Genomic DNA, 55,902 nt, shown 5'->3' with positions numbered 1-55,902 from the left:
GCAGTAGAAGTCTGTCGAGGGCGGGGTGGGTCAGGTCGCAGGGGCGTGAGCCGCATGGGCACGAGGCATGCCTCGGGCGGGTTGGGCAGGACGCCCAACCCCGGTCTTGCCGTGTGCGCAGGACAGCGCACACGAGCAAGCGGCGACCGAGCTTACATGGACGTACTTGCAGCGTCCCCTGCGACCTGACCCGCCCCGCCAACCCACAGTAGCGCCGGCTTTTGATGTTGCTCTGGTTGTTGCCTCTGCGGGTGCCGGGCGGCAGCCCGGCGAACAAAAGCCTCTTACGGCAGCGGTGGCAGCAGGCCCGCGCCCAGCCGGTTCCAGGCGTTGATCACGGCAATGCCCATGCTCAGGTCACTGATGCCCTTCTCATCGAAATGCGGCGCCAACGCATCGAACGCCGCCTGCGACGGCGCACCGTCGGTCAAACGGGTCAGCGCCTCGGCCCAGCCCAGTGCTGCGCGTTCGCGTGCATCGAAGAAGCGGCTTTCGTGCCACGCGGGCAGGGTGTCCAGCTTGCGCGGCTCAATGCCGCCCTTGCGCAGCGCGGTGCCGTGCATGTCCATGCAGTAGCCGCAGCCGTTGAGCTGCGACACGCGCAGGAACACCAGTTCCATCAGGGTCGGGTCGATCGAACTGTCATGCACCGCCTGGCTGGTGGCCAACAGGCCCTTGAAGGCCTCGGCGGCCAGGCGGGTGTAGGGGACGCGGGGAGAGGTGTGGTCGGACATTTTCGGCTCCACGGCGGCCAGGATGGCCGCCTTTCATTACGAGGACGCCGTGCCGTCACCGTGCGTGACAACGATCGGCAACTTTTCCGGATTCAGCACGCTGTACACGTTGGCGATGCGGCCGTCGACCACTTCGATGGTGGTGACCGAGTGCAGCCGATCGCCATGGAAGCGCAGGATCGCCGGCTCGCCGTTGACGTAGCCCAGCTGCGCCGGATGCACCGCGCCACGACGTGCGATGGCCCAGAACAGGCGGCCGATGCGCTCGGCGCCCAGCAGCGGGCGTACCGCTGCGGTGACCACGCCGCCGCCGTCGGAGACCAGCTGCGCGTTGGTGTGCAGCAGGGCCTGGATCGCTTCGCTGTCGCCGCGCTGCGAGGCATCCATGAAGCGCGCCAGCAGCTGCCGGTGCTGGCTGGCATCGGCATTGAAGCGTGGGCGCCCGGATTGCAGGCGCTGCCGGGCCCGATGCACCAGCTGCCGGCAGTTGGCTTCGCTGTGGCCGATCAGGTCGGCGATTTCGCGGTAGTCGTGGTCGAACGCTTCCTTCAGCAGGAAGGCGGCGCGTTCCTCGGGGCCGAGCTGTTCGAGCAGGGTCAGGAAGGCGACCGAGACATCGTCGGCCAGCGCATGCAGCTGCGCCGGGCCGGGCGCCGGGTCGGGCTCCAGGGTGACCGCCAGTGGCTCGGCCAGCCAGGGACCGACGTAGTGCATGCGCTCGCGCTTGGCCGCGCGCAGCCGGTCCAGGCCAAGCCGGGTGGTGGTGGTGACCAGCCAGGCTTCGGGGTCGCGGACGGCCGCCGGGTCGGCGCCGGACCAGCGCAGCCAGGCATCCTGGACGACGTCTTCGGCGTCGGCGCGGCTGCCGAGCAGGCGGTAGGCCAGGGCCATCAGGCGCGGGCGGTGGTTATGGAAAGCGGTTTCAGCGTTCATGTGGGCAAGGACGCCGCAGTGGCGCATGGCGTGACAGAGGGCTTGCGCGGATAGTGCCGGCCGGCGGCCGGCACTACCACCCCGCGGCCGGGGGAGGGGGTAAAATGGGCGGATTACCCCCGCCAGCCTCGAGCAAGCGAGCAAGACGTGACATCGATCAAGCAGGAAGACCTCATCCAGTCCATCGCCGACGCGCTGCAGTACATCTCGTACTACCACCCGGTCGACTACATCAAGAACCTTGCCGCCGCCTACGAGCGCGAGGAGTCGCCGGCCGCGAAGGAGGCGATGGCGCAGATCCTGATCAATTCGCGCATGTGCGCCGAAGGCCACCGTCCGATCTGCCAGGACACCGGCATCGTCACCGTGTTCCTGGAAATCGGCATGGACGTGCGTTGGGATGACGCCACCATGGGCGTGGAAGACATGGCCAATGAAGGCGTGCGCCGCGCCTACATGCACCCGGACAACAAGCTGCGCGCCTCGGTGCTGGCTGATCCTGCCGGCAAGCGCATCAACACCAGGGACAACACCCCGGGCGTGGTCAACGTCAAGGTGGTGCCGGGCAACACGGTCGACGTGATCGTCGCCGCCAAGGGCGGTGGCTCGGAAGCCAAGACCAAGTTCGCCATGCTCAATCCGTCCGACTCCATCGTCGACTGGGTGCTGAAGACCGTGCCGACCATGGGCGCCGGCTGGTGCCCGCCGGGCATGCTCGGCATCGGCATCGGTGGCACCGCCGAGAAGGCGATGCTGCTGGCCAAGGAGGCGCTGATGGAACCGATCGACATCACCGAGTTGCAGGCCCGTGGTGCCTCCAACCGCATCGAGGAGCTGCGCCTGGAGTTGTATGAGAAGGTCAATGCGCTGGGCATCGGCGCGCAGGGCCTGGGCGGCCTGACCACTGTGCTGGACATCAAGATCAACGACTATCCGACCCATGCGGCCAACCTGCCGGTGGCGATGATCCCGAACTGCGCGGCCACCCGCCACGCGCACTTCACCCTGGACGGCAGCGGCCCGGTGATGCTGGACCCGCCGTCGCTGGAAGACTGGCCGAAGCTGACCTACGATTCGTCCAAGGGCACCCGCGTGGACCTGGACACGATCACGCCGGAGGACGTGGCCAGCTGGAAGCCGGGCCAGACCCTGCTGCTCAACGGCAAGCTGCTGACCGGCCGTGACGCCGCGCACAAGCGCATGGTCGACATGCTCAACAAGGGCGAGGAACTGCCGGTCGACCTGAAGGGGCGTTTCATCTACTACGTGGGCCCGGTTGATCCGGTGCGCGACGAAGTGGTGGGCCCGGCCGGCCCGACCACGGCGACCCGTATGGACAAGTTCACCGAGCAGGTGCTGGCGCAGACCGGCCTGCTGGGTATGGTCGGCAAGGCCGAGCGCGGCCCGGCCGCCATCGAGGCGATCAAGAAGCACAAGTCGGCCTACCTGATGGCGGTCGGCGGTTCGGCCTACCTCGTGTCCAAGGCGATCAAGGCGGCCAAGGTGGTCGGTTTCGCTGATCTGGGCATGGAAGCGATCTACGAGTTCACCGTGCAGGACATGCCGGTGACCGTGGCAGTGGATTCCACTGGCGAATCGGTACACAAGACCGGCCCGCGCGAATGGCAGGCCCGCATCGGCAAGATTCCGGTGGTGGTGGAGTAAGTCTTCCGCTTCCGTTTCAGGCAACGGCGCCCGCGTGGCGCCGTTGTTGTGTGCAGCCTGCCCGCGCGCGGCCTGCTCTGCCAACGTACTGGCCGGCGTACTGGAAGGGAGTCCATCGTGCTGCAGTGGTCGCGTGTTTTCGTGTTGCTGGTCGCTACGCTGGCGTGCAGCGCCTGCGGGCCACGTTATTTCGTCGAGCCACCCACCCACGAAGCGGGGAAGATCTGCGCGTCGGTCTGCGAGAGCCAGAAGGCGACGTGCGACTTCCACAACCGCGCCCGTGCCGAATCGGATCAGCGGAGCTGCGAAAGCGAGAAGAGCCGGATCATCAGCCGTTGCAGTGGTATCGCCGACGACAAGCAGCGGCACAACTGCGAAGGGGGCAACGGTGCCGGCAACTACTGCGGTCCCCCGGCGCTTCCTTCATGCAGTGCCCCGTACGCCCAGTGCCTGCTCTCCTGCGGCGGTACCGTGAATGACGTCCGCACCGACACCGGTACTCCCGTGTACTGATCGCGGCACGCGTAGGTGCATGCACGAGTAACCGTAGTCTGCTAGGGTCGGCACTCCCCTGCACTGGATGTGCCCATGCGCCTGCATCGATCCGTCGCGGCTGTGTTCCTGCTGGTCCTGGTCGGCTGCAGCACAACGTCATCCTATGAAGGTGCGGATTTCTCCGCCTCCTCGCAGTGCCGCATGCAGTGCCAGGCCGACTATCGCAGCTGCATGGCGCGGGGCAGCACCGGCAACAGTGCCTTCAGCTGCGAGCAGCAGGCGGTGCCTGCGCCGGACAAGCGCTGCAAGGACGTTGCCAACCCCGAACTGCGCCGTGCCTGCGAACTGAAGGCGCATGACTGCACGATGCGCGCGCCGATGATGTCCTGTGGCGAACGCCGGGATTCCTGCATGAGCAGCTGCGGCTGAGCAACGATCGCGCGCGCGGGCGCATAATCGGCGGATCCACCTGCACAGGATCTTCCGCATGAGCACCACGCTGTATGGTTCGACCAGTACTGCCGCCCTCGTGGTGCATTGGCTGTTGATCGAGCTGGGCATCGAGCACGAGTTGGTGCTGCTGGATTTCGACGCGCGCGAGCACAAGTCGGCGGAGTACCTGGCGCTGAATCCGGCCGGTGTGGTGCCGACGCTGCTGATCGATGGCTTGGTACTGACCGAAGCGGCGGCCATTGCGTTGTATCTGGCTGATCGCCATCCGGGCGCCAACCTGCTGCCCCCGGTGGGCACGCCACAGCGTGCCGAGGCCTACCGATGGATGTTCTGGTGTGCCAATACGCTGCAGCCCGCCTATCGCGCCTGGTTCTACCCGCATGAAATGGCGGGGGAGGCGAATATCGAGGCGAGCCGCGAGATGGCCCGTCAGCGCCTTGAAGCGGCCTGGCAGCATGTCGCCACGCACCTGCAGGTGCATGGTCCCTACCTGCTGGGCGCCACGCCCTGCGTGGTCGACTACATGCTGGTGATGCTGATGCGCTGGTCGCGCGGCATGCCGAAGCCCAGCGACACCTGGCCGGTGCTGAAGGCGCATGCCACGTCGATGAAGGCGCGCCCGGCGTTCGCCGAGGTGTATCGCCGCGAGGGCATCACCGACTGGCGATAACCAAAAAAGGGGACGGAGGGAATTAAGTCGTTTGTGCACAAACGACTTAATTCCCTCCGTCCCCTTTTTTTCGGGCTAGAGGATCTCCAGCACCGTTTCCGGCGGGCGGCACAGCCGTGTGCCCTTGGGCGTGCGCACCACGGGGCGGTTGATCAGGCGCGGGTGTTCGGCCATCGAGGCCAGCAGCGTGGCCTCGTCCGCATCTTCCAGGCCCAGTTCGGCGAACTGCGATTCCTTGCTGCGCACCAGATCACGCGCGCTCAATCCGGATTCGGCCAGCACCTGGCGCAGTGTGGCCACATCGGGGGGATTGCCGAGGTACTCGATCACCTCCGGCTCGAAGCCCGCATCGCGGATCAGCTTCAGGGCGCCGCGCGAATTGCTGCACGCCGGGTTATGCCAGATCGTCACGTCCATCAGAACCACTCCAGCAGCGACACGCCCACACCCACGTAGGTGGCTTTGTGGTTGTAGTCGATCAGGCTTTCGCCGTAGCCGTCGAAGATCTGCACATGGCCGCGCAGCAGGTTGCTGATCGGGAAGCCGTAATCCAGCTGCAGGGCGCCGTGCGAGCGGCTGCCGGTGCGCAGCGAATGACGCGCCATCAGCGAGACTTCATGGCCGTTGCGGTTCCAGGTCAGGGTCGCGTCACCGCGGCCCATGTAGTCCTCGATGTCCGGATTGTTGTCGTCGCTGCGGGTCTCGGGAATGCGGTACCACGGACGCAGCACCAGTGCCCAGTTCTCACGGTCCAGGCCGATGTTGAGCATCACCCGGTTCCAGCTGCGCGACAGCGGATCAGCGCGGCCGTTGGACTGATGGTTCAGGGCGATGCCGGTCATGCGCCCGCGCCAGCCACCGATCGAGTAGCCGTTGCGGAATACCATCATCACTTCCGGCTCGTAATTGGTTTCGCGGAACGGGCGCGAATCCTCGCCGTTGTAGGCCTGCCAGCGCGAGCTCTGGGTGTAGCCGGCCCAGATATCGCCGTTGTCGCCGAACAGGTTCTCGGCGATCTTGGTCTTGAAGCTGATCTGGAACTTCAGTTCGGCACTGTCGAGTACCTGCGGGGTGGTGACCGTGTTGGCCGGGTTCGGCGAATGCGGCGTGGTGTTGCGGTCGCTGGTCCAGAACGCCGGCAGCAGGTATACCGGCTTGTAGGCACGCAGCTGGAACGGGCCCAGCTTGGAGTCCTCGGCCAGCTCCCAGCGGCTGTCCAGCAGCGAACCGCGTCCGGCGTTGGCCAGCGCGCTGTCCGGTGCTGCCGGACGGAACAGGTCGCTGACCCGTTCGCGCAGTTTCTCTTCGCCCTGGCTCACGCGTGCGGTCTGGCGCTCTTCGCGACGGGCCTGCGCGGCCGCCTCAGCAGCGGCGTCGGCAGCGGCCGTGGCCTGCGGGGTGTGCGCGAACAGGCGGTCATAGCAGGCCAGGCGCGCGGCGTCGGTGGTGATGGCGGCACACGCCGCCGGCGAAGTGTCGGTGCTGGGCACGAATTCCTGCGCGGCCAGCGGCGCACTGGCCAGGGCCAGCGCCAGCGGCGCGAGGCGGGGAAGCAGCGGGGGGAGGGTCATTCCAGCAGGCCCTTCGGTGAATACGGGAATCGCACAGTGTGGCGGCTGTACCGGATCGCGGCCAGCCCCTACGGTTTATGCACGGCCACTGCGTGCGTGTAGCGTGAAGGCTGCACCGGTCACAGGAACCAGGCGAAGGCGAACAGCCCCAGCATCGCGATCACCACCGCCAGCTTCAGCGCCAGGCCGAGCAGGATGCCGAGCCAGGTGGCCAGGCCGACCTTGGTCGAGCGGCCCAGCTCGCGGGTGTGCCAGTACTCGCCGAGCAGGGCGCCGATCAACGGGCCGGCGAACAGGCCGATCGGCATGAAGAACAGGCCGACGATGCTGCCGAGGAACGTGCCCCATAGCGCCTTCCGGCTGGCGCCCACCCGTTGTGCGCCCACCACTGTGGCCAGCACGTCCGCCAGCAGCGAGAGCGCGGTCAGTACACCCAGTGCGACCAGGGTTGGCCAGCCCACATGGGCGAAGCCGTCGGCCCAGGCCGCCAGCAGCAGTCCGATGAATACCAGCGGGATGCCGGGGAGGGCTGGCAGGATGATCCCGGCGATGCCGACCAGGACAAAAATGACCGCTAGCAGATATAAGATGAATGAGAGTCCCATGCTGTCCCGTATGGTGGCCGTTTTGGGGTTGACAGTGAAAGATTTTGCCAGTTGCTTTTTCGTTTTGGGCGGGTTAAGTTGCAGTCGCTGAGCTTGGCAAGGTCACCGTGGATCGTGGCCTGATGAAGCAAGATCTTCCCGATCCGCTGCATCGATGCACCTCGCTTCCCCCTTGCTTGTCAGCCGCCCACCAGGCGTTTCCAACAACAAGAGAGAGTCAAAGGGAGTTAGTGAGATGGCTGATCGCGAGACCGGTACCGTAAAGTGGTTCAATGATGCGAAGGGCTTCGGCTTCATCAGCCGGCAGAATGGCGAGGACGTGTTCGTGCACTTCCGCGCCATCGAGACCCAGGGCTTCAAGAGCCTCAAGGAAGGCCAGACTGTGAGCTTCGAAGTCGTGCAGGGCCAGAAGGGTCTGCAGGCTGACAAGGTGCAGCCGGTGTAATGCCCGCCGCCTGTCGGCATGAAAAAGGCCCGCGCAAGCGGGCCTTTTTCGTTGCGCATGGCCCGGTGCGGGTCAGCGCAGGATGACCTTGCCGTTGACCACGCGCACGTAGGTGTTTTCGCGGATGCCGCCGAGGTCACGCTGGTTGACCACGATGGTGCGGCCATCGTCCATGCGCACGCTGATGTCGTAGGTGTCGCTGGTCACGTTCTTCTGGATCTGGTTGCCGGCCAGCGCGCCACCGACTGCGCCCGCAGCGGCGGCGATGTTCTTGTTGCCACGGCTGCCACCGGTGTGGTCGGAGATCTCGTGGCCGGCCACGGCGCCGACGATGCCGCCCAGGATCGCGCCGGTCGCGCTGGGGGCGGTACGGCCGGACTGCACGGTGTTGATGCGGGTGACGATGCCGCAGTCAGCGCAGCGGCCCTGGTTGTAACCGCCGTTGTTGCCGTAGCCGCCATTGTTGTAGCCGTTGTTGTAACCACCACCGCCGTAGCCAGGCGAGGTGGCACAGCCTGCCAGGGCGAGGGTAGCGATGGCGCTGGCGGCAATGAGCTGGATCTTCATGGGGCGTCTCCTGGCCGTGAAGGCGGGTGTCTGGGGTGGTACTGCGTCATGCAGCAGGGTGGACGAATCGTCTCCTTTCGAACGTGAACGACGCGCCAACCGTGCATGCCTTGCCCGGCTGCAGGATGAATGCGGCTCAGCGGAAGTCCTGGTGGCAGGCGCGGCAGTCGGCCTGCACGGTTTCCACCACTTGGGCCAGGGCCGTGCAGTCGCTGGGCGGCGCGGCCAGGGCGGCGTTGAGGTTGCCACGCAGCTGGCTGGCATGCTGCTGGAACTGCGCGTTGTCCTTCAGCCCGGGAAAGGCCAGATCGAGGTCGTTGGACAGCAGGCGCAGGGCCTGCAGGCGCGGCACGCTGTCGGCCAGGCTGCAGCGGTTCTGCTGCTGGGCCTGCTGCAGCAGCTGCGATTGCCGTTGCATCACCTGCATCAGACTGTCCGGGAACGGGTCGCGGCGCGCCTGCAGGGCGCGGCCCACCATCACCGTGGCGATCAGGCCGATCAGCAGGCCCAGGCACAGCACGAACAGGTAGCGGTAGGCGGTGGACGGGCGGCGGGGCGGGCTGGCGTTCATGGCGGGCTCTCCGGGCGTGCAACGGTGGGTTCGATGCCGGTGCGCTGTAGGCGCCGGCGCCTGCACGTTAAAATAGCCGGATGAACGAACAGGTCAAACAACGCTTCGCCGGCATCGAACGGCTGTATGGCGTGGGTGCGCTCGAGCGCCTGCAGGGCAGCCGCGTGGCGGTGGTGGGCATGGGCGGCGTCGGCTCGTGGGTGGTGGAGGCGCTGGCCCGCTCGGCGGTTGGCCACCTGACCCTGATCGATGCCGATGACATCTGCGTCTCCAACACCAACCGGCAGCTGCCGGCGATGGAAGGCAACTACGGCCGCAACAAGGCCGAGGCGATGGCCGAGCGCTGCCGCGCGATCAATCCGGATATCGAGGTCGATGCCGTGCAGGCGTTCCTGACCGTGTCGAACATGGCGGAGCTGCTGGACCGGGGCTTCGATCTGGTGATCGATGCCTGCGACAGCTTCCGGGTCAAGGTCGAGACGATTGCCTGGTGCCGTCGCCGCAAGCTGCCGCTGCTGACCGTCGGTGCCGCCGGTGGCCGTACCGATCCGACTCTGGTGCGCATCCGCGACGTCTCGCGCACCGAGCACGACGCCATGCTGGCGCTGATCCGCAAGAAGCTGCGCAGCGAGTTCAATTTCCCGAAGAACGCCAAGCGCTACTTCGGTGTGCCGGCAGTGTATTCGCTGGAGAACGTGAAGTATCCGCAGGCTGATGGCAGCGTCTGTGGCATCCGCCCGAACCTCGGCGCCGATGCGGCGTTGAAGCTGGACTGCGGCGCCGGCCTGGGTGCGGCGACCCATATCACTGGCGCATTCGCGTTCGCGGCGGTGGGCAAGGCGCTGGAAATGCTGCTGGAGCCGAAGAAAGTGAAGGCCGAAGCGGTAGAGGCCAGCGAGGTGTGATGGATCGTGCCGGCCAGCGGCCGGCACCTGCCGTTACATTGCCGGCAGCGCGAACAGGCGTCGTGCATTCTCCGTCGTGGCCTGGGCCACTGCGTCCAGCTCCATCCCGCGCAGCGCGGCCACGTGGCGGGCGATGACCGCCAGCCGTGCCGGTTCGTTGCGCTGGCCGCGGATGCCGGCGTCAGGCTGGTCGGGCGCGTCGGTCTCCAGCAGAAGCTGTTCCAGCGGCATGTCGCGCACCAGCCGCTGCAGGCGCTGCGCGCGTTCGTAGGTCAACGGGCCGCCGAGCCCGAGCAGGAAGCCCTGCCGGTGCAGTTGTGCCGCCTGTTCCGGACTGCCGGAAAAGCTGTGCACCACGCCGCGCAGGCCGCCGATGCGACGGATCGCGGCGATCACCACGTCCACCGCGCGCCGCGCATGCACGATCAGCGGCAGCTCGAACTCACGGGCCAGTTGCAGCTGGCCGATGAAGTACGCCTGCTGCGTCTCGGCATCCAGGCCTTCGACAAAGAAGTCCAGGCCGCATTCGCCGATCGCGCAGGGGCGTTCGCGCTCGATCCACTCGCGCAGCAGCGGCAGGTGGCCGGGCCGGTGCTCGGGCAGGAACATCGGGTGCAGGCCGTAGGCCGGGTACAGCCCCGGCGCCTGCTGGCAGACCTCCCTCAGCTTCGGCCAGCTGGCTGCGGTCACCGCCGGCACCACCTGCAGGCGCACGCCAGCGGCCTGCGCGCGTGCGATCACGGCGGCGCGGTCACTGTCGAACTCGCCGGCATCGAGATGGCAGTGGCTGTCGACCAGCAGGCTCAACGCTGTTCCAGCGACGGCGGCGCCGTGGCGGTGTTGCGGCTTTTCCAGTTGGCCAGCAGCAGGGTGCCGAAGCCGAGTACCAGTTCATCGACGAACGGGATCGGGTCGGGGATGAACAGGGTCAGCACGAACAGGCCTGCGGTGAGCTTGAACAGGGTGGGGTAGCGTAGCCGGCGCGCCCATTGCAGTACCGGCAGCAGCATCGGGTTGGCCATGGCGGGGGTCCTCCTGGGGAATATGCAAACGCTACCACGGGCCCAGCATTTCCCGATGCTGAATGGGTTACGGGAATGAGCAGGAAATGTGGAGATTCCGTTCAGGCAGCGCATGCTGCAATCTGGTCCGAGAACGTTGCGGATGGTCCGCAAGGAGCAGGTCATGAAAAGCACAACTACAACTGTCCTGGTCGCAGCGGGCGCGCTGCTGGTCGGTGGTATCGCCACCGCCGCCTTCATGAAGAGCGGCGACACGTCGCCTGATTCCATCAGCGCCGGAACCCCCAATGGCGAATCGCGCCTGGTCGATGGCAACGCCACTGACGATGGCGCGCGTGGTGACACGCTCGACCCGTCGGCACCGCGTGGGCTGGAATATGCCGACGTGCTGAAGGTCGACCCGATCACCGAGAAGCAGAAGGCCTACGCCACCGTGATCGGCACCGATGCGGTGCGCGAGACCTCCACCACCCAGACACCGCATGAAGTCTGCCAGGACGTGACGGTGCAGGAGCGCCTGCCGGAACGTGACGGCAACGTCGGCGGCACCGTGGTCGGTGCTGTGGTGGGTGGCCTGCTGGGCAACCAGGTCGGCGGTGGTAACGGCAAAAAGGCCGCGACCGCGGCCGGTGCCGTGGCCGGAGGCTTCATCGGCAACCAGATCGACAAGCGCCACGTGGGTGGCCGCGTGGTCAACCGTACCGAGCGCCAGTGCCACACCGAGACCGCAACCTCCGAGTCGAGCCGTGTTACCGGCTACAACGTGACCTACCGCAACGAGGACGGCACCACCGGCACCATGCGCATGGCCAGCAAGCCGGGTAACCGCATCGCCATGGGCACCAACGACGTGGTGAAGGGCTACAACGTGACCTATCGCTACGACGGCGCCGAGAAGACCGTGCGCATGGACAACAAGCCGGCCAGCGATCGCCTGCCGGTGGTCGATGGCCAGCTGGTCACGCAGACCGCTGCGGCCGGTGCCACTGCGGCCACCACGCGCCAGTAATCCAGGTGCAGCACGCAGTACCCGACGGGCCGGCTCATGCCGGCCCGTTCCGTTGCAGCCGGCGAAATTCATCCGTGCGGAGCGCGAATCCACCATCATGGACGCTTCCTTCGACATGGAGCCGGCATGAGCATTTTCGACCTGCGCATCGAAACAGAGCGCCTGATCCTGCGCCCACTGCTGCGCGAGGACTACGAACCCTACCTGGCGTTCTGCGCCGACGAGGAAACGATGCGCACCCTCGGTGGCGTGCAGCCGCCTTCGGTGGCCTGGCGTGGCTTCTGCAGCCTGGCCGGCGCCTGGCAGCTGTTCGGCTTCTCGATGTTCAGCGTGATCGAGAAATCCAGCGGCGACTGGATCGGGCGCATGGGTCCCTGGCAACCGCAGGACTGGCCCGGTACCGAGGTCGGCTGGGGCATCCGCCATGCCAGCTGGGGCAGGGGCTATGCGCCGGAAGCTGCGGTCGCCGCGATCGACTGGGCGTTCGACACGCTCGGGTGGGATGAGGTGATCCACACCATCGCCGAGAACAACGACAACTCGCGGGCGGTCGCGCGCAAGCTCGGCAGCACGATGCTGCGCATGGGGGAGCTGCCAGCGCCGTACAACGACAAGCCGATGCAGATCTGGGGCCAGTCGCGCGAGCAGTGGCGGCAGCGCCGTTGACGGTTGTAGAGCCGAGCCCATGCTCGGCTGCCGTTCGCCAAATGCAGCCGAGCGTGGGCTCGGCTCTACAGATTGTCCGCATGCTGCACCCGCGCTTGGCATTCACCGGCGTGCTTGCCAGACTGCACGCAGCCGGCCGCCGGCCGGACGTGATGGAGCAGGCAATGGTGGAAGAGCGCGTCCCGCTGACGGTGCATGGCATGTCGGTCTCGGGCAATTGCCACAAGGTCCGCCTGCTGCTGGAGCAGCTCGGCAGCCGTTACCGCTGGGTGGAAGTGGACAGTGCCCACGGCCAGACCCATACCCCGGAATTCCTGGCGCTCAACCCGAATGCCAAGGTGCCGCTGATCGTCCGCGACGATGGCCGCGTGCTGACCGAATCCAACGCGATCCTGTTCTGGCTGGCCGAAGGCACGCCGTACCTGCCCACTGATGGCTGGGAGCGCGCGCAGGCGTTGAGCTGGATGTTCTTCGAGCAGTACACGCACGAGCCGTGCGTGGCAGTGGCGCGCTTCATCCGTGGTTGGACCGCCCCCGATTCGCCGCGCCGCGCCGAACTGCCACGGCTGCACGAGCGCGCGGCCACCGCGCTGGCGGTGATGGAGCAGCACCTGCGCCAGGCGCAATGGTTCACCGGCAGCGGATACGGCATCGCCGATATCGCCCTGTTTGCCTATACCGATGTGGCGGGCGAGGGCGGTATCAGCCTGGAGCCGTTCCCGGAAGTTCGCGCCTGGCTGCAGCGCGTGCGTGAGCAGCCGCGCTTCCTGCCGATGCCGGCGGTGACCGCCGAAGTGCGCTCGCGATTCGAGGCCGCGTGACTCTCACCAAGGTAACCCCCACAGGGTAGCGCCGGGCCATGCCCGGCGGAATGCAACAACGACACGGAGGGTGTTCGATGTTCGCTGTGGTTCCAGATCCAATTCCCGCACGCATGCGCGTGCTCAACCGCGCCGAAGTGTGCGACGTCAACTTCCTCGATGCGGTGCGTGGCTGGCGCGGAACCCCGCGTCCGCGCCCGGCACCGGATGCGCCGATCCTGCCGGGCAGCACGCTCACCGCCGCTGCTTTCGGCGAACTGTTCGACTCGCAGCTGGCCAGCCGCCAGCTGGACCTGATGGCACGCGTGCTGCGCGTGCAGAACAAGGTCTTCTACACCATCGGTTCCTCCGGCCATGAAGGCAATGCGCTGCTGGCGCGGGCCTGCCGGCATACCGATCCCGCCTTCCTGCACTATCGCTCCGGTGCCTTCATGGCCGAGCGTTCACGCCAGGTGCCGGGTATCGACCCGCTGCGCGATGCCGCGCTGTCCTTCGCCGCCAGCGCGGATGATCCGGCCAGCGGTGGCCGCCACAAGGTGTGGGGCAGCAAGCCATTGTGGGTGCTGCCGCAGACCTCGACGATTGCTTCGCACCTGCCGAAGGCGCTGGGAACCGCGCTGGCCATCGAGAGCGGCAAGCGGTTGGGGCAGGCGCTGCCGGTTCCCACCGATAGCATCGTGCTGTGCTCGTTCGGGGATGCCTCGGCCAATCATGCCACCGCGCAGACCGCGTTCAATACCGCGATGTGGTCGGCCTACCAGAAGCTGCCGGCGCCGATCCTGTTCGTCTGCGAGGACAACGGGCTGGGCATTTCGGTGAAGACGCCGGACGGCTGGATTGCCGAGCGCTTCAGCCGGCAGCCGGGGCTCGACTATTTCTTCGCCGATGGCCTGGACCTGGCCACCGGGCATGCCCAGGTGCAGGCCGCGGTGGAACATTGCCGGCGCACGCGGCGGCCGACCTTCCTGCATCTGCGTACCACGCGCCTGATGGGCCATGCCGGCACCGACTTTGAAGTGGAATGGCGCGCGCTGCCGGAGCTGTGCGCGGCCGAGGCGCAGGATCCGCTGCTGCGCTCGGCGCAGATCGCGATGGAATCGGGCTGGATGGATGCAGCCGCCATCGAAGTGGCCTACGAAACGATGCGCGCGCGCTGCATGGCGGCGGCCGCCGACGCCGAAGGCCACCCGACGCTGCAGTCGCTGCAGGACGTGATGGCGCCGCTGGCGCCGTACACACCGGCGGCGGTGCAGGCTGAAGCGCGGCGCGAGGTGCCCGCCGAGATGCGCGAAGCGCTGTATGGCGGTGCGGAGACCCTGCCTGAGCGGCAGGCGCCACGGCACCTCGCCATCCAGATCAACCACGGCCTGCAGGAACTGCTGGCGAAGTATCCGCAGAGCCTGTTGTTCGGCGAGGACGTCGCGCAGAAGGGCGGTGTCTACACCGTCACCAAGGATCTGCTGCGCCGCTTCGGCCCACGCCGGGTGTTCAACACCCTGCTGGACGAGACCATGATCCTGGGCATGGCGCAGGGCCTGGCCAACATGGGCATGCTGCCGATTCCGGAGATCCAGTACCTGGCCTACCTGCACAACGCCATCGACCAGGTGCGCGGCGAAGCGTGTTCGTTGCAGTTCTTCTCCAATGACCAGTACCGCAATCCGATGCTGGTGCGGGTGGCCGGGCTGGGCTACCAGAAGGGTTTCGGCGGCCACTTCCACAACGATAATTCGATCACGGCGCTGCGCGACATTCCCGGCCTGGTGGTCGGTTGCCCGTCGCGTGGCGACGATGCGGTGATGATGCTGCGCACGCTGGCGGCGCTGGCCCGGGTGGATGGGCGTGTGGCGGTGTTCCTGGAGCCGATCGCGCTGTACATGAGCAAGGACCTGCATGAGCCGGGCGATGGCCAGTGGCTGTTCGACTACCCGGCCCAGGGCCAGGCGCTGGTACCGGGTGAAGGCCGGGTCTATGCGCCGGAGGCAGGCGACCTGGTGGTCTACACCTATGGCAACGGCGTGCCGATGGCGCTGCGCGCGGCGCGGGCGATCGAGCAGCAGCTGGGCTGGCAGGTTCGGGTGGTCGACCTGCGCTGGCTGGTGCCACTGGATGCGGGCTTCATCGCCAGCCAGGCGGCCAGTGCACGGCGGGTGCTGGTGCTGGACGAGGGTCGCCACAGTGGCGGGGTGGGCGAGGGCGTGGTGACCGCACTGGTCGAGGCCGGTTTCGGCCATCTGCCGCTGCGCCGGGTCTGCGGTGCCGATACCTATACCCCGCTGGCGGGGGCAGCAATGTTCGGGCTTCCAAGCGACAATGCGGTGATTGGCGCCGCCCTTGAACTGGCGCAGGAACCTTGATGCATGTGTGGATTGGCGGGAATGTTGTTGCCGGCGCCTGTGGCGTCGGCCGAGGTGCTGCAGGCGCAGGTCCTGGCCATGGGCGAGGCGCTGCACCACCGCGGGCCGGATGATGGCGGCAGCTGGGTCGATGCCGGCGCAGGCATCGCGCTGGCGCACCGCCGGCTGAGCATTCTCGACCTGTCGCCGCTGGGCCACCAGCCGATGGCCTCGTCCGATGGTCGCTACGTGATGGCCTACAACGGCGAGGTCTACAACTTTGCCGCCCTGCGTGCCGAACTGGAGCCGCTGGGGCATGCCTTCCGTGGTCACTCCGACACCGAGGTGCTGCTGGCAGCGATCCTGCAATGGGGCATCGAGGACACCCTGCAGCGCTGCAACGGCATGTTCGCCATCGCGCTGTGGGACCGCCAGCAGCAGTGCCTGTGGCTGGCCCGCGATCGTGTTGGCAAGAAGCCGCTGTACTACGGCTGGGCCGGTGACACCCTGGTGTTCGGTTCCGAACTGAAGGCGCTGTGGCAGCACCCGGCGTTCGACAACGACATCGACCGCGACGCACTGACCCTGTTGCTGCGGTTGGACTACATTCCGGCCCCGCACAGCATCCACCAGCGCTGCTACAAGCTGATGCCGGGCCGCGTGCTGCGCCTGGATGCCGAAGCCGTCGCGGCGGGTGCATCGGCGCATCGCCCGGAACAGGCGCAGCGTCCGTACTGGGATGCGCGGGCACGCATGCAGGCGGCGCTGGCCGCGCCGTTCCAGGGCCGCATCGAAGAGGCCGAGGAACAGCTGGACGGGCTGCTGCGCGACGCAGTGGCGCTGCGCATGGTGGCCGACGTGCCGGTGGGGGTGTTCCTGTCCGGCGGCACCGATTCATCGCTGGTGGCCGCGCTGATGCAGGCACAGAGCGGTCAGCCGGTGCACAGCTTCAGCATCGGCTTCACCGGTTCGGGCCACGACGAGGCGCCGCTGGCCAGGGAACTGGCCGCGCATCTGGGCTGTGACCACACCGAACTCTACGTCAGCGGTGCCGATGCACTGGCGGTGGTGCCGCAGTTGCCGGCGATGTTCGACGAACCCTTCGCTGATGCCTCGCAGGTGCCGACCGCGCTGGTCGCCCGCCTGGCGCGGCAGGGCGTAACCGTCGCGCTGTCCGGCGATGGTGGTGACGAGCTGTTCTTCGGCTATACCCGCTATGTGCGCGCGCTGCGCAACTGGCAGATGCTGGGCCGCGTGCCAGGGCCGCTGCGGCGTTGGATGGGCGCGCGCTCCCAGCAGCAGGGCGAGGCCTCGCGTACCGGCGGCCTGGCCGCGCTGTTGGCCGAGTCCGGCGCGCGTGGCATCGGTGACGTGTACCGCAACCGCATCTCGCGCTGGCGCGACCCGACGGCGGCAGTGCCGGGCGCGCAGGCTGCCGGCAGCTTCTACGACCTGGCCGATCCGTTGCACGGCGCCGGCACACCGGCCGACGCGATGATGCTGGCCGATTACGTGACCTACCTGCCGGATGACCTGCTGTGCAAGGTCGACCGCACCTCGATGGCAGTCAGCCTGGAGGCACGCGCGCCGCTGCTGGACTGGCGCGTGGCCGAGTTCGCCTGGTCGCTGCCGCTGGGCTTCAAGCGCAGCGAAACCACCAGCAAGGTGCTGCTCAAGCGCGTTCTTGGCCGCTACGCGCCGCAGTCGATGGTGCACCGGCCCAAGCGCGGGTTCGGTGCGCCGGTCAGCGACTGGCTGAAGGGCGACCTGCGGCCGTGGGCCGAAGACCTGCTGCAGCCGGCTCGCCTGGAGCGCGAAGGCGTGTTGTCGGCGGCGGCGGTGCAGCCGCTGTGGCAGCAGTTCCTGGGCGGCCAGCGCAAGTGGCATACCCACCTGTGGAACGTGCTGATGTTCCAGGCCTGGCAGGCGCATTGGCGGCAGGTGCGGGCCGGCGTGACCGGGGGCTGATCTTCACCGGACGGCACGGGCCCGGCGTCTACGCTGGACCTCCCGCACCGTGAGGAGTATGACCCGATGTCCGTCCCCACCATCGCCGTGTTCGTCGGCAGCCTGCGCAAGGAGTCCTGCAACCGCAGGCTGGCCCATGCGCTGGAGAAGATCGCCGGCGACCGTGCACGCTTCCAGTACGTGCAGATCGGTGATCTGCCGCTGTACGACCAGGATTTCGATGGCCAGTACCCGCCGCAGGGCACCCGGCTGAAGGATCAGGTGCGTGCCGCCGACGCGGTGCTGTTCGTGACCCCCGAGTACAACCGGTCGGTGCCGGGCGTGCTGAAGAACGCCATCGATATCGGCTCCCGCCCGTATGGCGACAGTGCGTTTGCCGGCAAGCCCGCGGCGGTGATCGGCGCCTCCATCGGCCAGATCGGCACCGCCGTGGCCCAGCAGCACCTGCGCAACAGCCTGGCCTTCCTGGACATGCACGTGCTCGGCCAGCCCGAGGCGTTCATTCATTTCATGGACGGCCTGATCGATGCCGATGGCACGGTCCACAACGAAGGCACGCAGAAGTTCCTGCAGGGCTATGTGGACCGGTTCCTCGCGCTGATCGCGGTTCACGTCAAGGGCGATTGACGCCAGCGGTTGCCCCCCCCATCTGCGATAATGCCCGCTCGGGTGCCGCAACGGCGCCCGTCGCAGGCAGTGCGACGCCCCCACGCCAATCTGGCCAGGCACCGGCGGATATCCCCCGTTTCTCCACGGCTTATCCACAGGCTTGTCCATGGCCGCCGGGGTCGGCGCATGCCTACACTCGTCCGGCCCACTTTTGCAGGAAACACCGCAGCATGTCCGCTCGCCCCGGCTTCCGTTCCAACCGCAGAGAGCGCGGTGATGGCTTCGATCGCGATCGCGACGAATCGCGCATCGACCAGTTGCGGGTACCGCCCCATTCGGTGGAAGCCGAGCAGGCGGTGCTGGGTGGCCTGATGCTGGCCCCGGAGGCCTATGACCGGGTCAATGACCAGCTGACCGAAGGCGACTTCTACCGCCGCGACCACCAGATGATCTACCGCGCGATCCGTGAGCTGTCCGAGCGCGAGCGGCCGTTCGATGCGGTGACCCTGGGCGAGTGGTTCGAATCACAGGGCAAGATGGAACTGGTGGGCGATGGTGCCTATCTGATCGAGCTGGCCAGTACCACGCCGTCGGCGGCCAACATCGTGGCCTACGCCGAGATCGTGCGTGACAAGGCGGTGCTGCGGCAGCTGATCCAGGTGGGCACCGACATCGTCAACGATGGTTTCCAGCCTGAGGGCCGTGAGAGCAGCGAGCTGCTGGCATCGGCGGAAAAGAGCGTGTTCGCCATCGCCGAACAGGGCGCACGCGGCCGTACCGATTTCGTGGCGATGCCCGGTGCACTGAAGGATGCCTTCGAAGAGCTGCGCAGCCGCTTCGAGAACGGCGGCAACATCACCGGCCTGCCGACCGGCTACAACGATTTCGATGCAATGACCTCCGGCCTGCAGCCGACCGACCTGATCATCCTGGCTGCGCGCCCGGCCATGGGCAAGACCACCTTTGCGCTGAACATCGCCGAGTACGCGGCGATCAAATCGAAGAAGGGCGTGGCGGTGTTCTCGATGGAAATGTCGGCATCGCAGCTGGCGATGCGCCTGATTTCCTCCAACGGCCGCATCAACGCGCAGCGCCTGCGTACCGGCCAGCTGGAAGACGAGGACTGGAGCCGCGTCACCAGTGCGATCAAGATGCTGAAGGAAACCAAGATCTTCATCGACGATACGCCGGGCGTGTCGCCGGAAGTGCTGCGTTCCAAGTGCCGCCGCCTCAAGCGCGAGCACGACCTGGGCCTGGTGGTGATCGACTACCTGCAGCTGATGAGCGTGCCGGGCAACAGCGAAAACCGCGCGACCGAAATCTCGGAGATCTCGCGTTCGCTGAAGGGCCTGGCCAAGGAACTGCACGTGCCGGTGATCGCGCTGTCGCAGCTCAACCGCTCGCTGGAAACACGTACCGACAAGCGCCCGGTGATGGCCGACCTTCGCGAATCGGGCGCAATCGAGCAGGACGCGGACATGATCGTCTTCATCTACCGCGACGATTACTACAACAAGGAAAATTCGCCGGACAAGGGCCTGGCCGAGATCATCATCGGCAAGCACCGTGGTGGCCCGACCGGTTCGTGCAAGCTGAAGTTCTTCGGCGAATACACCCGCTTCGACAACCTGGCCCACGATTCGGTCGGCTCGTTCGAGTAACAGGCGTGCCGGCCGCTGGCCGGCAATCTCCTCCTGGCCGGCAAACCATTCCAAACACCAAACGTCCGTATGTGGCGTGTAAATGACATGTAACGCGACGCTTCTACGATTCCGCCGCTGCTGCCCTTCGACGCCGCCCTTCGGCGTCCAGCGTGCCCAAGGAATCCGCCCCCATGCCGTCCCACGCTCCGCTCCGCCGCAATCTGCTGGCCCTGCTGGTCTGTGCTTCGCTGCCGTCGCTGGCTGTCGCTGAAACCGCCCCCACGACCGACGCGCCGTCGGCCACCACCCTCGATTCGATCTCGGTGATCGGCCGCGGCGAAGCCCGCCAGGTGCAGCGTGTGACCGCCGAGGACATGAAGATCCTGCCGCCGGGTGCCAACCCGCTGAAGCTGCTGGCCAGCAAGCCGGGCGTGCACTTCGAATCGGCCGATGCCACCGGCGCCTACGAATGGTCCACCAGCATCAGCCTGCGTGGTTTCAACCAGAACCGCCTGGGCTACACCCTTGATGGCATCCCGCTGGGCAACATGGCCTACGGCAACAGCAACGGCCTGCACATCAGCCGCGCGGTGATCAGCGAGAACCTGGGCGGCGCGGAGGTTTCCACCGGCATTGGCGCGCTGGGTACGCCGTCCACCAGCAACCTTGGCGGCGTGTTCCAGTTCTATTCGATCGACCCGTCCACCGAATACGGGGTAGTGCTGGCACAGAGCTTCGGCAGCGACAACGCGCGCCGCAGCTATGCGCGCCTGGAGACTGGTGAACATCAGGGCTTCGCGGCCTACCTGTCCGGCGCATACTCGGAAGGCGACAAGTGGAAGGGCAAGGGCTCGCAGGAGCTGAAGCAGTTCAACGGCAAGGCCACCTACAACTTCGGAACGGACAGCAGGATTACCGCGCTGTTCAACGCCTCGCGCCGCGTCGAGGCCGATTACCAGGACCTGTCGCTGGAGATGATCGATCGTCTCGGCTGGGACTGGGACAACTACGCGCCGGACTGGAACCGTGCCGTGGCCGCTGCACGAGGCACGTTCAGCGGCGGCGTCAACAGCCCGTGGGATGCGTACTACTCCGGCCACGGCCTGCGCAATGACGACCTGTCCAGCATCGCCGGCGATTTCGGCCTGAACGAGTCGATGCGCCTGAAGGTCAACGTCTACAACCACAGCAACCGTGGCCAGGGCCACTGGTTCAGCCCGTCCAATCCGTCCAACCCGGGTACCAGCCGCGAGATCCCGATCTCGATCCGCACTACCGAGTATGCGATCGACCGCACCGGTGTGACCTCTGCGTTCACCTGGAACGTGGCGGGCCACGAGCTGGAAGCGGGCCTGTGGTACGAGGACAACGGCCACAGCGTGCAGCGCAACTTCTATTACATCGACGGCCCGATCACCGACGATTTCTTCCTGCGCAATCCGGACCAGCGCGTGTGGCACCAGCGCTACACCACCATCACCCGCCAGTTCTACGTGCAGGACCGTTTCCGCCTGTTCGATGACCGCCTGACCATCGACATCGGTGCGAAGTCGCCGCACACCCGCACCCGCGTGCGCACACCGCTGGGCAGCTATGCCAACAACAGCAGCCTGACCTCGAAGAAGGGCTTCCTGCCGCAGGCCGGCTTCAACTTCAAGCTCAACGAAGGCAACGAGATCTTTGGTTCGTTCGCCAAGAACATCGCGGCCTATGCACTGGGCGTGGGCAGTCCGTTCAACGTGCCGCAGGCCGCGTTCGATGCCAGCGCGAAGAGCCTGAAGCCGGAACAGTCGCGCACCCTCGAACTGGGCTGGCGCGGCTACGGCCAGGGCTATGAAGCCTCGGTGGCGGTGTATGACGTGAAGTTCGACAACCGTCTGCTGGCCATCGCGCAGTGCGTGGGCATCCTCGGTTGCCCGGCGCTGTTCTCCAACGTCGGTTCGGTGACCAGCCGCGGTGCCGAGGCGACCCTGCAGTTGAAGCCGATGCAGGACCTGACCTGGTCCAATGCGCTGTCGTGGAATGACAGTACCTACGACAACGACTACGTGAACAACGGCGTGGTGCCGACCCGCGGCAAGACGACCGTCGACACACCGGAGTGGATGTTCGCCAGCACCCTGGCCTGGACCCCGGGCCCGTGGGACCTGCGACTGGCCGCCAACCATGTCGGCAAGCGTTACGTGACCTATACCAACGATGTGTCGGTGCCGAGCTACTGGCTGGTCAATGCGTCGGTGGCCTATGACTTCGGCACGCTCGGCCCGGCACAGAACCTGACCGTGGCGCTTAACCTGACCAACCTGACCGACAAGCGTTACCTGTCTTCGATCAACACCAACGGCACCTACGCCGCCGACCCGACCCGCAGCTTGGCGACCATGCAGGTCGGCGCGCCGCGGCAGGTGATGGCCACTGCCACCGTGCACTTCTGATGCGCGGGCCTGTCGATCCGGAAAGCCGTCGTCGCCTGTTGCGCATGGCGTGGCAGGGCGCGGGGGCGGCGATCGCACTGGCGGCGATGCCGGGGCTGGCCACGGCCGGCCCACGGCCGCGGCTGGGGCGTGATCCGTTCACCCTCGGTGTCGCCGCCGGTGATCCGGATCCGCAGGGGGCAGTGCTGTGGACGCGGCTCGCGCCGGACCCACTCAACGGCGGCGGCATGCCGTCGCGGGCGGTGCCCGTGCGCTGGTTCGTGGCCGAAGACCCCGGCATGCGCCGGCTGGTGCAGCGGGGCGTTGCTGCGGCTGTGCCGGAGCTGGCCCATTCGGTACATGTGGAGGTCAACGGCCTGCGTCCCGGCCGCGATTATTACTATCGTTTCGCCTGCGACGGCGATGAGGAAAGCGTGGTCGGCCACTTCCGCACCGCGCCGCTGCTGGACACGCAGTTGCAGCAGTTGCGGTTGGCGCTGTGTACCTGCCAGGCGTGGAACAGCGGCTACTACCCGGTGCTGCGTGACATCGCGCAGAGTGATGTCGACCTGGTGCTGCATGCCGGCGACTACCTGTATGAATACAGCCCGCTGCAGAACGCGCGTGGCAGCACGCTGGATGCGGCGCGGTTCAGTGGCGAGACGGTGAGCCTGGAACGTTACCGTGACCAGTACGCGCTGTACAAACTCGATCCCGATCTGCAGGCCGCGCACGCCGCACACGCGTTCGCGGTGATCTGGGATGACCACGAAGTGCAGAACGATTACTCCGGCATCCACCCGGAGAAGCCCGGCGTCTCAATGGAGGATTTCATCATCCGCCGCGCGGCCGCGTATCGTGCGTTCTACGAGCACCTGCCGATGCGCAGCACGCCTGCGGGCAACGGTGGCCTGCGCGTGCATCGGCGCCTGCGTTACGGCGATCTTGCACAGCTGACGCTGCTCGACTGCCGCCAGTTCCGCCCGGCCAATCCCTGCGGTGTGGGTGAGTCACCGCGCTGCGAGGCGGCGCTGGATCCACGCATGAGCATGCTCGGCACGGGCCAGGAGGCGTGGTTCGCGCAGTCGATGGCCGTCGCGCGGGGCACGCGCTGGAACGTGGTGGTACAGCAGCTGCTGATGGCGCAGCTGCGGCTGGACGGTGGCACACCGCGCGAGCGCTTCTGGAACGACGCCTGGGATGGCTATCCCGCCGCACGCAACCGCCTGCTGCAGGCCTTGCAGGCGGGCGGGCAGGGCAATGCCATCGTGCTGGGCGGTGACTGGCATTCCACCTTCGTCAACGACCTGAAACTGGATTTCGACGCGGCCAGTGCGCCGGTCGTGGCGACCGAATTCATCGCCCCGGCGATCAGCAGCGGCGGCGACGATACGCCGTATGGTCCGTATTACGGGCCATCGATACCGCAGAACCCGCATATCCGCTATTTCGATGGCGACCGCCGTGGCTGGTGGAAGCTGCAGCTGAACCGGCAGACCGTTGAGGCGGAGCTGCGCTTCGCCGACAGCGTGCTGCGTGCGGATGCCGCAGTGCGCTCCGCGGCGCGCTTCCAGGTGACCCACGGCCGCCCGGGCGCATCGCAGCTCCTGTAGAGCCGAGCCCACGCTCGGCTGCTTCTGGAAAGCCGAGCGCAGGCTCGGCTCTACAACGGCGGTGGACCGGTTTCATCGCCCCCAGCCCGGTTTCGTCGCAAACCGTTTGTGCGTGGCAAGGGCAGGGCGCCAAGGTGTCCGCAGGCGGCAAGGTGCCGCCACAAGGAGACCGTGATGAAGACCCTGTTCGCGCTCGGTGTGTGGTGCCTGCTGTTCGTGCTGTGCTGGCCGCTGGCGATCCTCGCCCTGATCGCCTGGCCGTTCGTCTGGCTGCTGAGCCTGCCGTTCCGACTGGTCGGCATCACCTTCTCGGCGCTGTTTGCGTTCCTGCGTGCGCTGTTCATGTTGCCGGCACGGTTGCTCGGCGGCCGGGCGGTGGCGGCATGAGGGCCGTGTTGCTGATGGGCCTGGTCCTGTTGTCAGGCCCGGTGCTGGCCACACCGCCCGCGCCGCCATCGGCGTGGCTGGAGCGCCAGCAGGCAGCCGGTGCCGACGAGGCGAATGCTGCGGGGGCGACGGCTTCGAAGGTGCCGGAGGCCAAGGCGCACTGCCGGGTCACGAAGGAATGGAAGGTTGGCGAGACGGTGGTGCAGCACAGGGTCTGTGACGATCCGCCGAAGAAGCCAGCTGAAAAGGTGTAGCGCCGAGCCCATGCTCGGCTGGGCCTTCACGGACCGCCAAGTGCGCAGCCGAGCGTGGGCTCGGCTCTACATGAAGAAGGGCAACAAAAAACCCCGCCGAAGCGGGGTTTTTCTTCTGCAGGTGAGTGCCGACCAACGGTCGGCACCTACCATGATGCAGATCAGTTCGCCTTGTGGATGGCGCGCTTGCTGACCGCCATCGCCGCGTCGTGGATCACTTCCGACAGCGACGGGTGGGCGTGGCAGATGCGGGCCAGATCATCGGCCGAGCCGCTGAACTCCATGGTCAGCACGCCTTCGTGCACCAGCTCGGAGACGTTGGCGCCGACCAGGTGCATGCCGAGGATGCGATCGGTTTCGGCATGGGCCAGGATCTTCACGAAGCCTGCCGGCTCGATCATCGCCACGGCGCGGCCGTTGGCGGCGAACGGGAAGCTGCCGGCCTTGTAAGGAATACCTTCGGCCTTCAGCTGGGCTTCGGTCTTGCCGACCCAGGCCAGTTCCGGCTCGGTGTAGATGACCCACGGGATGGTGTCGAAGTTGACGTGGCCCGGCAGGCCGGCGATCAGCTCAGCCACCGCGATGCCTTCCTCGAAGCCCTTGTGCGCCAGCATCGGGCCGCGCACGCAGTCGCCGACCGCCCACACGCCGTTGACGCCGGTGTGGCAGTGCGCATCGACTTCGATCTGGCCGCGCTCGTTGACCTTCACGCCGGTGCCTTCGGCCAGCAGGCCCTTGGTGGCGGCGCGACGGCCGACGGCCACCAGCAGCTTGTCCACGGTCAGGGTCTTTTCGCCTTCGCTGTCGGTGTAGGTGACAACGACTTCCTTCTTCTTGCCCTTGCCGGTGATCTCGGTCTTGGAGACCTTGGCACCGAGGCGGATGTCCAGGCCCTGCTTCTTGAATTCCTTGGCAGCGGTCTTGGCCACTTCGGCGTCGGCCACGGCCAGGAACTCCGGCAGTGCTTCCAGGATGGTGACTTCAGCGCCCAGGCGCTTCCACACGCTGCCCAGTTCCAGGCCGATCACGCCGGCGCCGATCACCGCCAGGCGGTTCGGCACTTCGGTGAAGTCCAGGCCGCCGACGTTGTCGACGATGGTCTCGCCGTCGAACTTGGCGAACGGCAGTTCGATCGAATCCGAACCGGCCGCGATGATGACGTTGGTACCCTTCAGCTCGACGATGGAACCGTCATGCTGGGTGACCTTGACCACGTTGTCCGGCTGCAGCTCGCCGAAGCCGTAATAGGCGGCGACCTTGTTGGCCTTGAACAGCATACCGATGCCGCCGGTGAACTGCTTGACGATCTTGTCCTTGCGGCCAATCATCGCCTCGACGTCGATCTTGGCATCCTTGAAGCTGATGCCGTGGTCGCCAAAGATGTGGCCCATGTTCCAGAACTGGCGCGAGGAATCCAGCAGCGCCTTGGACGGGATGCAGCCCACGCGCAGGCAGGTGCCGCCGAGGGCCGGCTTGCCGTCCTTGCCCAGCGCTGCGTCGATGCAGGCGGTCTTCAGGCCCAGCTGGGCCGCGCGGATGGCAGCGTGGTAACCGGCCGGGCCGGCACCGATGACGACGACGTCGAATTGTTCAGCCATTGAATTATTCCTTGATGCATTACCAGAACCCCTCCGCGCAGGCGCGGAGGGGCGGGAGGTGTCTTACAGGCCGAACAGCATGCGGCCCGGGTTTTCCAGCTGGTTCTTGATGTCCACCAGGAACTGCACCGAATCCTTGCCGTCGATGATGCGGTGGTCGTACGACAGCGCCAGGTACATCATCGGCGCGATCACGACCTGGCCGTTCTGGGCGATCGGACGCTCCTTGATGGCGTGCATGCCCAGGATGGCGCTCTGCGGCGGGTTGATGATCGGGGTCGACAGCAGCGAACCGAAGGTGCCGCCGTTGGTCACGGTGAAGGTGCCGCCCTGCAGTTCTTCCAGGCTCAGCTTGCCGTCACGGGCCTTCTTGGCGTAGTCGGCGATGGTCTTCTCGATGTCGGCGAACGACATGCGCTCGACGTTGCGCAGCACCGGCGTGACCAGGCCCTTCTCGGTCGACACGGCGATCGAGATGTCCGAGTAGCCGTGATAGATGATGTCGTCGCCGTCGATCGAGGCGTTGACCAGCGGGAAGCGCTGCAGGGCATTGGCCGCGGCCTTCACGAAGAAGCTCATGAAGCCCAGCTTGATGCCGTGTGCCTTGACGAACTCGTCCTGCAGTTCCTTGCGCGCCGCCGAGACCTTGGACAGGTCGACTTCGTTGAAGGTGGTCAGCATGGCGGTGGAGTTCTTCGACTCCATCAGGCGCTCGGCGATGCGCTTGCGGATGCGGGTCATCGGCACGCGTTCTTCCGGACGTGCGCCACCGGCCTTGCCGGCGCCGCCGTTGCGGGCGAAGTTGACGATGTCTTCCTTGGTCACCGCGCCGCGACGGCCGGTGCCGTCGACGTCGGCCGGGTTCACGCCTTCGGTGATGGCGGTGAAGCGGGCGCCCGGCGGCAGGGCGTCGGCGGCCGACTTGGCAGCCGGGGCCGGAGCGGCGGCTGCGGCCGGAGCAGCGGCGGCCGGGGCAGCGGCAGCCGCCGGAGCGGCTTCAGCAGCCGGAGCCGGGGCAGCAGCCACGGCGCCTTCTTCGATGATCGCCACGACCTGGCTGGAGGTCACGGTATCGCCTTCCTTGAACTTGATTTCCTTGAGCACGCCGTCAACCGGCGACGGCACTTCCAGAACGACCTTGTCTGTTTCCAGGTCAAGCAGGTTTTCGTCGCGCTTGACGGCGTCGCCCACCTTCTTGTGCCAGGTGGCGATGGTGCCGTCGGCGACGGATTCGGGCAGTACCGGGGCTTTGACTTCGGTGGCCATTGCGGGAGCTTCCTGGTTTGTCTTCTAAATAGGGGGAGGATTATTCAGCGAACGTGTCGTTGAACGGGTTGACCAGTGCGTCGGCGACCAGCTGCTGCTGTTCGCGGACGTGGTCAGCCATGTGACCGGCAGCCGGCGAAGCCGAACGTGCGCGACCGGCGTAGTGCAGGTTCTGGCCATCGGCCAGGCAGAACTGCAGGTGGTGGCGGATCTGGTACCACGCACCCTGGTTCTGCGGTTCTTCCTGCGTCCACACCACGTCGGTGGCCTTGCCGTACTTCTTCAGTTCGGCAGCCAGCAGTGCACGTGGGAACGGATACAGCTGCTCCACGCGGATGATCGCCACGTCGTCCTGGCCACGCTTGGTCTGGTCTTCCAGCAGGTCGTAGTAGACCTTGCCCGAGCACAGCACCACGCGCTTGACCTTCTTGGCATCGGCATTGGCATCGCCGATCAGGTGCTGGAACTCGCCATTGGCCAGCTCGTCCAGGGTCGACACGGCCAGCTTGTGGCGCAGCAGTGACTTCGGCGACATCACCACCAGCGGCTTGCGGGTGGTCATGTGCAGCTGGCGACGCAGCATGTGGAAGGCCTGCGCCGGGGTCGACGGCACGACAACCAGCATGTTCTCCAGCGCGCACAGCTGCAGGAAGCGCTCCAGGCGCGCCGAGCTGTGTTCCGGGCCCTGCCCTTCATAGCCATGCGGCAGCAGCAGGGTCAGGCCGGAAATACGGCCCCACTTGGCTTCACCGGCGGCGATGAACTGGTCGATCACCACCTGGGCGCCGTTGGCGAAGTCGCCGAACTGACCTTCCCAGATGCACAGCGTGTTCGGATCGGTGGTGGAGAAGCCGTACTCGTAGGCCATCACCGCTTCTTCGCTCAGCAGCGAATCGATGACGGTGGCCTTCTCCGGCGAATCCACCAGCTGCCGCAGCGGCATGTAGTAGTTGTCGGTCTTCTGGTCGTGCAGGATCGCGTGGCGGTGCGTGAACGTACCGCGGCCCACGTCCTGGCCGACCAGGCGCAGTGCATGGCCTTCATCGAGCAGGGTGGCATAGGCCAGGTTCTCGGCAAAGCCCCAGTCGCCCGGGATCTCGCCGGCGGCCATCTTGCGGCGGTCGTCGTAGACCTTGGCCACGCGCGAGTGCAGCTGCACGTCTTCGGGAATGGTGTTGATCAGCTTGGCCAGCTCGACCAGCTTGTTCTTCTCGACCTTGGTCGAGATCGGATCGGACAGCTTGCCTTCCAGCAGCTTCGGCCAATCGACGAACAGCGGGCTGGTCGGCGGGGTCTTCTCGACCTTGGCCAGCTCGGTGGTCACTTCACCGGCGTCCAGCTTCTCGCGGTAGGCATCGACCATCGCCTTGCCGGCGCCGGCGGCGATCACGCCCGCCTTTTCCAACTGCTCGGCGTACATCTCGCGGGTGGTGGCGTGCTTGCGGATCACCTGGTACATCAGCGGCTGGGTGATCGCCGGTTCGTCGGCCTCGTTGTGCCCCCAACGGCGGTAGCACATCAGGTCGATGACCACGTCCTTGGCAAACTTCTGGCGGAACTCGAAGGCCAGCTGCGCGGCGAACACCACCGCTTCCGGATCATCGCCGTTCACGTGCAGCACCGGAGCGGCGATCATCTTCGCCACGTCGGTGGCGTAGCGCGTGGAACGCGTATCCAGCGGGTTGGAGGTGGTGAAGCCGACCTGGTTGTTGACCACGATGTGCACGGTGCCGCCGACGGCGAAGCCGCGGGCCTGCGACATCTGGAACAGCTCCATGACCACGCCCTGGCCGGAGAAGGCCGCGTCGCCGTGGATCAGGATCGGCATGACCTGCTTGCGGGCGGTGTCCTTGCGGCGCTCCTGGCGCGAACGCACGGAACCGGCCACGACCGGGTCGGCGATTTCCAGGTGCGACGGGTTGAACGCCAGCGCCAGGTGCACCGGGCCGCCTTCGGTGGCGACGTCGGCCGAGAAGCCCATGTGGTACTTCACGTCACCGGCCGAGGCGTGCTCGTCGTGCTCGAACTTGCCTTCGAACTCGTCGAACAGCTTGCGCGGGTTCTTGCCCAGGGTGTTGACCAGCACGTTCAGGCGGCCGCGGTGGGCCATGCCGATCACCACGTCCTTGACGCCATCCTTGCCGGCGCTGCGGATGATGGTGTCCATCATCGGGATCAGCGAGTCGCCGCCTTCCAGCGAGAAGCGCTTCTGGCCGACGTACTTGGTGTGCAGGTAGCGCTCCAGGCCTTCAGCCGCGGTCAGGCGCTCCAGGGTGCGGCGCTGGGTGTCAGCGTCCAGCTGGTAGTTGCCACCGGCCGCTTCCAGCTTCTTGTAGATCCACTGGCGCTGCTCGACCTCGGAGATGTGCATGAACTCCGCACCGATCGAGCCGGTGTAGGTCGCCTTCAGGCGTGCAAGCAGGTCGCGCAGCTTCATGCGCGGCTGGCCGCCGACGCCGCCGGTGCTGAACTCGCTGTTGAGGTCGGCATCGGACAGGCTGTGGAACGGCAGCCCCAGGTCCGGGGTGTTGACCGGTGCGGCCAGCCCCAGCGGATCAAGGCGCGCGTCCAGGTGACCACGCGAGCGGTAGGCGGTGATCAGGCGACCGACATTGCGCTCACGCTCGTCGCCCGCACCGCTGCCGGTGCCGGCTTTCAGCGCATCCTTGGCCGCGTCCGCGATGTGGGAGATGACAGCCGAGTGCGGGATGTCACCTGCTTCGCGGCCCTTGAAGCCGTCGAAGTAGGTTTTCCATTTGGGATCGACACTATCCGGGGAGACCAGGTACTGCTCGTACAGGTCCTCGACATAGGAGGCGTTGCCGCCGGCGAGTTGCGAAGATTGCGCAAACTGCTTCAGTTGATTGTCCACGATGGAGGGTGCTGATTCGCTTTGTGGGGTATGGCTTCAGAAGGACCCGGCACGAAGATGAATAGCCATGCACGGGCGCGTTCAAACAGCCAAATTGTACCCCCAACCGGACACGAAGGGGCATCACCAGAGGCATCGCGCGTCCCCCGGTGCCGCTTCCAGACAGGTTGGCGCGGTGGCCCGCGCTCAGATGCCGAGCGCGCGCAGTTCGCTGCAATCGCGCGAACGGTCCCAGACACGCTGCAATTGCTGCTCGAACGGCTGCGAACGTGCCGGCAGCGCGATGCCGGCTTCGCCGTCGAGGCGATGCCCGATCAGACGAAAGTAGAAGTCGCCGGCATCGTTGAGCAGGCAGGCCGAGGCCAACGCACGGTCGACCGGGTCGGTGACCTCGCGGAACTGGATCACGCTTGGCAGGCGCTGGGCCAACGCCAGCAGCGGTGCCCCGGCAGAGGCAACGGCAGCCGCATCGTGCACGATCACCCGCAGCTGCTTGTCGTGGCGGGCGGTGACGAAGCGGCGCAGGGCGGCCTGCACCTGCGGTGCGTCAAGCAGGCCGGGGTCCAGCTGGCGGCTGTGCAGCCACAGTTGGCGGCGGGCGCGGTGGATGATGGCGGTGGTGATCGCCACCGCCTCGGCGCGGCCGTCGATGGCGCGGGCCGCGCCCAGCCGGCGACGCATCTGCTGGTGGCCGATGCCGGCCTCCTCGAACACCTCGCCCTCGGGCAGGAAACCCTGGCGGGCATAGAAGTCACGGGCCGGCAGCTGCGCGTGCAGGTGCAGTTCGGCCAGGCCGAGCCGGCGCCCGGCCTCGACCAGTGCCTCCAGCAGGGCTTCACCGACGCCGCGGCTGCGATGGCTGGCCAGCACCGCCATGCGGCCGATGCGTCCATCCGGGGCCAGTCGGCCGGTGCCGACCGGTTCGCCGTCGGCGTCCAGCGCCAGTACATGGGCGCTGACCGGGTCCAGCGCGTCGCGCTCCAGTTCGGCGGCGATGCCCTGTTCCTGCACGAACACCCGCTGCCGCACGTCGTGGATGGCGACGTGGGCGTCGGCGTGGCTGACCTGCTGGACCCGGACCATGGCGGCGACTCAGGCGCGGCCGACGTCGCTGTCGTCTTCCTCGTCGTCCTCGAAGTTGACGATGACCTCGATGCCGTCGTCGTGCACGGTCACGGAGTGGACATCGTCGGACACCGCATCGGCGTCGATCGCATCCACGCGGTCACGGCCTTCGACGACCTCGCCGAGCACCGCGGCATCTTCGCCGTCGTCCTCGTCTTCGGCCTCGTATACCTCATTCGGGTCGATCAGCTGGAACACCCCGCCGACCAGCAGCTGCTGGACCACGGCACGGCCCTTGTCGGACAGGCCGCGATAGGCGGCGGCATCGAGCTGTTCGGCGCCGGCCAGACGCTGGGCGTCCTTCACCGGCAGCGCGAAGTCCTGGCCGCTGACGTACAGGCTGGCGCCGCGCTTGGCCCGGCGCCAGGCCAGGCGCGCCCACGGGTGGCGCTGCAGCAGCAGGCCCGACGCCAGGGCCTGGACCACTTCCTCCGGTGCCGGTGCTGCCTGGTGGGCCATCACTTCGCCCGCTGCACGGTAGGTGGTGATGAAGCGGCCGAACCAGTCACCCAGCTTGTCCGGGTCGTTCATGCGGATGGCGTTGAGCGCGGTGATCACCCGCGCCATCGCCACCGTGTCGATCTCGTTCGGGTCGGCCGGCACCTTGAGGTCGGCATCCTGGTAGCGGATGTTCTCGTCGGCATCGGCGATCAGGGTGTCCAGGTAGTCGCTGATCAGCTCGGCCGAGGACGGCGCACGCATGCCGAACGAGAAGGTCAGGCAGGGGTCTTCGGCCACGCCGTGGTGCGGCACGTTCGGCGGCAGATACAGCATGTCGCCTGGTGCCAGCACCCAGTCGTGGGTCGGCTTGAACACCTTCAGCAGCTTCAGCTCCACGTCCGGGCGGAAGCCCAGCGGCGGCTGCTTGCCCTTGATCGATTCGCTGGCATCGATCTGCCAGCGGCGGTGGCCGTGGGCCTGCAGCAGGAATACGTCGTACTGGTCGACGTGGGCGCCGACCGAGCCACCGGTAGCGGCGAAGCTGATCATCACGTCATCCATGCGCCAGCGCGGCAGGAAGCTGAAGTGCTCGATCAGGGCGCGCACGTCCGGGTCCCACTTGTCCACGTCCTGCACCAGCAGGGTCCAGTCGTGGTCGGGCAGGGCGGGGAACACGTCTTCCTGGAATGGGCCAGTGCGCACGCGCCAGCCGTCCTGGGTCTTGTCGTGCTCGATCAGGCGCGCCAGTACACCTTCCTCGCAGGCCAGCCCGGCCAGGTCTTCCGGCTGCACCGGGGTCTGGAAGTCCGGGAAGGCGTTACGGATCAGCAGCGGGCGCTTCTGCCAGAAATCGCGCAGGAAGGTGGCCGGCGCCATGCCCAGCGGCTGGCCGGGACGGGCGGTGACTTCGATGAGGGGGGCGGAGGACTTGCGGGCGGCCATGGGGGAATCCTTGCAGCGGAAAGCGGGAGGGGCGGCGCGGCGGGCCACCAAGGTCTCCATTGTCCGACGTTCGTTGGGATTGCGCACGTGCGGTGGTTTGTCGCGGGGTGTCCGGCCAACGGCTGAGCCCCTCGTGGCGACATCTTGGTAGGGTCGACTGTTAGTCGACCGGCTTCATGGGCTTGGCCGGGCGGGTGGGCTGCGCGGGGGACGCTGCAAGTACGTCCATGTAAGCTCGATCGCCGCATCCATGCGGCTCACGCCCCCGCGCAGCCCACCCGCCCGGCCCCTGACAGTTTCCTGCGTGGCCCGCCACGGAATGGAAGAAGAAAATCAAAGACAAAAGCGGGTCGCGCGCTGCGCTTGCTCGTGTAGAGCCGAGCGTGGGCTCGGCTCTACAGCGATCCCAAAGACAAAGAGGGACGCGGCGAAGCCGCGTCCCTCTCAAATTCCGTCCCGACAACCCAGTGCTCTTCGATCCGTCACCGGGAATCTGTCAGAGGCGGGTCGGGATGGGCCAGCGGGACCGTTGGCGCCATGGATGGCGCCATCGAGCCCCCAGGGACGGGTTCACGGCGTGTCCCGCTGGCCCATCCCGACCCGCCCAGCTAGCAGCAATCCAGAGCCGCTCTTGACGTTTATGTTGCTGTTGCCGTTGCCTGCCGCAGGCAGCGCCCGCGGCCGCCGCCGCAAAGGAAACCCCTTAGATCTTCTTCGCCAGCGATTCCGCCAGACCGGTGTAGCTGCCCGGGGTCATCTCCAGCAGGCGCTGCTTCGCATCCGCCGGCAGCTCCAGCCCCTGCACGAACGCACGCATCGACTCGGCGGTGATGCCCTGGCCACGGGTCAGCGCCTTCAGCTGCTCGTACGGATTCGGCAGGCCATGGCGGCGCATCACCGTCTGCACGGCTTCGGCCAGCACTTCCCAGGCCGCGTCCAGATCCGCGTCCAGCCGCTGCGGGTTCACTTCCAGCTTGCCCAGGCCCTTGGCCAGCGAGTCCAGTGCCACCTGGCTGTGGCCGAACGCGGTGCCCAGTGCACGCAGCACGGTGGAATCGGTCAGGTCACGCTGCCAGCGGCTGATCGGCAGCTTCGCGCTGAAGTGCTCGAACAGCGCGTTGGCGATGCCGAAGTTGCCTTCCGCATTCTCGAAATCGATCGGGTTGACCTTGTGCGGCATCGTCGACGAGCCGACTTCGCCTTCCTTCAGGCGCTGCTTGAAGTAGCCCAGCGAAACATAGCCCCAGATGTCACGGGCCAGGTCGATCAGGATGATGTTGGCGCGGCGTGCGGCATCGCCGATCTCGGCGATGTTGTCGTGCGGCTCGATCTGCGTGGTGTACGGGTTGAACACCAGGCCCAGGCCGGTCACGAAGCGCTCGGCGAAGGCCGGCCAGTCCACGTCCGGATAGCTGGCCACGTGCGCGTTGTAGTTGCCTACCGCGCCGTTGATCTTGCCGGTCAGCTCGACGGCAGCGATCTGCCTGCGCTGGCGCTCCAGGCGCGCGACCACGTTGGCCAGTTCCTTGCCCAGGGTGGTCGGCGAGGCGGTCTGGCCGTGGGTGCGCGACAGCATCGGCTGGCCGGCCTGGGCGTGGGCCAGGCTGCGCAGGCTGTTGGCGATGCCGTCCAGGGTCGGCAGCAGCACCTCGCGGCGGGCCTGCTCCAGCATCAGGCCGTAGCTGAGATTGTTGATGTCTTCGCTGGTGCAGGCGAAATGCACGAATTCCAGCGCCGGTGCCAGCTCGGTGTCGTCCTTCAGCTGTTCCTTGATGAAGTACTCCACCGCCTTGACGTCATGGTTGGTGGTGCGCTCGATTTCCTTCACGCGCGCGGCCTGGGCCGGGCTGAAGCTGGCGGCCAGGGCGCGCAGGCGGGCGACGGCGGCGTCGGAGAACGGGGCCAGCTCGACGATGCCCGGCTCGGCGGCCAGGGCCAGCAGCCACTCCACTTCGACCGTGATGCGGGCCTTGATCAGGCCGTACTCGGAGAAGATCGGGCGCAGGGCATCGACCTTGCCGGCATAGCGGCCATCGAGCGGGGACAGGGCGAGCAGGGCGGAATCGGACATGTCGGCAGGGCTGGGACGAGCGGCGGGGGCCATATTCTACGACGTGCCGGGCAGGCGTGCCCTGTAGAGCCGAGCCCACGCGCGGCTGCTCCGGGTAATCCAGCGCCCACGGGCCAGCCGAGCGTAGGTTCGGTTCTACAACACGGCCCTGCGGATGAAACGATCTGGCCCGCGCTCGTCATCCCACGCTGCGGGCAAGGGAGTATCGTTGGCGCAGCCGCCAGCCCGGGAAGCGACACCCTGCCAGCCGCCGCTTCCCTTTCCCCAACTGAAGTAGTGCGGAGTTGATGCAATGAGCAAAGCTGCAAGCAAGGGTTTCAGAATCGAACACGACAGCATGGGCGAGCTGCAGGTGCCTGTGGACGCCCTGTGGGGCGCCCAGACCCAGCGTGCCGTGCAGAACTTCCCGGTGTCGGGCCAGCGCATGCCGCGCGGTTTCATCCGCGCCCTGGGCCTGGTCAAGGGCGCCGCCGCGGGCGTCAACGCCGAGCTGGGCCACCTGCCGAAGAATGTGGCCAAGGCCATCCAGACCGCCGCCGCCGAAGTGGCCGCCGGCACCTGGGACGCGCAGTTCCCGATCGATGTCTACCAGACGGGTTCGGGCACTTCCTCGAACATGAATGCCAACGAGGTCATCGCCACCCTGGCCAACCGTGCCGGCAAGGCCGGCAAGGCCGCTGTGCATCCCAATGACCACGTCAACCAGGGGCAGAGCTCCAACGACGTGATTCCAACCGCGCTGCGCGTGTCGGCGGTACTGGCGACGCATGAGCAGCTGCTGCCGGCGCTGGTGCACCTGCGCAAGACCCTGGACAAGAAGGGCCGCAGCCTGCGCAAGGTGGTCAAGACCGGCCGTACCCACCTGATGGATGCGATGCCGCTCACCTTCGAGCAGGAGTTCGGCGCATGGTCCGCACAGCTGGCCTCGGCGCAGGAGCGCATCGAAGACAGCCTGAAGCGCGTGCGTCGCCTGCCGCTGGGCGGCACCGCCATCGGCACCGGCATCAACGCCGACCCACGTTTTGGTGCACAAGTGGCCAAGGCGCTGAAGCAGCAGACCGGTGTCAAGTTCGACAGCGCCGAGAACAAGTTCGAAGGCCTGGCCGCGCAGGACGATGCAGTCGAGCTGTCCGGCCAGCTCAATGCGCTGGCCGTGGCGCTGATCAAGATCGCCAATGACCTTCGCTGGATGAACGCCGGTCCGCTGGCCGGGCTGGGCGAGATCGAACTGCCGGCACTGCAGCCGGGCAGCTCGATCATGCCGGGCAAGGTCAATCCGGTGATTCCGGAAGCGACCGTGATGGCCTGTGCGCAGGTCATCGGCCACCACACCGCGATCACCGTGGCTGGCCAGACCGGCAACTTCCAGCTCAACGTCACGCTGCCGCTGATCGCGGTGAACCTGCTCGATGGCATCGGCCTGCTCGCCAACGTGTCGACCCTGTTGGCGGACAGCGCGATCGCCGGGCTGAAGGTGCGTGAGGATCGCGTGGCCGAGGCGCTGGCGCGTAATCCGATCCTGGTCACCGCACTGAATCCGATCATCGGCTACGAGAAGGCTGCGGCGATTGCCAAGCGTGCCTACAAGGAACAGCGCCCGGTGCTGGACGTGGCACTGGAGGACAGCGGGTTGGCCGAAGCCGAGCTGCGTCGTCTGCTGGACCCGGCCGCGCTGACGGCCGGTGGCATCCAGGCCGGTGGCGGTGGCGGCGGTTGATCCGGATTCTGTAATCTGTAGAGCCGAGCCCATGCCCGGCTCTACAAAAGGAAACGCCGCCCTCTGGCGGCGTTTTTCTTCAGCGACGGTCGGCGACGATGTTGCCGAAGGTGTCGGTGTAATCCTTGAACTCGGGGATGCGCTGGATCAGGTCCGTCGGAATCACTTCCATGCCCTCGGGCGGCTGGATCTTCACCGGCTGCATGTTGGGATCGGCCGGTGCGGCCACCAGGGTGTTCTGGCGCAGCACCTGCAGCTTGCCGAACATGGTCTGCAGCATCTGCTTCTGTCCGTCGTCCAGCGGAATCTGGATCTCGTCCATCTTCATCGTGCCATCGGCGAGGATGATGATGTTCGGTGCTGGCGGGCGACGCACGGTGACCATGCCTTCGCTGACGGAAATCTTGGGCTTGCCGCGCTCGGCACGGTGGTTGCGGTATTCCTGGTCACAGCCGACCAGGCCGAGGCAGAGCAGGGCGGTCAGCAGCAGAAACAGCTTCTTCATGACATTCGGTTCGGGGGCGTCCGGGGCCGCCATTGTAAGCCGGACGGCGCACTACGGCCGGCAGCCGGACGCCGCTGCCGGCCGGGTGCGCTGATCTGTCACAGGCCTAGCGCTGGACCACGGTGTCCTTGCCGCAGTCGTCCACGTCGCCCTGGTCCATGGTCGCGTAGGGCTTGAACGCCGGCAGTTCGCGTGCGAGCGCCTGCTGGCTGGCCAGCATCGCCGGAAGGCGGTCGCAGATGCGCTTGGCCTGGGCTTCGATCTTCTCGGCTTCGGCATTGATGCGCTTTTCGACACCTTCGCTGTCGCCGCTGAAAATGCCCTTCAGCGCTTCGCCGGCCGCGCTGGCACCCAGTTTGGCGCCTGCCAGGCCGACATCCATGCCGTCCATCGCGATGGCGACCACGTGGCCGCGGTAGTCCTGCAGATGGCGGCGCTGGATATCGTTGGCAGCGATCTCCTTGCCCGCGATCAGCAGGCGGCCATCCGGGGTGATCTCCGCACGCGGCTGCTTGTCCGCCGAGATCTTGATGTTGCCCTGGGCGATATCCTTGCGGGCATCGTCCATGGCGTTTCTGACGGTCTCGCCAACGCCACCTGTGGCTTCGGCGACGCTTTTGCCGACGGTCTTGTCGGGCGCGGACGACGTGCCGCCGCAGGCGATCAGCGGCAGGGACAGCAGCACAGCGGGCAACAGGCGCAACAGGTTCATGGTGTTCCCCTGATAGTGTCTGGAAGAGGGTTACTTGCTGCGCGGCAGAGTGACCCGCCCGCTGACGTTGCGATGATCGACGTCACCGCTGCCGCTGTGATCGACGGTCAGGGTGCCGCGCACGCCGTCGACCTGGATGTCGCCCGAGCCGTGGCTGCGGACGTGCACATTGCCGCCGATGTCGGCCAGGTCGACGCCGCCGGAGCCGACCACGCCCACTTCAACGTTGCCCTGCACGCGCTTGAACTCGATGTCACCCGAGCCCACCGTGTCCAGCCGCGCGTTGCCACGTACATCGGTGATCTTCAGGTCACCGGAGCCGACGGTACCGGTGCTGGCGTCGCCGCTGATGTTGCGTACGGTGACGTCGCCGGAACCCAGCGACAGCAGATTCAAGGAACTGCCGCCATCGATGTTGAGGTCGCCGGAACCCACTGCAGCGTGGATGCTGCCGCGGGTGCCGCGGGCCACCGCGTCACCTGAGCCGACGTCCACGCTGAGGGACTGTGCGTTTTCCACGCTGGCATCGCCCGAGCCGACCTTGAACTGCAGCGGCAGGTTGTCCGGCACGCTGCCGCGGATATCCAGCCAGGCGTAGCTGTTGCCCAGACTGATGCCACTTTGGCGGCCGTCGCGGCGCAGGCTCACCACCAGCTTGTCGCCCACCTTGCGCTGGTCCAGTACCAGCTGGTCCAGCCATTCCTGGCTGGACGCGCAGGCGCGGCCGTCCAGCTGGCCGCCGCCAGCGCTGGCGACCACCTTCAGGTCATGCTGGTTGACCTCGAACACCACCGTCTTGGCACCGGCCACGTCCAGCTTCAGCGCGCGGGCAGCAGTGAACTTGCAGTTCGGAGCATCGGCGGCCAGCGCCGACAACGGCAACAGCAACAACGCAGAACAGGCGAGCAGGGAACGCATGGGTAATGCCTCCGGATGGATGGGATCAGATCTCGCCGGCGCGCTTGCGCAGGCGGATGGCAAGGAAGATGAACACTGCACCGACGACGGCGCCGATCCACAGTTCCGGCATCGCCAGCGACTTCAGCTGCGAGGCGGGGGACATCAGACTGACGACCGAGTCCAGATCGCGGCGCGAGGCTTCGTCGGCGCCGAGGCGATACAGCAGGTCCATGCCGGGTACGCCCCCCAGCAGCAGGCGGCCGACGATGTTCTGCCAGAACCAGCCGGTGGTCAGGCCGAACAGCGGCATCATCTTGGTGGAGCTGACAATGATGCCGGCAAACAGCGGCAGCATCACCGCCCACAGGAACGGCTTGCTCCTGGCCCATGCCGAGCACAGCAGCAGCCAGCCGGCGGTGGGCAGGGCCCACAGGGCATAGACCGGAATCCAGGCCAGGTGCCCAGCGGCAAGGGTCAGCGGGCTGGCCGGGCCCCAGATCAGGGTCATCGGGCTGCCACCGTGCAGCAGCGCGACGGCACTGATGATCAGCATGAAACCGAACATGGTGAGGATGCCAGCGATCACTGCGATCAACGGTGCCACGATCAGTGCGCTGATCACCTTGGACAGCACGGTCTGCGTGTCCGACAGCGGCAACGACTTCCAGAACAGGATGCTGCGGTCGCGGCGATCGTCGTACAGGGCGCCCAGGCAGTAGAAGAACACCACGAAGGCCAGCACCAGGAAGGGCCAACTTGAACTGAGCACCAGAGTCAGGTCCAGGCCGTTGCCAAGATCAGCAAGGTCCTTGGCACTGATGTCACGGGTGAGCAGGGCCAGGTCCAGGCCATTGATGTTCACGTTCTCGCCATCGATGTGCAGGCCACCGTCGCGCGCTGCACGGTTCAGTGCGAAGAGGCCGAAGGCAATGCCGGCGATGCTCATCACCAGCGAGATCAGGCCGGCGATCAACGGGGCATACAGGAAACCGCCGCGGTTCTCCCAGTACTCGCGCTTGAGCAGCCAGCGCAGGGTGCCGATCGGGCTGACGGGGTGGTTGACGGCATTCATGCGTAGGTCCCCTTCATGATGGCGACGAACAGGTCGGCCAGGCCCGGGATGCGGGTCTCGCCGAGGGAGGAAAGCTGGGCGCGCGGCACGCCATCGAACAGCATCACGGTCTTGCCGAACGCCAGGCTGCGCTCGTCGATCGGCTTCAGGGCGCGGGCGGTGTCCAGCTGGTCGGCATTGACCAGCAGCTCGGTGTAGCGCTGGCCGACGTCGTCCATTTCCGCGTCGAGCACGATGCGGCCGTCGCGGATGAACATCACGTCGCTGAGGATGTGCTCGATCTCCTCCACCTGGTGGGTGGTGACGATGATGGTCTTCTGTTCGTCGAAGTAGTCTTCCAGCAGGCGCTGGTAGAACTCCTTGCGGTACAGGATGTCCAGGCCCAGGGTCGGTTCGTCCAGCACCAGGATGCGGGCATCGATGGCCATCACCAGCGCCAGGTGCAGCTGCACGATCATGCCCTTGGACAGCTCGCGCACGCGCTGCTTCGGCTGCAGCTTGGTGTTGGCCAGGAAGCGCTCGCAACGGGCGCGGTCGAAGCGCGGGTGCACGCCGGCGACGAAGTCGATCGCCTCGCGGACCTTCAGCCAGCGCGGCAGTACGGCGACGTCGGCGATGAAGCAGATGTCGTTCATCAGTTCGTCGCGGTGCAGTCGCGGGTCGCGGCCGAGCACGCTCAGTTCACCCTCCACCGAGGTCAGGCCCAGAAGGGCCTTCAGCGCGGTGGTCTTGCCGGCGCCATTGGGCCCGATCAGGCCGACGATACGCCCGCTTGGAATGCTGAAACTGGCATTGTCGAGGGCGACCGTGGTCTTGTAGGCCTTGCGCAGGCCTCGGGCGGTGATGACCGACTCACTTGCAGTGCTATTCATCAGACTTTCCCCTGGGGCAGCAATTCGTCGAGGCTCAGGCCCAGGCGCTGGATGCGCTCCAGAACCGCGGGCCATTCTTCGTTGAGGAAACGGTCGCGCTCGCTGCTGCGCAGCTGCGTGGCCGCCTGCTCGGTCATGAACATGCCCAGGCCGCGGCGCTTCTCGACCAGGCCTTCGTCGGCCAGTTCCTGGTAAGCGCGCGAAACGGTGATGGGATTGAGTTGATAGTCGGCGGCCACCTGGCGCACCGAAGGCAGGGCATCGCCCGGCTTGAGGATTCCGTCGAGCATCATGGCGATCACGCGCTCCTTCAACTGACGGTAGATGGGAGCGCCGTCGCTCCACTGGATGTCGCTCATATTCAGCTCCGTGGGGTCAGCGGCTGGGCGAACGAGAAATACGGCATGGACAGCGCGCTGTGCAGCCGACGCGGGGGAGGGGGGGAGGAGGGGGCGTTCCCTGCCGGGGAGAGCGTTGCGTCCTGCGGACTTTCAGCAGCGGCAGAAGCAGGGGCGGTGGGCGTGGCCCACCAGGCCAGCACGAGCAGGGTCGAAACAGCGACGGCCGCGGGTGCGGTGAGGTTGCGACGGATCCGGACGTTCATGGCTTCCCCCTGTCTCAGGTGACTGGTGTTGTATGCAACTATAACACCGGCACGCCTACGTGCAACCCCTTGCCGCCCCCAACTGATGGCAGGGGTGGTCAGATTGCTGAAATATCCCTTTATTTGATTGATTTAAAAGGGAAATAAAACTGCCGCAGGGGTCTTCCCGGGGCCGCCCTCCATTCAGTGATGTCCATGCTATGTCATCGCTGCGCCATCGATGGCGCCCGGGCAGCGCATCCGCCACGCAGCGCAAAGCCCGTGTGGGCCTGTGCCATCAGGGGTGCCGGAGCCCGGTGCTATAGTTCGGCCGATTCCCGGCCAGCGCTGGCCGGGCCTTGTGAATGGCTACCGCGGACCGCCTCTGATGCCCCTGCCGACCGTTTCCCCGTGCCGCCTGCGCGGCCTGTCCCTGCTGGCCCTGATGGTGGCCGGTGCCGCCGGTTCCGCCAGTGCGCTGGCGGCCGACCTGCTCGATCTGGAATACCGGCCGTTGGCCAGCAAGCAGCAGGTGAATCTGCAGCAGCGCTATCACGGGCAGGTGCTGCTGGTGGTCAACACCGCCAGCAAGTGTGGCTACACGCCGCAGTACGAAGGGCTGGAGGCGCTGCAGAAGCGCTATGCCGGCCGCGGTTTCGCGGTGCTGGGCTTCCCTTCCAATGACTTCAAGGGCCAGGAACCGGGTGACGAGAAGCAGATCCAGGACTTCTGCACCCTGACCTATGGCGTCAAGTTCCCGATGTTCGAGAAGGTGCATGTGGTCGGTACCCAGGCCACGCCGCTGTACCAGCGCTTGACCGCAGCGACCGGCGTTGCGCCGGCCTGGAACTTCCACAAATACCTCGTGGGCCGCGATGGCAAGGTCATTGCCCAGTTCGCCAGCAAGGTGACGCCGGACGATCCGCAGCTGACCGCGGCCATCGACAAGGCGCTGGCGGCAGCCGCCACGCATTGATATCCGGCACGCATGCCTCGACATCGACGGCATGCGTGCGACAATGCTTCTTTTCGCGCCGACGTCGGCGCCCAGACACTTCCAGGAATGCAGCGAATGAAGATGGGAATGCGCGGCGCCGCGGCGTCGGTTCTGATTCTGGCGATGGGCACTTCGGGTGTCGCTCTGTCGCAACAACCGGCTGCCCCCGCAGCCGCCAAGGAGACCGCAACCTTGAATTCCCCCAAGCAGAAACTCGGCTACGCCATCGGCCTTGATGTCGCCAAGTCGTTCACCCCGATCGCCGATGAGATCGATGTGGCCGCGCTGCGCACTGCCGTGGAGCGCTCGTTCGAGGGCCTGCAGCCGCAGATCACCCAGGAACAGGCCAAGGCCACCGATGCCGCCCTGCGCCAGGTCGTGATGGCCCGCAGTGGCCAGCAGGTGCCGGGCGTGGCACCGGGTTCGCAGCCGCCGAAGGTCGACCGCGTCAAGGTGTCGCAGATGATCGGCTCCTACTCGGTGGGCCCGTCGCTGGCGCAGCTGAAGGACGATATCGATGTCGCCTCGCTGTTTGACGCGATCAGCACCGGCCTGACCAAGGGCCAGCCGAAGATGACGGAAGCTGACGCGACCGCCACCATCCAGGCCTTCATGGGTGCCAAGCAGGCTGAAATGCAGGCCAAGGCCGCCCAGGCTGCGCAGACCAACCGCACGGAAGGCAACGCATTCCTGGCCAAGAACAAGACCCAGCCGGGCGTGGTGACCACCTCGTCGGGCCTGCAGTACCAGGTGATCCGCCCGGGTAGCGGCGAGCGTCCTCTGCCGAGCAGCAAGGTGCGCGTGAACTACGAAGGCAAGCTGCTCAACGGCACCGTGTTCGACAGTTCCTACGGCCGCCAGCCGGCCGAGTTCGGCCTGGACCAGGTGATCAAGGGCTGGACCGAAGGCGTCGCGCTGATGCCGGTCGGTTCGAAGTACCGCTTCTGGATCCCGGGCGAACTGGCCTACGGCGAGAACGGCACCCCGGGCGGCCCGATCGGCCCGAACGCGACGCTGACGTTCGACGTCGAGCTGCTGGGCGTTCTGCCGTAAGTCATTCAGGAGCGAATACGGATATGCGCGTTGCGATTTTTGGTACCGGTTACGTTGGACTGGTGACCGGTACCTGCCTGGCCGACGCAGGCCACCAGGTGGTCTGCGTGGACATCGATCAGGCCAAGGTCGATGGCCTCAACCAGGGCATCATCCCGATCTATGAGCCGGGCCTTGAGCCGATGGTGAAGGCCAACCATGCCGCCTCGCGGCTGGCGTTCACCACCGATGCGGCGGCCGCCATCGAGCATGGCCAGGTGGTGTTCATCGCCGTTGGCACGCCCCCGGACGAGGATGGCAGCGCCGATCTGCAGTACGTGCTGGCCGTGGCCCGCACCATCGGCCGGCACATGAGCGTGCCGACCGTGGTGGTCAACAAGTCGACGGTGCCGGTCGGCACCGCTGACAAGGTGCGTGCAGCCATCGCTGAAGAGCTGGCCGCGCGGGGCGCGGACATCGCCTTCGACGTGGTGTCCAACCCGGAATTCCTGAAGGAAGGCGACGCAGTCGCCGACTGCATGCGCCCGGACCGCATCATCATCGGTGCGACCAGCGAGGAGTCGGTGGCGGTGATGCGTCGCCTGTACGCGCCGTTCAACCGCAACCACGACCGTGTGGTGGAAATGGACGTGCGCTCGGCCGAGCTGACCAAGTACGCCGCCAACGCGATGCTGGCGACCAAGATTTCGTTCATGAATGAAATCGCCAACATCGCTGAACGCGTGGGTGCCGACGTCGAGCAGGTCCGCCAGGGCATCGGCTCGGACCCGCGCATCGGCTGGCACTTCATCTATCCGGGCGCCGGCTACGGTGGCTCGTGCTTCCCGAAGGACGTGCAGGCACTGGCCCGTACCGCCCAGCAGTATGGCCTGGAGCCGAAGCTGCTCAATGCGGTTGAAGCGGTCAACGATGCACAGAAGGGCCACCTGTTCGCCCTCATCCAGCGCCATTACGACAAGGGCGAGGACGAAGGCGTGCGCGGCAAGACGTTCGCCGTATGGGGCCTGGCCTTCAAGCCGAACACCGACGACATGCGTGAGGCCTCCAGCCGTCGCCTGCTGGCCCAGCTCTGGGAAGGCGGTGCCACGGTGCGTGCCTACGACCCGGAAGCGATGCATGAATCGCAGCGCATCTTCGGTGAGCGCGACGACCTCACGTTCTGCAGCACGGCAGGCGAAGCACTGCAGGGCGCCGATGCACTGGTGGTGGTCACCGAGTGGAAGCAGTTCCGCAGCCCCGACTTCCAGAAGCTGCGCGAGCAGTTGAAGGACGCAGTGGTGTTCGACGGCCGCAACCTGTATGAGCCGGGCGAAGTGGAAGCTGCAGGTCTTGCGTACTACGGCATTGGCCGGGGGCGCTCGTTGCATGTCTGATATGCCCACTGAACGCGAGCAGGCGCTGGAAGCGCGCCTGGTCGAGCTGGAAATGCGCGTGTCCTTCCAGGAACAGGCGCTGGCCGAACTGAGCGATGCGCTGGCTGATGCCCGCATGCAGGGCATGCGCAACGCCGATGTGCTGCGCGTGCTGCTGGAAGACCTGGGCAAGGTCCGCAACGCACTGAATTCTTCTGATCCGGCGAGCGAACCGCCGCCGCCGCACTACTGATCCGAATCCTATGAGCGATACCCTCCGCGACCAGCTGATGGGCCTGGGCTTCAAGCCCGCGCCCAAGCCCGAGCGCAAGAATGATGGCCCCCGTCGTGATGGCCGCCCGCAGGGCAAGGGTGGCAACGGCAATGGAAAGCCGCAGGGCGCAGGCAAGGGCGAACACAAGCCCGGCGAGCGTCGCGGGCACGGTCATGGTGGCGCGGGCAAGCCCGGCGGGCATGCGCGCGGTGGCCAGGGACAGCAGGGCCCGCGCAAGCCGCGCAGCGCCGAAGAGATGGACCTGGCCAAGGCCTATGCCATCCGCGCGCAGCGGGAGAAGGAAGAGCGCATCGAGACCGAGCGCCTGAAGCAGGAAGAAGCACGCGTTCGCCGTGAGGCGAAGGCCAAGCTGGAAGAACTGCTGAAGGACAAGAGCCTCAACGCCGAGGCGGCGGACATCGCCCGCCACTTCCCGTACGGCGGCAAGATCAAGCGCATCTACGTGACCGCCGAACAGCTGACCGCGCTCAATGCCGGTGAGCTGGGCGTGGTGCAGCTCAATGGCCGCTACCTGCTGGTAACCGCCGACGTGCTGGCGCAGTCCGAAGCGGTGTTCGCCGCCTCGGTGGCGCTGAAGGTCGATCCGGATGCGCCGACCGAGGAAGATCCGTACGCGGACCCGCAGTACCAGGTGCCGGACGACCTGGTCTGGTAAAGGCGCAACCACTGCGGACGGCACTGTCTCTGCGGTCGGGAGAAAGGGATGACCGCTGATCCAAGCCGTGGCTACGTGCCGCACATTGACGGCCTGCGCGCGATTGCCGTACTGGCCGTCATCGTGTTCCACCTTGACCCGGCCTGGTTGCCAGGCGGGTTCACCGGCGTAGACGTGTTCTTCGTCATTTCCGGGTTTGTGGTCAGCGCGTCGGTGCACCGGCTGCCGCCGTTGTCGCTGTGGCAGTCGATGCTGCGCTTCTATTCGCGCCGCATCCGTCGCATCGCACCTGCGCTGATCAGCTGCCTGCTGTTGACCGCCGTCGCCAGCGTACTGTTCATTCCCGAGTCCTGGCTCAGCGAGGCCAGTGACAAGACCGGGCTGATGGCATTCTTCGGCTTCAGCAACTGGGTACTGGCGCTGATCGGCAACGATTATTTCGCGCCCAAGGCCGAATTCAATCCCTACACCCATACCTGGTCGCTGGGCGTGGAGGAGCAGTTCTACCTGCTGTTCCCGCTGCTGTTCCTGGCCTGGGCGCGCGGCGCGCGCGGGCGTTGGATGAGCCTGGGATTGTTTGCCGTGGTCAGCGCGGCGTCGCTGCTGCATGCGGCGGTGCTGGGCCTGCGCGAGGCACCCCCATCGTGGGCGTTCTACGCCACCACTACGCGGCTGTGGCAACTGGGTGTTGGTGTACTGTTGTTCCAGTTGCTGCACGTGCGCGCATCACTCGATCAAGTGACGGGGGCGGCATTGAAGCGCGCTGCGCCCGTGTTCTCGCTGCTCGCGGTGGTGGCGTTGGCTTTGCTGTGTTGGGCATTGTGGAGCGCACGGGCCGGCCGTTCACCGTGGCCTGATGGCCTGCTGCCGACCTTTGCATCGGCAGGCCTGCTATGGGCGCTGCATCATCATCCGCAGGCCTGGGTGGCACGCCTGTTGGCCAGCAGGCCGATGCGCACCATTGGCCTGCTGTCGTACTCACTGTATCTGTGGCACTGGCCGGTGTTCGTGCTGATGCGCTGGACCGTGGGCCTGCAGACGCCCCTGCAGATGACCGCTGCGATGGCGCTGGTGCTGCTCCTGTCGTGGGTGTCGTGGCGCTGGGTAGAACAACCGTTCCGGGGGCCATGGGCGCAGCGTCTGCGCCCGGGTCGCTGGGTGCTGGCAGGTGCGGCTGTGCTGCTGGTCGCGGCCGGCTCCCAGACGGTGCTGTACCTGCAGGCACCGTGGATATCACTGAGCACGGTCAGCCGGCATCCGGCCGACTGGTATCCCAACGGCAAGAGCGTGGCAGGCGACTATCCCGATTGTGCACTGGTGACGGACAAGCAGCGCTTCGCGGGCGGCAGCATGCGCACCTATGCCCGTGGGGCCTGCAACCGGCCGCTGCCGGCCGGTACGTCGAAGCGGGTGTTCGTTGCCGGCGATTCGCATGCGATGGCCTACATCGAACTACTGCAGCGACTGGCGCTTGAGACCGGTTCGGAGGTCGTCCTCTATGGCCGTGGTGGATGCCCGCAGGTGAGCCTGCAGAAGTGGCGGGGTGCGGGCGCGGGCTGTGGCGATTTCGATGCGGCAGTGCTCGCCGACATCACGCGGCGTGCGCAGCCGGGTGATGCCGTGGTGCTGGTGTCGCTGCGCATACCGCGCTTGTCCGATCAGTTCGTGTTGTTCGATGCGCAGGCGCAGCTGGCGGGCGAGCTGACCCCGGAAGCCACGGCGGGGCGTGAGGCCGAGGTGGTGGAGGCGATCGCCCAATGGCGGCCGTTGGCAGAGCGTGGTGTACGCATCGTGCTGGAGGCGCCCAAACCGGTGCTGCCGGCGCCGCCGTATCGATGCTCGGATCGCTTCAATTCACGTAACGAGGTCTGCCGCAATGGTCTGGACAGCATGCGCGAGGCGATGGAAACGTTGCGGGCACCGATGCTGGGCAGCCTGCAGCAGGTGGTCGATGGCCTGCCAGGCGGTGTGCTGTGGGATCCGATGCCGGTGCTGTGCGATGACGTGCTGTGCCGGGCGCAGCGCGATGGCCGGCCGCTGTTCTTCGATGGCGACCACCTCAGCGCGCATGGCAACCGTGTGCTTCTGCCATCGCTGAAGCAGATACTGCTGCAGCAGTAGGACTGGCGCCGTCGTCAGGCCTCGGAGCGGTTCCGGCGTGTGCGGATCAGTGGCATGCTCAGTGCGAAGAAGCACAGCAATGCGCCGACCAGGGCAAACCCGCTCCCCGCCAGGAATGCGGTGCGGCCATCGTCGATCTTCCACAGCTGGCCGGCAATGAGCGCGCCCAGCACGCCGCCGACACCGGACGAGAAACCGTACAGCAGGCCCTGGCCATGGCCGTTGAGGCGGCCCGGGAAATAGGTCGCCAGCATCTGCATGGCTGCGGCGAAGAAAGCAGCAAAGCCGAGCGCATGCGCGGTCTGGGCCAGCAGCATCACCGGCAGGTTCTCCGGGAACAGCGCGGTGACCGCCCAGCGCAGGCAGGAACTGACCAGCGCGATCAGCAGCATCCAGCTGGCGTCGTAGCGACGGAAGAAACGGCCGATGGTGAAGAACACGCCGACCTCGAACACCACGCCGATGGTCCACAGCAGGCCGAGCGTGGATGTGCGGTAGCCGTGATGGTCCATGTAGACCGAGAAGAACGTGTAGTACGGTCCGAACGAAAGCTGCTCCATGAAGGCAGCGAGGAAGAACGCGAGTACCGGAGGGCGGCGCACGATCTGCCAGAAGCCGCTGGCGTCGCCTTCGGTCCGGCCGATGCCGCGCGCGTAGTGATTGCTGAAGGCGGAAGCGACCAGCAGGACGAACAGCGGCAGCATCATCCACGGCAGCAGCCCGGCGCGGCTGGAGGTGCCGTCACCTTCGATCAGCCAGCCGAACAGGGTCACGATGGCGATGAAGCCCAGTGAGCCCCAGACCCGGATCAGGCCGTAGCGATGGCTGTCGCTGCCGAGATGGGTGAGGGTGATCGACTCGAACTGTGGCATTACCGCGTTGTAGAAGAAGCAGAACACCACCATTGCCGGATACATCCACGGCTGCGGCAGAGGAAGCAGGAACGCGGCGAAGCTGATCAGGGTCAGCAGGCAGCCGATACGCAGCAGGCGGATCGGCCGTGGCGAGGCCGCCGCCAGCGAGGTCCAGGTGCTGGGCGCAACCACACGCGTTGCATACCACAGGCCCATCATCACGCTGATCGCGGTCACGCTCATGCCGCGCGCAGTGAGGAACAGGCTCCAGTAAGGGGTGAACGCACCGAGCGCTGCGTAGTAGAACAGGTAGAAGCTGGAGAGGCGGGCAACGGGGACAGTCATCGCGGAATGATGAAGCAAAAAGGGGACGGAGGGGATCAAGTCGTTTGGGGCACAAACGACTTAATCTCCTCCGCCCCCCTTCTGTGTCATTCGGGATCGTAGTCGAGGTTGGAGGCCAGCCAGCGCTCGGCCTGGGCGCGGTCCACGCCCTTGCGGCGTGCGTAGTCGCCGACCTGTTCGCGGCTGAGCCGGCCGACCACGAAATACTGGCTCTGCGGGTGGCTGAAGTAGTAACCCGATACCGCTGCGGTGGGCAGCATCGCGAAGCTCTCGGTCAACGCCATGCCGGCGTTCGCTTCGGCTTGCAGCAGGTCGAACAGGCAGCGCTTTTCGCTGTGCTCCGGGCAGGCGGGATAGCCCGGCGCGGGGCGGATACCGCGATACTGTTCGTCGATCAGTGCCTCGTTGTCCAGCGTCTCGGCGTGGTCGTAGCCCCAGAATTCCGTGCGTACGCGCTGGTGCAGCCGCTCGGCCAACGCTTCGGCGAAGCGGTCGGCGAGGGCCTTGAGCAGGATCGCGTTGTAATCGTCATGGTCGGCCTCGAAGCGCGCCACGTGGGCGTCGATGCCGATGCCGGCGGTCACCGCGAAGGCGCCGATCCAGTCCTGCTGGCCACTGTCGGCCGGCGCGATGAAATCGGCCAGGCAGAAATCGGGGCGCTCGGCCGGCTTGTCCACCTGCTGGCGCAGGAAGTGCAGCGTGGTCTCGCCCTGTGGGTGCTGCACGCGCACGTCGTCGCCGACGCTGTTGGCCGGCCACAGGCCGAACACGGCCTTGGCGGTCAGCCACTTTTCGCCGACGATGCGCTCGAGCATCGCGCGGGCATCCTTGTACAGATCGCTGGCCTGAGTGCCGACGATCTCGTCGGTGAGGATGGCCGGGAACTTGCCGGCCAGCTCCCAGGCCTGGAAGAACGGCGTCCAGTCGATGTAGTCGACCAGTTCGGCCAGCGGGTAGTCGTCGAATACGTGCAGGCCGGGCTGGTTCGGTGCCGGCGGCGTGTAGCTGTCCCATCCTCCCTGGAATTTCTGCCCGCGTGCATGTTCCAGCGTGACCAGGCGCTTGGCATCGCCGCGATTGCGGTGGCGCGCGCGGATCTCGGCATAGTCGGCCTCGTTGGCGGCAACGAAGGCTTCACGCAGGTCACGCGAGATCAGCGACTGGGCCACGCCGACCGCGCGCGAGGCATCTTTCACCCACACCGTGGGCGCCTTGTAATGCGGGTCGATCTTCAGCGCGGTATGCGCACGCGAGGTAGTGGCGCCACCGATCAGCAGCGGCAGCTCGAAGCCCTGGCGCTGCATCTCGCGGGCGACGTGGCTCATCTCCTCCAGCGACGGAGTGATCAGCCCGGACAGACCGATCAGGTCGGCGTTGTGTTCACGGGCGGCATCGAGGATCTTCTGTGCCGGCACCATCACGCCAAGGTCGACTACTTCAAAGTTGTTGCAGGCCAGGACCACGCCGACGATGTTCTTGCCGATGTCATGCACATCGCCCTTCACCGTGGCCATGATGATCTTGCCGTTGCTCTTGGCGGTGTCGCCGCTGCGCGCCTTTTCCGCTTCGATGTACGGCAGCAGGTAGGCCACCGCCTTCTTCATCACGCGCGCGGACTTCACCACCTGCGGCAGGAACATCTTGCCGGCGCCGAACAGGTCGCCGACCACGTTCATGCCGTCCATCAGCGGGCCTTCGATCACATCCAGCGGGCGGCTGGAGGCCTGGCGGGCCAGTTCGGTGTCCTCTTCCACATAGGCGTCCAGGCCATGCACCAGCGCGTGCGCCAGGCGCTGCGCCACCGGCTTCTCGCGCCAGGCCAGGTCCTCGGTCTTTGCCGCGCCCTTCTTGCCCTTGTAGCGCTCGGCGATTTCCAGCAGGCGCTCAGTGGCGTCGCTGCGGCGGTTGAGGATCACGTCCTCCACGCGCTCGCGCAGTTCCGGCTCCAGCTCGTCGTAGATCGGCATGGCGCCGGCGTTGACGATGCCCATGTCCATGCCGGCGGCGATGGCGTGGTACAGGAACACCGAGTGGATGGCCTGGCGTACCGTTTCGTTGCCACGGAACGAGAACGACACGTTGGAGACACCGCCGGACACATGGCAGTGCGGCAGCGTCTGCTTGATGATGCGGGTGGCTTCGATGAAGTCCACTGCATAGTTGTCGTGCTCTTCGATGCCGGTGGCGACGGCGAAGATGTTCGGGTCGAAGATGATGTCCTGCGGCGGGAAACCGATCTCGTCGACGAGGATGCGGTAGGCGCGGGTGCATATCTCGACCTTGCGCGCGCAGGTATCGGCCTGCCCGCTTTCATCGAAGGCCATCACCACCGCGGCGGCGCCATAGCGCAGGACCTTGCGTGCGTGTTCGCGGAACAGTGCCTCGCCTTCCTTCAGCGAGATCGAGTTGACCACGCTCTTGCCCTGCAGGCATTTCAGGCCGGCCTCGATCACGCTCCACTTGGAGGAGTCGACCATCACCGGGATACGCGCGATGTCCGGCTCGGACATGATCAGGTTGAGGTAGCGGGTCATCGCCGCTTCCGAATCGATCAGGCCCTCGTCCATGTTGACGTCGAGGATCTGCGCGCCGCTGGCCACCTGCTGGCGGGCCACGTCCACCGCTTCTTCGTAGCGGCCTTCCTTGACCAGCTTGCGGAACTGCGCGCTGCCGGTGACGTTGGTGCGTTCGCCGACGTTGATGAACAGCAGATCCGGAGTAATGACCAGCGGTTCCAGCCCGGACAGGCGGGTGTAGGGCGAGGTGCTCATGCGGCCTGCTGCTCCTGGGAACCGGGCAGGGCGCGCGGCGGCAGCCCGGCCACGGCCTCGGCAATTGCACGGATATGGTCCGGGGTGGAACCGCAGCAGCCGCCGACCAGGTTCAGCAGGCCATCTTCGGCGAAGCCTCGCAGGGTACTGGCCATGTCCTCCGGCGTTTCGTCGTACTCGCCGAAGGCATTGGGCAGGCCGGCATTGGGGTGTGCGCTGACATAACAGCCGGCGACCTGTGCAAGGGTTTCCACGTGCGGGCGCATGGCATCGGCACCCAGCGCGCAGTTCAGTCCGATCGACAGCGGTCGTGCATGCGCCAGCGAGGCATGGAAGGCTTCCGCTGTCTGCCCGGACAGGGTGCGTCCGGACGCGTCGGTGATGGTGCCGGAGATCATCACCGGCAAGCGAGCGCCACGCGCATCAAAAGCCTCTTCCAGCGCATACAGCGCCGCCTTGGCGTTGAGCGTGTCGAAGATGGTCTCGACCATGAGGGTGTCGGCACCGCCGTCGATCAGGCCCTCGATCGCTTCGCGGTAGGTGTCGCGCAGCTCGTCGAAGCTGGTGTTGCGGAAGCCCGGATCATTGACGTCGGGACTGATCGAGGCGGTGCGGCTGGTGGGGCCGATTACCCCGATCACGAAGCGGGGCTTGCCCGGCGTGGTCGCAGCCACTGCATCACAGCAGGTTCGCGCAACTGCGGCACCGGCCTTGTTCAATTCGTACACCAGGTGTTCGAGGTGGTAGTCGGCCTGGCTGACCGACGTGGCGTTGAAGGTGTTGGTCTCGACCAGATCCGCGCCCGCTTCCAGGTAGGCGGTGTGGATGTCGGCGACGATCTGCGGCCGGGTCAGCAGCAGCAGATCGTTGTTGCCCTTCAGGTCATGGCCTTCCGGTGTTGCGTGATCGCAGCCGGGGCCATGCAGATGGTCGTAGCCATCGGCGAAGCGCTCGCCACGGTAATCGTCTTCCTGCAGGCCATGGCGCTGGATCATCGTACCCATCGCGCCGTCGATGATCAGGATCCGCTCGCGCAGGGCGTCGAGCAGGGCGTTGGCACGATCAGGATGCAACCAGGGCAGGGCAGGCATGGCGGTCTCGGCTCAGGGCTTGTTGGCGATCAGTGAAATCACTTCAAAGTGCGGCGGACGCTTTTCGCGGGTAACCGTCTCCAGGCTGGACACCTGCAGGCCGGCCTTGTCGACGAACCTGCGCAGTTCCTTGTCACTGAAACCGAGGTTGACGTGGCCGTAAGCCTCCACTGCTGCCTTGTGCTCGTGGCGGGCGAGGCTGCACAGCAGCAGGCGGCCACCGGGGCGCAGCACGCGTGCGGCTTCGGTCACCGCCTGCGCCGGTTTGCTGGCGTAGGTCAGCGCATGCATCAGCACCACCAGGTCGAAGCTGCCGTCCTTGAACGGCAGGGCATGCATGTCGCCCTCGCGCACTTCCACATTGGGCAGGCGGCGCAGGCGCTCGCTGGCGGCGGCGACCACGCGTGCGCTGGTGTCGATACAGATGTAGCGCTTGGCATGCGGGGCGACGAGTTCGGCCAGCACGCCATCACCGGAGGCAATGTCCAGCACGTCGCCGGTTTCCAGCAGTGGCAGCGCGGTGCGCGCAAGGGCCTCCCAGGTCCGGCCTGGAGAATAGTGGCGCTCCATGTCGCCGGCCACGCTGTCGGCCCAGTTCTGGTCGGAGGCGCGGTGGGCCAGCACGGCGGCGACGCGTTCGGCGTCCTGGCGAAGCAGCGGGTCGTCGCTTCCATTGCTCAAGGCATGCCACAATGCACGCTGCGCCGGGTCCAGCTGGGCCTCGTCGAAGCGGTAATAGGCCGACACGCCGGCACGGCGGTCGCGAACCAGGCCGGCTTCCTTCAGGCGCGCCAGATGGGTGGACACCCGCGGCTGTGCCAGCCGGGTGATCGCCGACAGTTCGGCCACGGTCAGTTCCTCCTGCTCCAGCAGCGCCAGCAGGCGCACGCGGGTCGCATCGGCGAACACCTTCAGGCGGGTCGACCAGTCTTCAAGATCCATAAATATCTACCTATCGCGATATAGAGATATATTCGCTGAGAAGGCCTGCTGCGGTCAAGTCGCTGGCGTACGGAAGCCGCCGGGCCCCGGTACAATCGGGGCACCTGGGCACGCCGTGCGCGGCCCATAACATCATGTACCCGGGAGGGTGTTGTGGATTTCAGCTTTACTGAAGAGCAGTTGATGTTGCAGGACGTGGCGCGGCGCATCGCGCAGGAAAAGATCGCCCCGAGCGCGGAGCACCATGACCGCACCGGCGAGTTCCCGCTGGACAACATCCGCCTGCTCGGCGAGAACGGCCTGATGGGCATCGAAGTGCCGACCGAATACGGTGGCGCGGGCATGGACCCGGTTGCGTACGTGCTGGCAATGGTGGAGGTCGCTGCCGCCGACGCTGCCCACTCGACCATCATGTCGGTCAACAACTCGCTGTTCTGCAATGGCATCCTCACCCACGGTACCGAGGAACAGAAGCAGAAGTACGTGCGTGCCATCGCCGAAGGCGAGGCCATCGGTGCATTCGCGCTGACCGAACCGCAGTCCGGCTCGGACGCGACCGCCATGCGCTGCCGCGCGGTGAAGCAGGCCGACGGCACCTTCGTGATCAACGGCAAGAAGAGCTGGATCACCTCCGGCCCGGTGGCCAAGTACATCGTGCTGTTCGCGATGAGCGAGCCGGACAAGGGCGCGCGCGGCATCACTGCCTTCCTCATCGATACCGACAAGGCGGGCTTCGGTCGCGGCAAGACCGAACCGAAGCTGGGCATCCGTGCCTCGGCCACCTGCGAGATCGAGTTCAACGATTACGTGGCGCAGGCTGAGGATGTGCTGGGCCAGGAAGGCGAGGGCTTCAAGATCGCCATGAGTGTGCTCGATGCCGGCCGCATCGGTATCGCCTCGCAGGCCATCGGCATCGCCCGCGCCGCCTATGAAGCGACCCTGGAATACGTGAAGGAGCGCAAGGCGTTCGGCGCGGCCATCGGCACCTTCCAGATGACCCAGGCCAAGATTGCCGACATGAAGTGCAAGCTGGACGCAGCACTGCTGCTGACCCTGCGCGCGGCGTGGGTGAAGGGCCAGGGCAAGCGCTTCAGCACGGAAGCGGCGGTGGCCAAGCTGACCGCTTCGGAAGCCGCGATGTGGATCACCCACCAGGCGGTGCAGATCCATGGCGGCATGGGTTATTCGAAGGAAATGCCGCTGGAGCGCTACTTCCGTGATGCCAAGATCACCGAGATCTACGAAGGCACCTCGGAAATCCAGCGCCTGGTGATCGCCCGCAACGAGACCGGACTGCGCTGAGTGGAAAGGGCCGCGCCGCTGCAACGGCGGCGCGGCCGGTAGATCCACGCCATGCGTGGATCTACACGGTCTTCTTGGCCGGGCGATACCCGATCTGTTCCAATGCAGGTCGTTTATTACGCGGTCTGCAAAGATGATCTATCGAGGTTGGGGATTCATGACGCTGGTGACGCCGATCGCAGCCATCCTGCTGCTGGCGTACTTCTTCCCGCATGAAGGCTCCAAGGGCAACACTCCACTGCCCCAGGTGCTGCTGGGTGCAGGCATCGGCGCAGCGGTGAACGTACTGCTGGGCCTGTGGCTCAATCGTGTGCCCCGGCAGAAGGGCGAGGCCGCACCCCATCACTTCTTCTTCCTGCCGATGCAATGGCCTGCGCTGGCTCTCGTGGTGGTGTGCGTGGTGATTGCGCTGCTGCGCTGAGACGTGGCCCGAACGGCGCCAACCAAGGTTGGCGGCTACCGGGCATGCCGCAGCTCTGGTGATTGCCAGCCGTCGGGCATGTCGTTGCCCTGGTAGATGCCAACCTTGGTTGGGATGCATTCAAAAGCAGAAAAAAGGCCCCGGATCGCTCCGGGGCCTTTCTCGTTTCAGCTCACCACCGGATCAACGATCCGGGCGGTGTGCAGCATCCGCATCACGCTGGCGTTCCATGAACTCCTTGGACGGTTCATCCAGCTTGTCGCCCAGCATGCGGCGCACGATCACGAAGAACACCGGGATCATCAACAGGCCGAGCAGGGTGGCGAACAGCATGCCGCCGATCACGCCGGTACCGATGGCGTGGCGGGAGTTGGCGCCGGCGCCGGTGGAGATCGCCATCGGGATCACGCCCATGATGAACGCGAACGAGGTCATCAGGATCGGTCGGAAACGCAGGCGTGCCGCCTCGATGGTGGCATCACGCAGGGTCTTGCCAGCTGCGCGCTGCTCCACCGCGAACTCGACGATCAGGATCGCGTTCTTCGCCGCCAGGCCGATCACGGTGATCAGGCCGATCTTGAAGAACAGGTCGTTCGGCAGGCCACGCAGCATGGACAGGCCGAGGGCGCCGAGCACGCCCAGCGGCACTACCAGCAGCACCGCCACCGGGA

At 66.3% G+C, this 55,902-nt stretch carries 52 protein-coding genes (1 of these 52 cut by a window edge); 26 read left to right on the top strand and 26 right to left on the bottom strand.

Features of this window, described 5'->3' with window-relative positions; all coding sequences use genetic code 11:
- Positions 1-284: 284 nt before the first annotated feature.
- Both AC5P6E_RS13070 and AC5P6E_RS13065 read right to left on the bottom strand, forming a co-directional pair.
- Complete coding sequence (locus AC5P6E_RS13070) at positions 285-734, bottom strand: carboxymuconolactone decarboxylase family protein (RefSeq protein WP_010486783.1); 450 nt, start codon at positions 732-734, stop codon at positions 285-287.
- A gap of 36 nt (positions 735-770) precedes the next feature.
- A complete protein-coding gene (locus AC5P6E_RS13065) occupies positions 771-1,667 on the bottom strand; it encodes an RNA polymerase sigma-70 factor (RefSeq protein ID WP_049409316.1) in 897 nt (298 codons plus the stop codon).
- Positions 1,668-1,814: 147 nt separating this feature from the next.
- Here AC5P6E_RS13065 and AC5P6E_RS13060 point away from each other — a divergent pair, with 147 nt between their 5' ends.
- From AC5P6E_RS13060 to AC5P6E_RS13045, 4 genes are all read left to right on the top strand, one after another.
- Entirely contained in the window at positions 1,815-3,332 is a 1,518-nt protein-coding gene (locus AC5P6E_RS13060; RefSeq protein ID WP_049409314.1) for a fumarate hydratase, read from the top strand.
- A 117-nt stretch (positions 3,333-3,449) separates the two neighbouring features.
- The gene (locus AC5P6E_RS13055) at positions 3,450-3,845 is read left to right on the top strand and encodes a hypothetical protein (protein WP_049409312.1); all 396 of its coding nucleotides are present in this window, start codon (positions 3,450-3,452) and stop codon (positions 3,843-3,845) included.
- A 75-nt stretch (positions 3,846-3,920) separates the two neighbouring features.
- Positions 3,921-4,256 (top strand): hypothetical protein, encoded by a 336-nt coding sequence (locus AC5P6E_RS13050; RefSeq protein ID WP_049409310.1) that lies wholly within the window; start codon positions 3,921-3,923, stop codon positions 4,254-4,256.
- Between the two features lie 58 nt (positions 4,257-4,314).
- Complete coding sequence (locus AC5P6E_RS13045; protein WP_049409309.1) at positions 4,315-4,950, top strand: glutathione S-transferase family protein; 636 nt, start codon at positions 4,315-4,317, stop codon at positions 4,948-4,950.
- Between the two features lie 75 nt (positions 4,951-5,025).
- Here AC5P6E_RS13045 and arsC read toward each other — a convergent pair whose 3' ends face one another.
- The 3 genes from arsC to AC5P6E_RS13030 all read right to left on the bottom strand — a co-directional run bounded on the left by arsC (position 5,026) and on the right by AC5P6E_RS13030 (position 7,126).
- The gene (arsC, locus tag AC5P6E_RS13040) at positions 5,026-5,367 is read right to left on the bottom strand and encodes an arsenate reductase (glutaredoxin) (protein ID WP_019337377.1); all 342 of its coding nucleotides are present in this window, start codon (positions 5,365-5,367) and stop codon (positions 5,026-5,028) included.
- Positions 5,367-6,521: a phospholipase A gene (locus AC5P6E_RS13035; protein ID WP_019337376.1), complete on the bottom strand. Its 1,155-nt coding sequence runs from the start codon at positions 6,519-6,521 to the stop codon at positions 5,367-5,369. The genes arsC and AC5P6E_RS13035 overlap by 1 nt, the downstream gene beginning before the upstream one ends.
- A gap of 119 nt (positions 6,522-6,640) precedes the next feature.
- Entirely contained in the window at positions 6,641-7,126 is a 486-nt protein-coding gene (locus tag AC5P6E_RS13030) for a DUF456 domain-containing protein (protein ID WP_049409307.1), read from the bottom strand.
- 235 nt (positions 7,127-7,361) lie between these two features.
- Here AC5P6E_RS13030 and AC5P6E_RS13025 point away from each other — a divergent pair, with 235 nt between their 5' ends.
- Positions 7,362-7,571: a cold-shock protein gene (locus AC5P6E_RS13025; RefSeq protein ID WP_010486802.1), complete on the top strand. Its 210-nt coding sequence runs from the start codon at positions 7,362-7,364 to the stop codon at positions 7,569-7,571.
- A 72-nt stretch (positions 7,572-7,643) separates the two neighbouring features.
- Here the strand turns inward: AC5P6E_RS13025 and AC5P6E_RS13020 are convergent, their stop codons facing one another.
- The gene (locus AC5P6E_RS13020) at positions 7,644-8,138 is read right to left on the bottom strand and encodes a glycine zipper 2TM domain-containing protein (protein ID WP_010486804.1); all 495 of its coding nucleotides are present in this window, start codon (positions 8,136-8,138) and stop codon (positions 7,644-7,646) included.
- A 136-nt stretch (positions 8,139-8,274) separates the two neighbouring features.
- Positions 8,275-8,709 carry a cytochrome c gene (locus AC5P6E_RS13015; RefSeq protein ID WP_019337374.1) on the bottom strand — a complete coding sequence of 145 codons (435 nt, stop codon included), beginning with the start codon at positions 8,707-8,709 and terminating at the stop codon, positions 8,275-8,277.
- 80 nt (positions 8,710-8,789) lie between these two features.
- Between AC5P6E_RS13015 and AC5P6E_RS13010 the strand changes: the two genes are divergently transcribed.
- A complete protein-coding gene (locus tag AC5P6E_RS13010; protein WP_010486808.1) occupies positions 8,790-9,614 on the top strand; it encodes a tRNA threonylcarbamoyladenosine dehydratase in 825 nt (274 codons plus the stop codon).
- A 33-nt stretch (positions 9,615-9,647) separates the two neighbouring features.
- Here the strand turns inward: AC5P6E_RS13010 and AC5P6E_RS13005 are convergent, their stop codons facing one another.
- Positions 9,648-10,421 (bottom strand): TatD family hydrolase, encoded by a 774-nt coding sequence (locus AC5P6E_RS13005; protein ID WP_019337372.1) that lies wholly within the window; start codon positions 10,419-10,421, stop codon positions 9,648-9,650.
- A complete protein-coding gene (locus AC5P6E_RS13000; protein ID WP_010486812.1) occupies positions 10,418-10,636 on the bottom strand; it encodes a DUF6116 family protein in 219 nt (72 codons plus the stop codon). The genes AC5P6E_RS13005 and AC5P6E_RS13000 overlap by 4 nt, the downstream gene beginning before the upstream one ends.
- 163 nt (positions 10,637-10,799) lie before the next feature.
- On the opposite strand from AC5P6E_RS13000, the gene AC5P6E_RS12995 reads away from it, so the two are divergent.
- The 11 genes from AC5P6E_RS12995 (at position 10,800) to AC5P6E_RS12945 (ending at position 24,356) form a co-directional block, all read left to right on the top strand.
- Complete coding sequence (locus AC5P6E_RS12995; RefSeq protein WP_010486814.1) at positions 10,800-11,645, top strand: glycine zipper 2TM domain-containing protein; 846 nt, start codon at positions 10,800-10,802, stop codon at positions 11,643-11,645.
- A gap of 126 nt (positions 11,646-11,771) precedes the next feature.
- Positions 11,772-12,311 (top strand): GNAT family N-acetyltransferase, encoded by a 540-nt coding sequence (locus tag AC5P6E_RS12990; RefSeq protein ID WP_010486816.1) that lies wholly within the window; start codon positions 11,772-11,774, stop codon positions 12,309-12,311.
- 164 nt (positions 12,312-12,475) lie between these two features.
- Positions 12,476-13,132: a glutathione S-transferase family protein gene (locus AC5P6E_RS12985; protein ID WP_029380098.1), complete on the top strand. Its 657-nt coding sequence runs from the start codon at positions 12,476-12,478 to the stop codon at positions 13,130-13,132.
- A gap of 77 nt (positions 13,133-13,209) precedes the next feature.
- Positions 13,210-15,489 (top strand): thiamine pyrophosphate-dependent enzyme, encoded by a 2,280-nt coding sequence (locus tag AC5P6E_RS12980; RefSeq protein ID WP_019337370.1) that lies wholly within the window; start codon positions 13,210-13,212, stop codon positions 15,487-15,489.
- A gap of 3 nt (positions 15,490-15,492) precedes the next feature.
- The gene (gene asnB, locus AC5P6E_RS12975; protein ID WP_019337369.1) at positions 15,493-17,436 is read left to right on the top strand and encodes an asparagine synthase (glutamine-hydrolyzing); all 1,944 of its coding nucleotides are present in this window, start codon (positions 15,493-15,495) and stop codon (positions 17,434-17,436) included.
- A 66-nt stretch (positions 17,437-17,502) separates the two neighbouring features.
- On the top strand, positions 17,503-18,063 hold the full coding sequence (locus AC5P6E_RS12970) for an NAD(P)H-dependent oxidoreductase (RefSeq protein WP_019337368.1): 561 nt from the start codon (positions 17,503-17,505) through the stop codon (positions 18,061-18,063).
- 212 nt (positions 18,064-18,275) lie between these two features.
- Positions 18,276-19,706: a replicative DNA helicase gene (locus AC5P6E_RS12965; protein ID WP_010486827.1), complete on the top strand. Its 1,431-nt coding sequence runs from the start codon at positions 18,276-18,278 to the stop codon at positions 19,704-19,706.
- Between the two features lie 173 nt (positions 19,707-19,879).
- On the top strand, positions 19,880-22,123 hold the full coding sequence (locus AC5P6E_RS12960) for a TonB-dependent receptor family protein (RefSeq protein ID WP_010486830.1): 2,244 nt from the start codon (positions 19,880-19,882) through the stop codon (positions 22,121-22,123).
- Positions 22,123-23,715, top strand: coding sequence for an alkaline phosphatase D family protein (locus tag AC5P6E_RS12955; RefSeq protein ID WP_197577224.1), 1,593 nt, complete (start codon positions 22,123-22,125; stop codon positions 23,713-23,715). The genes AC5P6E_RS12960 and AC5P6E_RS12955 overlap by 1 nt, the downstream gene beginning before the upstream one ends.
- 174 nt (positions 23,716-23,889) lie before the next feature.
- The gene (locus AC5P6E_RS12950; RefSeq protein ID WP_010486834.1) at positions 23,890-24,102 is read left to right on the top strand and encodes a hypothetical protein; all 213 of its coding nucleotides are present in this window, start codon (positions 23,890-23,892) and stop codon (positions 24,100-24,102) included.
- Entirely contained in the window at positions 24,099-24,356 is a 258-nt protein-coding gene (locus AC5P6E_RS12945) for a hypothetical protein (RefSeq protein WP_032952780.1), read from the top strand. Before AC5P6E_RS12950 ends, AC5P6E_RS12945 begins: the two co-directional genes overlap by 4 nt.
- Before the next feature lie 161 nt (positions 24,357-24,517).
- Here AC5P6E_RS12945 and lpdA read toward each other — a convergent pair whose 3' ends face one another.
- The 6 genes from lpdA to purB all read right to left on the bottom strand — a co-directional run bounded on the left by lpdA (position 24,518) and on the right by purB (position 34,671).
- Positions 24,518-25,954 carry a dihydrolipoyl dehydrogenase gene (gene lpdA / locus AC5P6E_RS12940; RefSeq protein ID WP_197598132.1) on the bottom strand — a complete coding sequence of 479 codons (1,437 nt, stop codon included), beginning with the start codon at positions 25,952-25,954 and terminating at the stop codon, positions 24,518-24,520.
- 63 nt (positions 25,955-26,017) lie between these two features.
- Positions 26,018-27,220 carry a dihydrolipoyllysine-residue succinyltransferase gene (gene sucB / locus AC5P6E_RS12935; protein WP_049409293.1) on the bottom strand — a complete coding sequence of 401 codons (1,203 nt, stop codon included), beginning with the start codon at positions 27,218-27,220 and terminating at the stop codon, positions 26,018-26,020.
- Positions 27,221-27,260: 40 nt separating this feature from the next.
- Positions 27,261-30,092, bottom strand: coding sequence for a 2-oxoglutarate dehydrogenase E1 component (locus tag AC5P6E_RS12930; protein ID WP_010486842.1), 2,832 nt, complete (start codon positions 30,090-30,092; stop codon positions 27,261-27,263).
- A 186-nt stretch (positions 30,093-30,278) separates the two neighbouring features.
- A complete protein-coding gene (locus AC5P6E_RS12925) occupies positions 30,279-31,175 on the bottom strand; it encodes a GNAT family N-acetyltransferase (RefSeq protein ID WP_262102191.1) in 897 nt (298 codons plus the stop codon).
- Positions 31,176-31,184: 9 nt separating this feature from the next.
- Positions 31,185-32,600, bottom strand: a complete 1,416-nt coding sequence (locus AC5P6E_RS12920) for a ribosomal protein uL16 3-hydroxylase (protein WP_019337365.1) — start codon at positions 32,598-32,600, stop codon at positions 31,185-31,187.
- 703 nt (positions 32,601-33,303) lie between these two features.
- Complete coding sequence (gene purB, locus AC5P6E_RS12915) at positions 33,304-34,671, bottom strand: adenylosuccinate lyase (protein ID WP_010480398.1); 1,368 nt, start codon at positions 34,669-34,671, stop codon at positions 33,304-33,306.
- A 292-nt stretch (positions 34,672-34,963) separates the two neighbouring features.
- Between purB and AC5P6E_RS12910 the strand changes: the two genes are divergently transcribed.
- Complete coding sequence (locus AC5P6E_RS12910; protein ID WP_019337364.1) at positions 34,964-36,388, top strand: class II fumarate hydratase; 1,425 nt, start codon at positions 34,964-34,966, stop codon at positions 36,386-36,388.
- Positions 36,389-36,467: 79 nt separating this feature from the next.
- On the opposite strand, the gene AC5P6E_RS12905 is transcribed toward AC5P6E_RS12910, so the two are convergent.
- The 6 genes from AC5P6E_RS12905 to AC5P6E_RS12880 all read right to left on the bottom strand — a co-directional run bounded on the left by AC5P6E_RS12905 (position 36,468) and on the right by AC5P6E_RS12880 (position 40,808).
- Entirely contained in the window at positions 36,468-36,893 is a 426-nt protein-coding gene (locus AC5P6E_RS12905; protein ID WP_010480403.1) for a hypothetical protein, read from the bottom strand.
- Positions 36,894-36,999: 106 nt separating this feature from the next.
- Positions 37,000-37,605: a YggN family protein gene (locus AC5P6E_RS12900; protein WP_010480405.1), complete on the bottom strand. Its 606-nt coding sequence runs from the start codon at positions 37,603-37,605 to the stop codon at positions 37,000-37,002.
- Positions 37,606-37,635: 30 nt separating this feature from the next.
- Positions 37,636-38,523: a DUF4097 family beta strand repeat-containing protein gene (locus tag AC5P6E_RS12895; RefSeq protein WP_019337362.1), complete on the bottom strand. Its 888-nt coding sequence runs from the start codon at positions 38,521-38,523 to the stop codon at positions 37,636-37,638.
- A 25-nt stretch (positions 38,524-38,548) separates the two neighbouring features.
- Positions 38,549-39,577, bottom strand: coding sequence for an ABC-2 transporter permease (locus tag AC5P6E_RS12890; protein WP_019337361.1), 1,029 nt, complete (start codon positions 39,575-39,577; stop codon positions 38,549-38,551).
- Positions 39,574-40,449, bottom strand: coding sequence for an ABC transporter ATP-binding protein (locus AC5P6E_RS12885; protein WP_019337360.1), 876 nt, complete (start codon positions 40,447-40,449; stop codon positions 39,574-39,576). The genes AC5P6E_RS12890 and AC5P6E_RS12885 overlap by 4 nt, the downstream gene beginning before the upstream one ends.
- Positions 40,449-40,808: a GntR family transcriptional regulator gene (locus AC5P6E_RS12880; RefSeq protein ID WP_006453095.1), complete on the bottom strand. Its 360-nt coding sequence runs from the start codon at positions 40,806-40,808 to the stop codon at positions 40,449-40,451. Before AC5P6E_RS12880 ends, AC5P6E_RS12885 begins: the two co-directional genes overlap by 1 nt.
- A 612-nt stretch (positions 40,809-41,420) precedes the next feature.
- On the opposite strand from AC5P6E_RS12880, the gene AC5P6E_RS12875 reads away from it, so the two are divergent.
- The 6 genes from AC5P6E_RS12875 to AC5P6E_RS12850 all read left to right on the top strand — a co-directional run bounded on the left by AC5P6E_RS12875 (position 41,421) and on the right by AC5P6E_RS12850 (position 47,505).
- Positions 41,421-42,008, top strand: coding sequence for a glutathione peroxidase (locus AC5P6E_RS12875; protein WP_019337359.1), 588 nt, complete (start codon positions 41,421-41,423; stop codon positions 42,006-42,008).
- Positions 42,009-42,104: 96 nt separating this feature from the next.
- Complete coding sequence (locus AC5P6E_RS12870) at positions 42,105-43,082, top strand: FKBP-type peptidyl-prolyl cis-trans isomerase (protein WP_019337358.1); 978 nt, start codon at positions 42,105-42,107, stop codon at positions 43,080-43,082.
- Between the two features lie 23 nt (positions 43,083-43,105).
- On the top strand, positions 43,106-44,455 hold the full coding sequence (locus tag AC5P6E_RS12865; RefSeq protein ID WP_010480421.1) for a UDP-glucose dehydrogenase family protein: 1,350 nt from the start codon (positions 43,106-43,108) through the stop codon (positions 44,453-44,455).
- Entirely contained in the window at positions 44,448-44,687 is a 240-nt protein-coding gene (locus AC5P6E_RS12860; protein WP_019337356.1) for a SlyX family protein, read from the top strand. Before AC5P6E_RS12865 ends, AC5P6E_RS12860 begins: the two co-directional genes overlap by 8 nt.
- A 10-nt stretch (positions 44,688-44,697) precedes the next feature.
- The gene (locus AC5P6E_RS12855) at positions 44,698-45,384 is read left to right on the top strand and encodes a DUF2058 domain-containing protein (protein ID WP_019337355.1); all 687 of its coding nucleotides are present in this window, start codon (positions 44,698-44,700) and stop codon (positions 45,382-45,384) included.
- A gap of 48 nt (positions 45,385-45,432) precedes the next feature.
- Positions 45,433-47,505 carry an acyltransferase family protein gene (locus tag AC5P6E_RS12850; RefSeq protein WP_019337354.1) on the top strand — a complete coding sequence of 691 codons (2,073 nt, stop codon included), beginning with the start codon at positions 45,433-45,435 and terminating at the stop codon, positions 47,503-47,505.
- A gap of 14 nt (positions 47,506-47,519) precedes the next feature.
- On the opposite strand, the gene AC5P6E_RS12845 is transcribed toward AC5P6E_RS12850, so the two are convergent.
- From AC5P6E_RS12845 to AC5P6E_RS12830, 4 genes are all read right to left on the bottom strand, one after another.
- The gene (locus AC5P6E_RS12845) at positions 47,520-48,704 is read right to left on the bottom strand and encodes an MFS transporter (protein WP_010480429.1); all 1,185 of its coding nucleotides are present in this window, start codon (positions 48,702-48,704) and stop codon (positions 47,520-47,522) included.
- 86 nt (positions 48,705-48,790) lie between these two features.
- Entirely contained in the window at positions 48,791-51,475 is a 2,685-nt protein-coding gene (metH, locus tag AC5P6E_RS12840) for a methionine synthase (protein ID WP_019337353.1), read from the bottom strand.
- Positions 51,472-52,566: a homocysteine S-methyltransferase family protein gene (locus tag AC5P6E_RS12835; RefSeq protein WP_010480431.1), complete on the bottom strand. Its 1,095-nt coding sequence runs from the start codon at positions 52,564-52,566 to the stop codon at positions 51,472-51,474. Before AC5P6E_RS12835 ends, metH begins: the two co-directional genes overlap by 4 nt.
- Positions 52,567-52,578: 12 nt before the next feature.
- Entirely contained in the window at positions 52,579-53,508 is a 930-nt protein-coding gene (locus tag AC5P6E_RS12830) for an ArsR/SmtB family transcription factor (RefSeq protein ID WP_010480432.1), read from the bottom strand.
- A gap of 153 nt (positions 53,509-53,661) precedes the next feature.
- Between AC5P6E_RS12830 and AC5P6E_RS12825 the strand changes: the two genes are divergently transcribed.
- On the top strand, positions 53,662-54,810 hold the full coding sequence (locus tag AC5P6E_RS12825) for an acyl-CoA dehydrogenase family protein (RefSeq protein ID WP_019337352.1): 1,149 nt from the start codon (positions 53,662-53,664) through the stop codon (positions 54,808-54,810).
- 157 nt (positions 54,811-54,967) lie between these two features.
- On the top strand, positions 54,968-55,231 hold the full coding sequence (locus AC5P6E_RS12820) for a hypothetical protein (protein WP_019337351.1): 264 nt from the start codon (positions 54,968-54,970) through the stop codon (positions 55,229-55,231).
- A 183-nt stretch (positions 55,232-55,414) separates the two neighbouring features.
- Here AC5P6E_RS12820 and AC5P6E_RS12815 read toward each other — a convergent pair whose 3' ends face one another.
- Positions 55,415-55,902: the 3' end of a multidrug efflux RND transporter permease subunit gene (locus tag AC5P6E_RS12815; RefSeq protein WP_019337350.1), read on the bottom strand. The gene runs 2,686 nt beyond the window's last position; 488 of the gene's 3,174 nt are visible here — the last part of the coding sequence; its start codon lies beyond the right edge, outside the window; its stop codon occupies positions 55,415-55,417.

This window comes from Stenotrophomonas sp. YJH_SMC_16, from assembly GCF_059367875.1.
This window is presented reverse-complemented; position numbering and strand designations above follow the sequence as displayed.

Excerpts from the sequence above, each read along its gene's own strand:
- AC5P6E_RS13070 (WP_010486783.1), bottom strand. The coding sequence starts at position 734 with ATGTCCGACCACACCTCTCCCCGCGTCCCCTACACCCGCCTGGCCGCC.
- AC5P6E_RS13065 (WP_049409316.1), bottom strand. The coding sequence starts at position 1,667 with ATGAACGCTGAAACCGCTTTCCATAACCACCGCCCGCGCCTGATGGCC.
- AC5P6E_RS13050 (WP_049409310.1), top strand. The coding sequence starts at position 3,921 with ATGCGCCTGCATCGATCCGTCGCGGCTGTGTTCCTGCTGGTCCTGGTC.
- AC5P6E_RS13045 (WP_049409309.1), top strand. The coding sequence starts at position 4,315 with ATGAGCACCACGCTGTATGGTTCGACCAGTACTGCCGCCCTCGTGGTG.
- arsC (WP_019337377.1), bottom strand. The coding sequence starts at position 5,367 with ATGGACGTGACGATCTGGCATAACCCGGCGTGCAGCAATTCGCGCGGC.
- AC5P6E_RS13035 (WP_019337376.1), bottom strand. The coding sequence starts at position 6,521 with ATGACCCTCCCCCCGCTGCTTCCCCGCCTCGCGCCGCTGGCGCTGGCC.
- AC5P6E_RS13030 (WP_049409307.1), bottom strand. The coding sequence starts at position 7,126 with ATGGGACTCTCATTCATCTTATATCTGCTAGCGGTCATTTTTGTCCTG.
- AC5P6E_RS13025 (WP_010486802.1), top strand. The coding sequence starts at position 7,362 with ATGGCTGATCGCGAGACCGGTACCGTAAAGTGGTTCAATGATGCGAAG.
- AC5P6E_RS13020 (WP_010486804.1), bottom strand. The coding sequence starts at position 8,138 with ATGAAGATCCAGCTCATTGCCGCCAGCGCCATCGCTACCCTCGCCCTG.
- AC5P6E_RS13015 (WP_019337374.1), bottom strand. The coding sequence starts at position 8,709 with ATGAACGCCAGCCCGCCCCGCCGCCCGTCCACCGCCTACCGCTACCTG.
- AC5P6E_RS13010 (WP_010486808.1), top strand. The coding sequence starts at position 8,790 with ATGAACGAACAGGTCAAACAACGCTTCGCCGGCATCGAACGGCTGTAT.
- AC5P6E_RS13000 (WP_010486812.1), bottom strand. The coding sequence starts at position 10,636 with ATGGCCAACCCGATGCTGCTGCCGGTACTGCAATGGGCGCGCCGGCTA.
- AC5P6E_RS12995 (WP_010486814.1), top strand. The coding sequence starts at position 10,800 with ATGAAAAGCACAACTACAACTGTCCTGGTCGCAGCGGGCGCGCTGCTG.
- AC5P6E_RS12990 (WP_010486816.1), top strand. The coding sequence starts at position 11,772 with ATGAGCATTTTCGACCTGCGCATCGAAACAGAGCGCCTGATCCTGCGC.
- AC5P6E_RS12985 (WP_029380098.1), top strand. The coding sequence starts at position 12,476 with ATGGTGGAAGAGCGCGTCCCGCTGACGGTGCATGGCATGTCGGTCTCG.
- AC5P6E_RS12980 (WP_019337370.1), top strand. The coding sequence starts at position 13,210 with ATGTTCGCTGTGGTTCCAGATCCAATTCCCGCACGCATGCGCGTGCTC.
- asnB (WP_019337369.1), top strand. The coding sequence starts at position 15,493 with ATGTGTGGATTGGCGGGAATGTTGTTGCCGGCGCCTGTGGCGTCGGCC.
- AC5P6E_RS12970 (WP_019337368.1), top strand. The coding sequence starts at position 17,503 with ATGTCCGTCCCCACCATCGCCGTGTTCGTCGGCAGCCTGCGCAAGGAG.
- AC5P6E_RS12965 (WP_010486827.1), top strand. The coding sequence starts at position 18,276 with ATGTCCGCTCGCCCCGGCTTCCGTTCCAACCGCAGAGAGCGCGGTGAT.
- AC5P6E_RS12960 (WP_010486830.1), top strand. The coding sequence starts at position 19,880 with ATGCCGTCCCACGCTCCGCTCCGCCGCAATCTGCTGGCCCTGCTGGTC.
- AC5P6E_RS12955 (WP_197577224.1), top strand. The coding sequence starts at position 22,123 with ATGCGCGGGCCTGTCGATCCGGAAAGCCGTCGTCGCCTGTTGCGCATG.
- AC5P6E_RS12950 (WP_010486834.1), top strand. The coding sequence starts at position 23,890 with ATGAAGACCCTGTTCGCGCTCGGTGTGTGGTGCCTGCTGTTCGTGCTG.
- AC5P6E_RS12945 (WP_032952780.1), top strand. The coding sequence starts at position 24,099 with ATGAGGGCCGTGTTGCTGATGGGCCTGGTCCTGTTGTCAGGCCCGGTG.
- lpdA (WP_197598132.1), bottom strand. The coding sequence starts at position 25,954 with ATGGCTGAACAATTCGACGTCGTCGTCATCGGTGCCGGCCCGGCCGGT.
- sucB (WP_049409293.1), bottom strand. The coding sequence starts at position 27,220 with ATGGCCACCGAAGTCAAAGCCCCGGTACTGCCCGAATCCGTCGCCGAC.
- AC5P6E_RS12925 (WP_262102191.1), bottom strand. The coding sequence starts at position 31,175 with ATGGTCCGGGTCCAGCAGGTCAGCCACGCCGACGCCCACGTCGCCATC.
- AC5P6E_RS12920 (WP_019337365.1), bottom strand. The coding sequence starts at position 32,600 with ATGGCCGCCCGCAAGTCCTCCGCCCCCCTCATCGAAGTCACCGCCCGT.
- purB (WP_010480398.1), bottom strand. The coding sequence starts at position 34,671 with ATGTCCGATTCCGCCCTGCTCGCCCTGTCCCCGCTCGATGGCCGCTAT.
- AC5P6E_RS12910 (WP_019337364.1), top strand. The coding sequence starts at position 34,964 with ATGAGCAAAGCTGCAAGCAAGGGTTTCAGAATCGAACACGACAGCATG.
- AC5P6E_RS12905 (WP_010480403.1), bottom strand. The coding sequence starts at position 36,893 with ATGAAGAAGCTGTTTCTGCTGCTGACCGCCCTGCTCTGCCTCGGCCTG.
- AC5P6E_RS12900 (WP_010480405.1), bottom strand. The coding sequence starts at position 37,605 with ATGAACCTGTTGCGCCTGTTGCCCGCTGTGCTGCTGTCCCTGCCGCTG.
- AC5P6E_RS12895 (WP_019337362.1), bottom strand. The coding sequence starts at position 38,523 with ATGCGTTCCCTGCTCGCCTGTTCTGCGTTGTTGCTGTTGCCGTTGTCG.
- AC5P6E_RS12890 (WP_019337361.1), bottom strand. The coding sequence starts at position 39,577 with ATGAATGCCGTCAACCACCCCGTCAGCCCGATCGGCACCCTGCGCTGG.
- AC5P6E_RS12885 (WP_019337360.1), bottom strand. The coding sequence starts at position 40,449 with ATGAATAGCACTGCAAGTGAGTCGGTCATCACCGCCCGAGGCCTGCGC.
- AC5P6E_RS12880 (WP_006453095.1), bottom strand. The coding sequence starts at position 40,808 with ATGAGCGACATCCAGTGGAGCGACGGCGCTCCCATCTACCGTCAGTTG.
- AC5P6E_RS12875 (WP_019337359.1), top strand. The coding sequence starts at position 41,421 with ATGCCCCTGCCGACCGTTTCCCCGTGCCGCCTGCGCGGCCTGTCCCTG.
- AC5P6E_RS12870 (WP_019337358.1), top strand. The coding sequence starts at position 42,105 with ATGAAGATGGGAATGCGCGGCGCCGCGGCGTCGGTTCTGATTCTGGCG.
- AC5P6E_RS12865 (WP_010480421.1), top strand. The coding sequence starts at position 43,106 with ATGCGCGTTGCGATTTTTGGTACCGGTTACGTTGGACTGGTGACCGGT.
- AC5P6E_RS12860 (WP_019337356.1), top strand. The coding sequence starts at position 44,448 with ATGTCTGATATGCCCACTGAACGCGAGCAGGCGCTGGAAGCGCGCCTG.
- AC5P6E_RS12855 (WP_019337355.1), top strand. The coding sequence starts at position 44,698 with ATGAGCGATACCCTCCGCGACCAGCTGATGGGCCTGGGCTTCAAGCCC.
- AC5P6E_RS12850 (WP_019337354.1), top strand. The coding sequence starts at position 45,433 with ATGACCGCTGATCCAAGCCGTGGCTACGTGCCGCACATTGACGGCCTG.
- AC5P6E_RS12845 (WP_010480429.1), bottom strand. The coding sequence starts at position 48,704 with ATGACTGTCCCCGTTGCCCGCCTCTCCAGCTTCTACCTGTTCTACTAC.
- metH (WP_019337353.1), bottom strand. The coding sequence starts at position 51,475 with ATGAGCACCTCGCCCTACACCCGCCTGTCCGGGCTGGAACCGCTGGTC.
- AC5P6E_RS12835 (WP_010480431.1), bottom strand. The coding sequence starts at position 52,566 with ATGCCTGCCCTGCCCTGGTTGCATCCTGATCGTGCCAACGCCCTGCTC.
- AC5P6E_RS12830 (WP_010480432.1), bottom strand. The coding sequence starts at position 53,508 with ATGGATCTTGAAGACTGGTCGACCCGCCTGAAGGTGTTCGCCGATGCG.
- AC5P6E_RS12820 (WP_019337351.1), top strand. The coding sequence starts at position 54,968 with ATGACGCTGGTGACGCCGATCGCAGCCATCCTGCTGCTGGCGTACTTC.